The sequence below is a fragment of the Pseudomonas canadensis genome (genome assembly GCF_000503215.1).
Taxonomy (GTDB): domain Bacteria; phylum Pseudomonadota; class Gammaproteobacteria; order Pseudomonadales; family Pseudomonadaceae; genus Aquipseudomonas; species Aquipseudomonas canadensis.
The window spans coordinates 517,153-574,823 of record NZ_AYTD01000001.1; the positions used below are offsets into that span (position 1 = coordinate 517,153).

Here is a 57,671-nt window from a genome sequence, read left to right on the forward strand (position 1 = left end):
GACGCTTCAAAGCGTGGGCCGAGGTAGGCAACTTGCCGGAGCAGATCAAACTCGATCAGGTGCCGCAGGCCTTTATTGAGCAGATGCCACACTTGCTGCTGGAGCTGCCGGGATGGCCCGAGCACATCGGCATCGAGCTATTTGAAGGTGCCGAACATTGGGGCACCTCGATAAAGTTTGGTGACGTCGACGCATCGCCAGCGAACACTTTGAAGATTACCCGCGCCGAAATACGCGCAGGAAAACTGCCTGAGTTTGCGGTGAAGTTTATGAGCGAAGCCGACATTCGGGCCATCTTTGGACAGGGCATTTCCCGAGAGCAACCCCTGCGCATCAATGCCTTGAAAAACAAGTTGGCCGAGCAGGCGAAGCTGCAAAGCGACTCCTTGTTTAATGTGCTCAACCGTGCGGGACGGCAAACCGGCTCGCCGCAGGCAGTGGTGTTGCAGGATGCATTCAGCGGGCTTTCCACGGCCGCTGCCGAGGCGTTGTTGGCTGACGTCGCGGCTGAGGATTTGCCGAAGATTACCGACTCTGCACACATCCCGCTGGCGTTGCAGGAACGGGCGCGAGTTGCCGCGCTGACGTCTCGAGTTGCACGCGCCTATGAAGGGTTGTTTTTCGATGTGGCCTACGGTGCAGACACCGAGCGACTGGCGTTGCATTCTCTACAGGCGTTACCCGAGTGGCCGGAAAATGTACGGATTGAAATCCGTGGATCTTCGTTTGACGGACCTTTGAACAACAGCCTCGGCCCGGTTGATGCTGACATTTGCCGGGTGCTCGTCAGCGAAAATGGAAAGTACGAAGCCCGTGACGCCAACGACTTGCACCTCTATGGGCCCGACGATCTCTATGGCTCCATATTGCATGCCCTCCCCGACGCCGAGCGAGATGCGTTGGGCTATCAGATCAACCAGGGGGCCACGCTCAAACAGGCCGTTCTACAAGACCCCTTGCCACGAGACAGGTTCACTGCCTTGCTGGCGGATAATCCGGTGCGCAAGCCGCACTATGACCCGCTGACTATGCGCGTGCGAGGCGGCATGCGCGGAGTTTCTCAGGGGCTGGGTCAAGTCACCGGGCAACTGACGCCCCAAGTGCGAGTGCGCGTCGTGCGCCCCGGATGGTCAGAGGCTGAAGCCGAGGCCTATCTGCAGGCGGGCGGAAGTGATGCCGATATCGAGCAAAGGGCGAGCGCGCTGGAAGCGGAGTTCAATAGGCTCAACGCGAACTTTCAACGCTGGTTAAGCTCGCCGACCGAAGCGTTCCGCTACTCGCCAGCCGGGGTTGCGGAATGGCAGTCGCGCAATGCGCTATACAAGGCTGTGCGGGAGTGCTGGCAGCACAGCGGTCTGCGCGACGTGGATTCGTTCGGCAACCTGCAGGGCTCGGTGCTGGATTTACACAATGTTCCGCTAGGACGGCACCTGAACACCATGCCTACTCTGGAAGGCAATTTCGATCACGTCACCCGGCTGGATTTGAGCAGCACCGAATTGTCCAATATACACATTTCGTTCCTCGATCATTTCCCTCGTTTGCGCTCGCTGAGCGCCAACGACAATTTGCTCACGCGCATTCCGAATGCACTCGGGCGCATGCGTGCCTTGACCGACTTGAACCTGCGCGGTAACCAGATTGTGATGGACGCGCGAGGCATCGCCGACCTGGCAGTGCTCACACGGCTCAATACACTGGACCTGGTGGGTAACCCATTGAGAACCCCTCCAGATATAAGCAGGATGAGCCTGTTGCATACGCTTCTGTTGGCAGACACACGCATTCGAAGCTGGCCGAGTGGCCTGTTCGCGCAACCGCGGTTGCGACATTTTTACCTGGATCTGCAGCAAAACCTGCTCACCGATATTCCTGCAGTACCCCGTGGTTCGGTCCAGGCGGAAATACTGGCGCGAACCGTGGTGAGCCGTGATCCGGAATTTCTTTCAGCAGACAATTTGCAGACGTTGCGCGATTACATCGAGTCCGTCGGCCTTGACCCCGATCGCCCTTATCCGCCGCGTGGCGTGCGCGATAGCCTCTACTGGGAAGAGGGCATGTCTCGATCCGAGTGGGTCGCCCGGCAGAAGGTCTGGAACAGCGTCGAGGACGAGACCGGATCGGTTCAGTTTTTCAACGAGATCCGCAAACTGACCCAATCGTCCCATTACGTCAATGACACGCTTTACCGGGTCGACCTGACTGCCAAGGTGTGGCGAATGCTCGACGCCATGGCCGAGAACACGGAGTTGCGCTTGAAGTTGTTCACCATGGCTGAACCCGGCACTTCGTGTGTCGATGCCGGTGCGCAGTTGTTCAACGCCATGGGCATGGAGGTGCTGATTCATGAGGCGTATGAGTTGGGCAATCCCGGACTGGTGGAAACCGAGCTGGCCACGCTGGCACGGGGTAAGGGGCGGCTGGATGAATTGACCAGGATCGCCCACAAGACGGTCGCCGAGCGCCTGGAGCAGGGTGAGGAGTTCACGCGAGTCGGTGCTGACGGCGAGGTCCAGGGAACCATCGACGAAGTTGAGGTGCATATGGCGTTCATGACCGATCTGGCAGAACGGCTGGACTTGCCCTGGCAGTTTCGCAAGATGCAATTCAGAAGGATTGCCGGGGTTGATAAGGCAATGATCGATGCCGCCTATCAACGCGTGATGGACCTTGAGGCTGGGGATTTGCTGGATGACGTGCTCCTCGATCAACCGTTCTGGACATCCTACGTTGAAGGCTCCAATCGCAGCACGTTCAAAGGTTTCAGGCGCCGGCTGGACCTCACTACCGAGTTCTATATGGCGCTGGAGGAGCGCGCGCGAGGCATCGAGCTTTCCCTCGAGCAAAAGGAACAGTTGAAGATTGAAATCAGGGTGCTGGGTTCTGAATTGAAAAAAACGGAGAGTGCGTATGCCCCGGGTACCGTCATGACCGATGACGAGTACGTTGCCGAGGTGAAAGTGATTGAGGATGAGATGAAAGCAACGCTCAAGACGATCACTGGCCAGGCGATTGATCGGGCGAAATTGCGACGGGTGGAAATCCCTTTCACCGTTGAACCCGCCAGTTGATGGCGGTTGAGCGCAGGCACCGGGTATACCCGGTGCCTGCGCGCCAATAGAAGCATCAGAACAGGAAGTAACGTTGAGCCATCGGCAACACCTCGGCTGGCTCGCACCACAGTAAAACGCCGTCAGCCTTGACCTGATAGGTCTGTGGATCGACTTCGATATCCGGCAGGTAATCGTTGTGGATCAAGTCGGTTTTCTGCACGTTACGACAACCCTTGACCACAGCGATCTGCTTTTTCAAACCCAGGGCCTCGGGCAATCCGGCGTCCTGGGCGGCCTGGCTGATAAAGGTCAGGCTGGTGGCGTGCAGCGAGCTGCCGAAGCTGGCGAACATCGGGCGATAGTGCACCGGTTGCGGCGTCGGGATCGAGGCGTTGGCGTCGCCCATCAGGCTTGAGGCAATCGCGCCGCCCTTGAGGATCAGGGTCGGTTTGATGCCGAAAAACGCCGGGCGCCAGAGCACCAGGTCGGCCCATTTGCCGACTTCGATGGAGCCGACGATATGGCTGACCCCGTGGGTGATCGCCGGGTTGATGGTGTACTTGGCGATGTAGCGTTTGGCGCGGAAGTTGTCGTTGCCCGGGCCGTCACCTGGCAGCGGGCCGCGCTGCTTTTTCATCTTGTCGGCGGTCTGCCAGGTGCGCGTGATCACCTCGCCGACGCGGCCCATGGCCTGGCTGTCGGAGCTGATCATCGAGAACGCGCCGAGGTCGTGCAGGATGTCTTCGGCGGCGATGGTCTCGCGGCGGATGCGGCTTTCGGCGAAGGCCACGTCTTCGGCAATGCTCGGATCGAGGTGATGGCAGACCATCAGCATGTCGAGGTGTTCGTCGATGGTGTTGCGGGTGAACGGCCGCGTCGGGTTGGTCGAACTTGGCAGCACGTTGGCAAAACCGCAGGCCTTGATGATGTCCGGCGCGTGGCCGCCACCAGCCCCTTCGGTGTGATAGGTGTGGATGGTGCGGCCCTTGAGCGCGGCGAGGGTGGTTTCGACGAAGCCCGATTCGTTGAGGGTGTCGCTGTGGATCGCCACCTGTACGTCGTATTCATCGGCGACGCTCAGGCAGTTGTCGATACTCGCCGGGGTGGTGCCCCAATCTTCATGCAGCTTCAAGCCGATGGCGCCAGCCTTGACCTGCTCTATCAACGGCTCCGGCAGACTGGCGTTGCCTTTGCCGGTGAAGCCGATATTCATCGGGAACGAATCGCTGGCCTGGAGCATGCGTGCCAGGTGCCACGGGCCGGAGGTACAGGTGGTGGCGTTGGTGCCGGTCGCAGGTCCCGTACCGCCGCCGATCATGGTGGTGACGCCGCTGGTCAGCGCCTCTTCGATTTGCTGCGGGCAGATGAAGTGCACGTGGCTGTCGATGCCACCGGCGGTGAGGATCATGCCTTCGCCCGCGATCACTTCGGTGCTGGCGCCGATGGCCATGGTCACACCGGGCTGGATGTCCGGGTTGCCCGCTTTGCCGATGGCGTGGATGCGGCCGTTCTTCAGACCGACGTCGGCTTTGACGATGCCCCAGTGGTCGATGATCAGCGCATTGGTGATCAGCGTGTCGACCACGTCATGGGCGAGCAACTGGCTTTGGCCCTGGCCATCACGGATGACTTTACCGCCGCCGAATTTGACTTCTTCGCCGTAGACCGTGAAGTCCTGTTCGACCTCGACAAACAGTTCGGTGTCGGCCAGGCGGACCTTGTCACCGACGGTGGGGCCGTACATGTCGGCGTAGGCTTGGCGGCTGATTTTCATGTGGTTGCCCTGATAAATATGTGTTGAATGTGAATCCGCTTTCGCGAGCAAGCCCGCTCCCACATTTTGAAATGCATTCTAAGTGTGGGAGCGGGCTTGCTCGCGAAGAGGGCCTAAAGATCACCCATGACTCGACCTGCAAACCCAAATACCCGTCTCCCACCGCTCAAGTCGACCAACTCGATTTCACGACTCTGCCCCGGCTCAAACCGCACCGCCGTGCCCGCCGGAATATTCAGGCGCATGCCACGGCTTGCAGCGCGATCAAACGTCAGCGCGTCATTGGTCTCGAAAAAATGGTAATGCGAGCCCACCTGGATCGGCCGGTCGCCGCTGTTGGCCACGCTGAGGATGACAGTACGGCGGCCGACATTCAGTTCGATGTCGCCAGGCTGGATCTGATATTCACCAGGAATCATGCAGGTTGCCCCAGGGTCTTGAAGTAGATGGCGGTCGGGCTGTAGCGCCCGTCCGGGCTTTGGCAGTAGTCAGGCAATTCGCCGATCTTGGTGTAGCGCAGCGACTGGTAGAAGGCTTCGGCGGGTGAGCCGGCTTCGGTGTCCAGGTACAACAGGCCGCGCTTGTGCTGGCGGGCGGCGAGTTCCAGGGTGTTCATCAATTGCTGGCCGAGGCCATGGCGTCGTGCGCTGCTGTGCACCAGCAGCTTCTGCACTTCGGCGCGGTTGAGGCCGTTGGCTTTCTGGCACAGTGCTAACTGCACACTGGCGATCACTTGTTCATCACGCACCACCACCCATAGCAGCAGGCTGGCGTCTTCGATGCTGGCCTGCACGCTGCGCAGATACTCGCGGGCCTGGGCCTCGTCGAAGTCGGCCATGAAACCAACAGAGGCGCCATGCTTGACCGCGTCCAGCAACAGCTCGATCAAGCCCAGACGGTAATGGGCAAAACTTTCCGCATTGACTCGACGCAGTTGCGCGGCGTTCATCGACGTCACTCCTTGGGCGGTTCGGCGCCCGGGTTCAAGGTCAGTTGCATAAAGGTCAGGTCCAGCCAGCGGCCAAACTTGATGCCCACTTGGGGCATTTGCCCGGTGGTGATGAAGCCTTGGCGTTCATGCAAGCGGATCGAGGCCTGGTTGCCACTTTCGATGGCAGCGACCATGACGTGTTTGCCACAGCCACGTGCGCGTTCGATCAGGGCTTCCATCAGGCGTGGGCCCACGCCTTTGCCGCGCTGGTCGCTGCGCACGTACACCGAGTGCTCCACGCTGTAGCGGAAGCCTTCGAACGGGCGCCAATCGCCAAACGAGGCGTAGCCGGTGACTTCACCGTTTTCCACCGAGACGAGGATCGGATAGCCCTGGGCATGCCGGGCACTGAACCAGGCCTGGCGGTTGCCCAGGTCCACCGGTTGTTCGTTCCAGATCGCCGTGGTGTTCAGCACCGCGTCGTTGTAGATATCGCGGATCGCCGGCAAATCGTTTTGGGTTGCGTCACGAATCATTATCAGACCTCACGCAATCGGTTGGTGCACGGTGACCAGCTTGGTGCCGTCGGGGAAGGTGGCTTCCACCTGGATATCCGGGATCATTTCCGGGATTCCTTCCATCACTTGTTCGCGGCTGAGCAGGGTGGTGCCGAAGTGCATCAGGTCGGCCACGGTGCGGCCATCGCGAGCGCCTTCCATCAAGGCGGCGGAGATGTAGGCGATGGTTTCCGGGTAGTTGAGCTTCACCCCGCGTGCGAGGCGGCGTTCGGCCACAAGGCCTGCGGTGAAGATCAGCAGTTTGTCTTTTTCCCGTGGGGTCAGGTCCATGGTTCAAGTGCTCCAGATTCGGGGGGGGACGGCTTCACGGCCCAGTACTGCGGGGCGTAACAGGCGCCATAAATCGATCAGCCAAGCGCGAGCATGCAGCGCCTCGCTGGCCAGGCAGCGGGCGACCAGCAAGCCCGGCAATTGGGTCAGGTCGCCGCGCACCGCGTGGGGCAGGGCGCGGCAGGTTTCGAGTAATTCAGTGTCGATATCGCCCGTCAGCAGCAACGTGGCAAACACCGGTTGCCCGTCCAGGCCGATGGGCGAATCGAGCAAACCATCGGCGCCCACAATGCGCTGGCGCTCATGCCAGAGCAACTGGCCGTCACGGCGGATATCCAGGTGCGATTGAAAATGGCCCAGGTCGAAGCGCTCGCCGCTGGCGGGGCGACCTAGAGCGACCACGTCCCAGTAGAACAACCGTGCATCACCCTGCAGATCGATACGCGTAGTGAGTTCGGCCTGGGCCGCGCTGAACACGATGGTTTCCTGAGGCAGCCATTCCAGCGTGGCGCCGGCTTCTACTGTCAGGTCGAGCTGTTGAAAAGCCGGCCCGCTGGCGCGATACCACTTGGCGGCGCCGGGGCTGGTCAGTTGCGCCCAGGCACCGGCGCCGACGTGGGCGCTGATGTCCAGGCGATCACCGCCGGCAATGCCTCCGGGCGGGTGCACGATGATGTGCTGGCACACCTCGGGGCCTTCGGCGTACAGGTGTTTTTGCACGCGCAACGGGCCGAGGTGGCGACGCATCACCGGCCGCGTGGTGTCGCCGAAGCGCGCATAGCCGAGTTCCAGCTCGGCGTGCCAGCTGGGGGTGAACAGGGCAGGAGTAACGGGCAGGTTCATGGCAGAGTATTTATCGTTAGGAGGCTACAGATTAGATGGTTACCAAGCCGCGCACACCTTCGCTTTCCATATTTTCACCACGGCCCTGCTGCACGATTTCACCACGGGACATCACCAGGTATTGGTCGGCCAGCTCGGCGGCAAAGTCGTAAAACTGCTCTACCAGCAGGATCGCCATGTCGCCACGCTCCGCCAGCTTCTTGATCACCGCACCGATCTCCTTGATCACCGACGGCTGGATGCCTTCGGTGGGTTCATCGAGGATCAGCAGTCGCGGTCGACTGGCCAGCGCGCGGCCGATCGCAAGCTGTTGCTGCTGCCCGCCGGACAGGTCACCGCCACGCCGGTGCTTCATCTGCAGCAACACCGGGAACAGCTCGTAGATGAACTCGGGCACTTCCTTGGCTTGCGAACCGGGGAAGCGCGAGAGCCCCATCAGCAGGTTTTCTTCCACCGTCAGCCGCCCGAAAATCTCCCGGCCCTGTGGCACGTAGGCGATGCCGGCATGCACACGCTGGTGCGGCTTGAACCCGGTGATGGTTTTGCCTTCCCAATTCACTGCGCCTTCTTTGGCTGGAAGCAAACCCATCAGGCATTTGAGCAAGGTAGTCTTGCCCACGCCGTTACGTCCGAGCAGGCAGGTGACTTCGCCGATCTTCACGTCAAACGACAGCCCGCGCAGGATGTGGCTACCGCCGTAGTACTGGTGCAACTTGTCGACTTGCAGCATGTTCAGCTCTCCTCAGCGACCGAGATAGACTTCGATCACCCGCTCATTTTCCTGCACCTGTTCCAGCGACCCTTCGGCCAGCACGCTGCCCTGGTGCAACACGGTGACGTGGTCGGCAATCGCGCCGACAAACCCCATGTCGTGTTCCACCACCATCAGCGAGTGCTTGCCCGCCAGGCGCTTGAACAGCTCGGCGGTGAATTCGGTTTCGGCGTCGGTCATGCCCGCCACTGGTTCATCCAGCAGCAACAATTGCGGGTCCTGCATCAGCAGCATGCCGATTTCCAGGAACTGCTTCTGACCGTGGGACAGCAACCCGGCCTGACGCTCTGCTGAGGCGGTCAGGCGGATGGTGTCGAGCACTTCGTCGATACGGTCTTTCTGCTCGCCACTCAAGCGTGCGCGCAGGCTGGCCCACACGGACTTGTCGGTCTTCTGCGCCAGCTCCAGGTTCTCGAACACGCTCAGGGCTTCGAACACCGTGGGTTTCTGGAACTTGCGGCCGATGCCGGCCTGGGCGATCTGCACTTCGCTCAGGCGGGTCAGGTCCAGGTTTTCACCAAACCAGGCGGTGCCGTGGCTGGGCCGGGTCTTGCCGGTAATCACGTCCATCAGCGTGGTCTTGCCCGCGCCGTTGGGGCCGATGATGCAGCGCAGTTCACCGACGCCGATATAGAGGTTGAGGTTGTTGAGCGCCTTGAAGCCATCAAAGCTGACGCTGATATCTTCCAGGGTCAGGATGGTGCCATGGCGCGTGTTGAGGCCCTTGCCGGCCACTTGGCCGAGGCCGATGGCTTCGCGGCCGGCGCCTGCATCGAAAATAGGTTCAAGCATGACGTTCCTCATTTCTTCAGCAGGCCGATGACGCCCTTGGGCAGGTACAGGGTGACGATGATGAACAGCGCGCCGAGAAAGAACAGCCAGTATTCCGGAAAGGCCACGGTGAACCAGCTCTTCATGCCATTGACCACGCCAGCGCCGAGCAGCGGGCCGATCAAGGTCCCGCGCCCGCCAAGAGCAACCCACACGGCGGCTTCGATGGAGTTGGTCGGTGACATTTCGCTGGGGTTGATGATGCCCACCTGCGGCACGTACAACGCACCTGCCAAACCACATAGCACCGCGCTCAGTACCCACACGAACAGCTTGAAGCCGCGCGGATCGTAGCCGCAGAACATCAGGCGGTTTTCCGCATCACGCAGGGCGGTCAGCACTCGGCCGAACTTGCTGCGCGCCAGGCGCCAGCCGATGAACAGGCTCGCCATCAACAACAGCACCGTGGCCACAAACAACACCGCCCGTGTGCCTGGCTCGGTAATGCCGAAGCCGAGAATGCTGCGGAAATTGGTGAAGCCGTTATTGCCGCCAAAGCCGGTCTCGTTGCGAAAGAACAGCAGCATCCCGGCAAAGGTCAGGGCCTGGGTCATGATCGAGAAATACACGCCCTTGATACGCGAGCGGAAGGCAAAGAAGCCGAACACCAGCGCCAGCAAGCCTGGCGCCAACACCACCAGGCACAGCGCCCAGAGGAAGTGCTGGGTGCCGACCCAATACCAGGGCAATTCGGTCCACGACAGGAAGGTCATGAACGCCGGCAACTCATCGCCGGAGGCCTGGCGCATCAGGTACATGCCCATCGCGTAGCCACCGAGGGCGAAGAACAGGCCGTGGCCGAGGGACAACATCCCGGCGTAGCCCCACACCAGATCCAGCGCCAGGGCGACGATGGCGTAGCAGAGGATCTTGCCCACCAGGGTCAGGGTGTAGGCCGACACATGCAACGGGTTTTCCGGTGACAGCAGTGAACATAATGGCAACGCCAGCAGCAGCGCGAGAATCACCACGCCCACCGCAATCGTCACCTTAGGGCCAGCCTTTTGCGTGGCCGTCAGCATCAATGGTTGGTTCATCAGTCGATCACCCGTCCTTTCAGTGCGAAGAGTCCCTGCGGGCGTTTCTGGATAAACAGAATGATCAGCGCGAGGATCAGGATCTTGCCGAGTACGGCGCCGATCTGCGGTTCCAGGATCTTGTTGGCGATGCCTAGGCCAAAGGCGGCCATGACGCTACCGGCCAACTGGCCTACACCGCCAAGTACGACCACTAGGAAGGAATCGATGATGTAGCTCTGGCCCAGGTCCGGGCCGACGTTGCCGATCTGGCTCAGCGCCACGCCGCCCAACCCGGCGATACCTGAGCCCAGGCCAAACGCGAGCATGTCCACACGCCCGGTGGGCACGCCGCAGCAGGCCGCCATGTTGCGGTTCTGGGTGACGGCACGCACGTTGAGGCCCAAGCGGGTCTTGTTCAGCAGCAGCCAGGTCAGCACCACCACACACAGCGCGAAGGCGATGATCACGATGCGGTTGTACGGCAGCACCAGGTTGGGCAGCACTTGAATGCCACCGGACAACCACTCCGGGTTGGACACTTCGACGTTCTGCGCACCGAACAGCAATCGGACAAGCTGGATCAGCATCAGGCTGATGCCCCAGGTGGCGAGCAACGTTTCCAGTGGCCGACCGTAGAGGTGGCGAATCACCGTGCGCTCAAGGGCCATACCGATGGCGGCGGTGACAAAAAACGCCACGGGCAAGGCGATCAGCGGGTAGAACTCGATGGCTTGCGGCACGTAACGCTGCATCAGCAGTTGCACCACATACGTGGAGTAGGCGCCGAGCATCAGCATCTCGCCGTGGGCCATGTTGATCACGCCGAGAAGGCCGAAGGTGATTGCCAAACCCAGGGCTGCCAGCAGCAAAATCGAACCAAGGGACATACCGCTGAAGGCTTGCCCGAGGATTTCGCCGAGCATCAGCTTGCGTTTGACTTGGGCCAGGCTGGTTTCGGCGGCGGTGTGCACGGCTGCATCGGTCTCGACGCCGGGGGCGAGCAGCGCCTCAAGACGCGTGCGCGCCAGTGGATCACCGGTGCTGCCCAACAGGCGTACGGCGGCAAGACGAACGACGGGGTCGGGGTCGACCAGTTGCAGGTTGGCCAGGGCCAGACTGAGGGCGGTGTGCACGTCCTCGTTGGTCTCGGCGGCGACCTGCTGATCGAGGAATTTCAGTTGCGCCGGTTGTGCGCTTTTTTGCAGGGTCACCGCTGCGGCCAGGCGCACCTTGGGGTCGGCGGCGAGCAGTTGCTGGCTGGCTTGGACGTTGTCGATCAGGCTGCGCAGGCGGTTGTTCAGGCGCACGGTTTTGGTTTCACCGTTGAGCGTGAGTTGGCCTTGTTCAAGGGCGTCCACCAGCTCGATGCGTGCCGGGTCGGGCTGGGTGGCCCAGTCCTGGAGCAGCTTCGCTTGTTGGCTGGGGTTGGCAGCCAGGAAGTCTTCGGCATCGCTGGCGTGTGCCGCCAAGGGCAGCAACAGCAGGGCCATAAGGATGAAGCGGTAAAAGGCAGTGGGCATAACAAAATGTCCTGATCATTCACGGACGGTGTGGGAGCTGGCTTGCCAGCGATGGCGATTTCAAGGACGCCATCGCCGACAAGCCGGCTCCTACAGAGATTTAGTTGCTCTTGACGGCATAGTCCGGCTTCTTGTCATTGCCGGGGATGTACGGGCTCCACGGCTGCGCCCGGATCGGCTCCTGGGTCTGCCAGACCACCGAGAACTGCCCATCGGACTGGATCTCACCAATCATCACCGGCTTGTGCAGGTGGTGGTTGGTCTTGTCCATGGTCAGGGTGAAGCCCGAAGGCGCGGCGAACGTCTGCCCGGCCAGCGCTTCACGCACTTTGTCGACGTCGGTGGACTTGGCTTTTTCCGCCGCCTGCGCCCACATGTGGATGCCGACATAGGTTGCTTCCATCGGATCGTTGGTCACAGCTTTGTCGGCGCCTGGCAGGTTGTGTTTCTTCGCGTAGGCTTTCCAGTCGGCAACGAACTTCTTGTTCACCGGGTTCTCCACCGACTGGAAGTAGTTCCAGGCGGCGAGGTTGCCCACCAGCGGCTTGGTGTCGATGCCGCGCAGTTCTTCTTCACCTACGGAGAACGCTACCACCGGTACGTCGGTGGCTTTCAGGCCTTGGTTGGCCAGTTCTTTGTAGAACGGCACGTTGGAATCGCCGTTCACGGTGGAGATCACCGCGGTCTTGCCGCCCGCCGAGAACTTCTTGATATTGGCGACGATGGTCTGGTAATCGGCGTGGCCGAACGGGGTGTAGACCTCTTCGATATCTTTATCCGCTACGCCTTTGGCATGCAGGAACGAACGCAGGATCTTGTTGGTGGTGCGCGGGTACACGTAGTCGGTGCCCAGGAGGAAGAAGCGCTTGGCGCTGCCGCCTTCTTCGCTCATCAGGTATTCCACGGCCGGGATCGCCTGCTGGTTCGGCGCCGCACCGGTATAGAACACGTTTGGCGACATCTCTTCGCCTTCGTATTGCACCGGGTAGAACAGCAGGCCGTTGAGTTCTTCGAACACGGGCAACACGGATTTACGCGACACCGAGGTCCAGCAACCGAACACCACCGCGACTTTGTCCTGGGTCAGCAATTGCCGGCCCTTTTCCGCGAACAGCGGCCAGTTCGACGCCGGGTCGACCACCACCGGCTCAAGCATCTTGCCGTTCACACCGCCTTTGGCGTTGATCTCGTCGATGGTCATCAGCGCCATGTCTTTGAGCGAGGTTTCGGAGATCGCCATGGTGCCGGACAACGAGTGCAGGATGCCGACCTTGATGGTCTCGGCGGCCTGGATCGTCCAGGTCATGCCCATGGCGGCAATGGACGCCGAAAGAGTGAAAGCCTTGATCAAGCTGCGACGCTTCATGGTGCGATCTCCGTGAACTCAAAATTGTTATGAGGGGGACAAAGTCGAGGAGGTGATTGCAAGCGCTGTGCCTAGTCGGGAAAGGGCATGAAATAGTCGCTTTGCCGCGTGTTGCGCCCGGGTTGCGCACCATCAAATGGCAGGGCGGGGTGCCAGGTGCATCGCGATGCGCTACAACGGGGCGCAGTCAGCGCTTGGGCATCAGTCCGATGAAAAACACCCCGCCAATCGCCGCCGTGGCCACGCCGATGGGCAGGTGTTCAGGGGCGATCAGCGTGCGCGCAGCCACGTCCAGCCATACCAGGCACAGCCCGGACGCAAGGCTACAGAAGGCCTCTGTGTCGGGCATCTCGCCGGTTTCATGCTGAACCCGAGGCAGATTCACGTTGCGCAAAAAAGCGCGACAGCACCAGGCGATCCAGTGCCCACACTGCAATCAAGGACGCGCCAACAAGAGGAAAAATGATCGCCAGGGCGAGCATGATCACCATCGCGGTTTTCCACTTTGGCAGGTCATGACGCAGCGGCGGAACGCCCAGGCCGCCTTGAGGCCGACGCTTCCACCAGATGACCACGCCGCTGACGGCGCTGAGCAGGATCATCAGGCAGATCAACAGCACGATCAGTTGATTGACCCAACCGAACATCTTGCCTTCGTGCAGCATCACGCCGGTCTCGGTGGCTCGCGCGACCAGGTTGTAATGTTCCCAACGCACATCGGCCAGCACCTTGCCGGTGTATTGGTCCACGTGCAGGGTGGCGTCATTGCGTGGGTCGTTGGCGAACACTGCGACGGTGAATACGCCTTCGGCGGTGGTGGGGAAGGTGATGCTGTAGCCGGGCTCGACGTGGCGTGCGTTGGCCAAGTCGACCACTTGTTGCAAGCGCAAGGTGGGCGCCGCCGGAGCTGAATGCATAGCGCCGTGGTTCATGTGTTCGGCATGGTCGCCTGACACCGGCATCGGCGTGTTTTCGATGGCCCAGGGCACGGTCTGTTGGCTGGCCGTATTGAGCACGCGCGCCTGTTGGTCCGACTGCGGCACGTTGTTCCACATCGCCGCCGGGAAGGTGTTCCACAGGTCGGCATATTGCTTGCCCCAGAAGCCGGTCCAGGTCATGCCGCTCAGCAGCATCACCAGCAACAAGGACGCGCCCCAGAAACCGGTGACCGCATGCATATCGCGCCAAAGCACCCGGCCACGACTGTTGAAACGCGGCCACAGCACACCCGCCGAGGACTTGCCGCGTGGCCACCACAGGTACAGGCCCGACACCACCAGCATCACGCCCCAACCGGCGGCGAGTTCCACCAGGCGATCGCCGACGGTGCCGATCATCAGCTCGCCGTGCAGGGCGCGGGCGATGGCTTGCAGGTTGTATTTCGAGTCCTGCTCACCGAGGACCGTGCCGCGATAGGGGTCGACGAACACGGTTACTTCGCGGCCTCTGTCGTGCATCACGAATTGCGCGCTGCTGGTGCTGTCGGCAGGGGGCAGGTATTTGCTGATCGCGGCGTTGGGGTAGGCGGTTTTGGCGCGTTGCAGTTGCTCGTCGGCGCTCAGGGCGTGCTCGGCGGTTTGGACCTTGAGCAGGTCGCCGTACATCAGTGGGTCGAGTTGGGGTTTGAACAGGTAGATGATGCCGGTCAGGGCCAGTAGCACCATGAACGGGGCGACGAAGAGGCCGGCGTAGAAGTGCCAGCGCCAGGCGAGGTTGTAGAAGGAAATCTTTTGAGTGCTCATCAGGGGCTCCGCAAGGCTTTGAATTTTTTGTGTCAGGTAGGCCGTCATCGGGGGCAAGTCGCACCGCCCCCGATGCTTTTTAGAAGCTCATATCCACCTTGGTCCACAGGGTGCGACCAGGCTCCTTGATGGCCTGCGGGTCACTGGCCGGGTAGCCGAACCCGGCATTGCCGGCCAGGTTCAAGTGCTCGGCGTAGGCCTTGCCGAACAGGTTGTCGACGCCGGTACTGACCTTGAAGTGCTTGTTGATGCGATACGCCGCGTTCAGCGAGAACACGCCAAAGCCGCCGCTCTTGTCGAAGTCCTTGCCGACCACGTTGCCCTTGTTCTGGTCGATGCGGTTTTGTGCGGCGACCACACGCCACAGCGCGCCTGCGCTCCAGTCATCCTCGCTGTAGGTCAGGCCCAGGCGTGCGTCCAGCGGGGGCATTTGCGGCAGGGCTTTGCCGTCGCTGCTGTTCTTGCCCCAGGCGTAGGCGAGGGTGGCGTCGGCTTTCCAGTTGCTCGCCAGTTTGTACGCTGCGCCCAGTTCGCCGCCCATGATGCGGGCGTCGACGTTGCGGGCCTGGGAGGTGGTGCCCATCATTCCCGGTCGGTAGTCGAACAGGATGAAGTCCTGCACCCGACCGATGTAACCCGAAGCCCAGGCTTCCATGTCTTCGGCTTTGTACTGCGCGCCGAAATCGAGCTGGGTGGTTTTCTCCGGCTTCACACCGTCGAAGGCATTTACCGAGCCGGCGGCGCCGGTGTTGGGCGAAAACAGCTCCCAGTAGTCGGGGAAACGCTCCGAGTGTCCCAGGCCTGCATAGAGGGTGGTGGGGCTGTCGGCCAGGTCGTGTTCATAGCGCACGAAGCCCGAGGGCAAGATGTCCGCGCGGGTGTTGTCAGCCGTCGGATTGGGGCGCTTCATCATGCCGGAACCGGTGCTCTGCCGGAAATCCTTGGCCGAGGCGCGGTCCAGGCGCGCGCCAGTGATCAGCCGTTCGCGGTCGGCGGCGTACCAGGTCAGTTCGCCAAACACACCATAGTTGTGGAAGTTGGCGTCCTTGACCCGTGGCAGGTCCTTGTAGGTATCGATGCCCATGCTGCTGCGCTGGCGGTGTTCGTTGGTCTGCGCATCCAGGCCGCTGATCAACTGCACATCGGCCCAGCGCCAGGTGGCCTTGATGCGCGTGCCGAGGGTGCGCCGGTCGACGTTGGATGCCATCGGCCCGGCCATCATGCCGGTGCCCGAGGGCGTGCGCAGGCTGTAGTTGTCCATCACATGGTCGGCGTAGTTGTAGTAGACCTGGGCTTCGACCTTGTCGAGGACTTCGCCAATGTTGGATTTTTCGAAACGCAGCCCCAGGCTTTCGCGCAGGAACTGCGAACCATCCATGCCGCGCCCGGCGTAGCGTGCTTCGCCATCGCCACGGCCGGCAGTGAGTTCCAGCAGGGTGTCGGCGTCGGGGGTGAAACCGACGGCCACGTCGCCGTTCCATTTGTCGTAGCGCGAGGCGACGGTGTCGTTGTTGCCGTCCTTATAGTCATCAGCGTGGGCCTGGTTGCCGATCACCCGCACATAGCCCAGCGGACCCCCGGCGGCGGCATCAATCACTTTGTCGAAACGCCCGTTGGAACCGGCCAGCACGCTAGCGTTGAGCCGCGTACCCAGCTCTCCGAATTGCTCAGGCTCACGCTCGAACAGCACCGTGCCGGCCGACGCGCCAGGACCCCAGAGCACGGTCTGCGGGCCTTTGATTACGGTGAGTTTGTCGTAGGTTTCCGGTGAGATGTACGAGGTGGGCGCATCCATGCGGCCCGGGCAGGCGCCAAGCATCATGCTGCCATTGGTGAGGATATTCAGGCGCGAGCCGAACATGCCGCGCAGTACCGGGTCGCCATTGGTGCCGCCATTGCGCACCAGGGCGAAGCCGGGGATGGTCTTGAGATAATCGCCGCCATCGCTGGCGGGTACCGGTTGGCGCGGGTCTTTCGGGTTGGTGATCACGGTCAGTGGTGAGCTGGGGGCGATTGCGGTAATGACGGTGGGGCTCAATTCATTTTCGTCGGCGTGAGCCATCGGAGCCAGCAGTGCGCCGCACAGAGCGGCGAGCACGGGAGTACATCCCAAACGGGTGTCAGCAGAAAACCTGGACATGACAAATTCCATCAATCAATCGTAAACAACACGGCCAGCAGCCTGCGGCTGTCTGTCTAAAGTCGGCCGGGGTGAAGTAACGCTGTGAAGTGCTTACGAAGCGATGGGCGGCGCGCGGCTGCGGGCGCCGGGGAAAATGCTTTGCCGGGCATGGCCCAGGCGCGTGGCGGGGGTGAGGGCGTTGGCGGGCGGCGGACTGCTCTGGGTGAAGGTTGAAACGCCGCCGGGCAAGGCGGGGCAGCTGTAGAGCAGGTCGCAATAGCCGCACTTGGACCAGAGGGCGTGGTGTTCGTCAGGGGTTTTCTTGTGATGGGAGTCGCCGTGGTCCATCGGCATGTCCATCGACATACCGGCGTGATGGTCCATCGGCATCGCTTGGGAAATCAGCGGACCGATAAAGATCATCAGCATGGCGAACAGGCTGATCCAACCGCCGCGCCTTACGCGGGCGTGTGGGGAGAGCCTGGCGCGAGGGGCGCCCATTACGTGTCAGTCTATTGCGGGTGCTTGTGTGCGTGGCCGGCCATCGGCGGTACTTTCTGTACCGACACTTGCACCGCGACCTTGCCGGCTTTTTCGAAGGTCAGGGTCAGCGGGAATTGCTTGCCGTCGGCCAACAGGCCGCGGTCTTTGAGGCCGAGCAGCATCACGTGGTAGGCCATGGGCGCGAAGGTCAGGTCACCCTTGGCCGGTACGGCGACGCTGGGCACTTGCTGCATCTTCATCAGGTCGCCCTGCATGACGTGTTCATGCAGCTCGGCCTTTTCCGCCACTGGCGTTTCGACGCTGAGCAGGCGGTCCGGGGATTCGCCGGTGTTATGAATCACAAAATAGGCAGCGACAGTCGGCGCATTCGGCGGCAACTCCTGGGACCAGGGTTCGCTGACCACTAGGTCACCGGACTTGTAGTCCTCGGCATTGGCAGCACTGAACACCGGCAGCAGCAACGCAGCCAGAAGCAGGGAAGATTTGAGCATGGCAGTTCTCCAGAACGGTTCTAAACGCAGTTCACTTGCGAAGAAAATCAGACCGTTGGAGAGGCGCGGGGGTTGAGGCTTGGCCATTGCTGGCGCGGGGTCGGGCTTTGCAGCCGGGGCGACGGCAAGCTCTGGGAGGTACTGAATTGGGTGAGATACAACTGCGGCACATGCCCCGGCAACGCCACCAACGGCGCCGAGCCCGAGCAACACCAGCAATGCTGCATGGTGGAATGATCGTCCTGCTGCGGCGCCGGAATCTCCAGCTTGCCCAGGCCGATGGTCTTGAGCGTAGCGCCATTGGAGGAGCAGAAACTGCCCCACAGCAACTGCTGCACCGGGTCCTGGGACTGTTGCATCGCGCTGGCCATCGGCATGGCAAAGGCGTTGAACAGCACTGCGAGGCAGGCGATCCAGGCGATTGCAAAGCGTTGACGGGCCATGGCGGACAATCCGTAGGGTTAAACGATCAGGGGGGTATTTAGCCTGATCGTAGGAGATAAGTAAAAACAGGGCATGTGGTTTGGTGTCGCAGTGCCAGTGGTTGAGGATAGACGGGAACTGAGAGGTTGCCGATATCAAGGACAACGCGGTGCTAAATGTGGGAGCAAGCCCGCTCCCACATTTTGGATTGCGCTCGGCTCGGATATGGAGTCATTCGACAGAAATATCCGACAAGCCTTTAAGGTGCCCCTAGGAAACTCAACCCCTGGTCTCCGTACATCGCTGCAAACTCAGCGGTCGGGCGTCGCGGCCCGGATTTCTCCAGACGCCGAAGCGTCATTGTCTCCTTTCAGTTGGCGTTTTTTTATCATCTACTGTGCGGCGCTATGGCGGCTGTGCGCGGGATACCTTCGGGTATGCCGGTGTTCTGGAGAATCGGTCCGCGAACCTGCGTACAGCTGCCACCCCCATCGCGTCGCGGCGATCAGTGGCAGCTCCTTTTTACTTCTCCGGAGCTTCACCATGATCAAACCCACTCCCAATCCCCCCGTCCGTCTCTTTACCGTTACCGACGGCATCAGCACCGAAGACCTGCTGGTCAACCTCAGCGAAACCCTCGCTTCAGCCAATGCGCTCAGCTGCGATCTTGCGTTTAACCTGGAAGGCTCGAAACGAGAGGAATTGCTCGGCGTTGCGCAGTTGATCGAGTTGGCGCAGTTGCTGGCGGACCGTTTGCACGCCGCATCTGCACTGTAGGAGCCGGCTTGCCGGCGATGAGGCTCTTGAGACTTGCGGTGAATCTGTGGGCCTCATCGCTGGCAAGCCAGCTCCAGGTCTGGTGTTGCACACTTTATGCTGTGGGAACTCCGTGGACCTGCATATCAACACCCAGGGCTTTTCTAATCACCGCAAAAATCGCCGCTAGATTATCCATGCTTGGATTGCCACTGGCTGACAGCATCCGGTGCAAGCTTTTACTCGGTTTTGACGTTTCTTTAGCAAGGCCCTCAAAGCCTACTGTGGCGTTGACCAGATCACGCAGAATGACACGTGAAACTTCTGGCTCACCATTGAGAAACAGCGTGGCAGCCTCATCGAGGAGAGCCTGGGCAAATTCAGGATCGCGCTGAGCGCGTTCGGCAATGGTGTGTTTGTAGCTGCGGGTAAGCGCCATGCTGGTTACCTCTGTTGTTTCAATTTCTTGTCACGCTGATGTTCATTGATCAGCGACTTCACGACTTTGATATCGCGCTTTTGACTGGATTTGTCGCCACCACCGAACAGTATGATTAGTCGGTGGGTTTCTCGTATCAGATAGATTCGCAGGCCCGGTCCCCAGTCGATGCGGTACTCGCCCAGCCCATCGAACCACTTGATGTTGCTGGTGTTGCCCATTTCGAGTCGAACCAAAGCGGTGGAAACTCGGGTGGCTGCCGGCACACTCAAAGATGAAAACCACTCATCGAAGGGGCTGGACTGGTTATCGCGTCGGTATTCTTCAATCTCAATCATTAGCCGTCCTGAAGGTAACAAATAGGTTACTAATCAAGCAAGCGAGCGATCCTGACTTATTGAATGAAATTTGCCAACGCGATGAGTGTTTCTTCAGGCGACAAGAGTTCCCGATCTACTTGCGCCAACACCGGCCGCTTCAACACCAACACCGGCACCCCACGCTCCCGCGCCACTTCCAACTTCGGCTCCGTTGCGGTACTACCGCTGTTCTTGCTGATCAGCACATCAATCCCGCGCCTTTCGAACAACGCGCGCTCATCCTCGATCAAAAACGGCCCCCGCGCGCCAATCACGTCACACCGCGCATTCCCCGGATACACATCCAGTGCACGCAGCGTCCAGAATTGCTCCGGCGGGATTTCATCCAAATGCTGCAACGGCTCGCGGCCCAAGGTGAATAGCGGGCGTTTGAACGGCTTCAACGCTTCAATCAACGACGCCCAATCACTGACCTCACGCCAGTCATCCACCGCCTGCGCCTGCCACGCCGGTCGGCGCAAGGCCCAGCAAGGGACGCCGCTCAACTGCGCAGCCTCGGCCGCATTGCGGCTGATCTGCGCCGCATACGGATGGGTCGCGTCGAGAATCAGGCTAATCCCCTCATTCCGAACAAACTGCGCCAAGCCCTCGGGCCCGCCGTAACCGCCCACCCGCACTTGGCATATCAGGTCAGTCGGCACTCGGCCCACACCGGCCAAACTGTAGATATGTTCCGGGCCCAACGTACGGGCAATGGCCAGCGCTTCAGTCACGCCGCCCAACAACAGGATGCGTTTCATAGCGGCTTGACCACTTCCAGCAACGTGATCGGCAGCGCCTGTCGCCACGTATCGAATTCGCCCAGCGGCTGGGCCTGGGCGACATGGATACGCGTCAGTTCTCCGCCATAACGCGCACGCCAGTCCATCAAGGTCATTTCGCTTTGCAGGGTCACAGCATTGGCGACCAGCCGCCCGCCCGGCCGCAGGTGTTGCCAGCAGGTCTCGAGCACGCCGTCGCGTGTGACGCCGCCGCCGATGAAGATGGCGTCCGGTGCCTCCAGGCCGCTTAAAGCCTCGGGCGCTTTGCCGCGAACCAGTTGCAGGCCCGGCACGCCCAGGGCGTCGCGGTTGTGTTCGATCAGGCCTTGGCGACCTTCATCCGCTTCAATCGCCACTGCACGGCAACTCGGATGAGCGCGCATCCATTCAATACCAATGGAGCCACTGCCCGCGCCCACGTCCCACAGCAGTTCGCCGGGCATCGGCGCAAGGCGGGCGAGGGTCATGGCGCGTACATCGCGTTTGGTCAGTTGGCCGTCATGTTTGAAGGCTGAGTCCGGCAGGCCGGCCAGACGTGACAGGCGCACAGCCTGAGGGTCAGACACGCAGTCGATGGCAACCAGATTCAAATCGGCGATTGGCGCGTGCTGCCAATCAACAGCCAGCCCGTCGATGCGCCGCTCATCCGTGCCACCCAAATGTTCAAACACGCTCAAGCGGCTCGGCCCAAACCCGCACGAAGCCAACAAAGCGGCAATCAACGCCGGACTGCGACCGTCATTGCTCAACACCAACAAGCGCACGCCACTGGCCAGATGCGCATTCAGCGCCGCCAGCGGCCGGGCGACCACGGACAGCGTCACCACTTCCTGCAACGGCCAGCCCAACCGCGCTGCCGCCAACGACACCGACGACGGTGCGGGCAAGATCAGCAACTCTTCAGCGGCCACCTGCCGTGTCAGACTCGCGCCCACGCCATAGAACATCGGGTCCCCACTGGCCAACACACACACCGGTTCGCCGCGCCGCGCCAGCAGCGGTTCCAGGGAAAACGGGCTCGGCCATAACTCCCGCTCGCCGCGAATACACACCGGCAACAGGTCCAACTGGCGCTGAGCACCTATAATCCGCGTGGCGCGCAATAGGGCATGCCGGGCATTCCTGCCCAGCCCCTTGAAGCCGTCTTCACCGATGCCTACAACCGTCAGCCAGGGCGACATAACAATTCCTTGAACGACATCCGACGGGCAGGCTTTTCATGCCGCCGGACAAAGCAGGCATAATACCGCGCCTTTACCCATCAACCGGTAGCCCCGTGAACCCAACGCCCGCTGTGAATACCTTGCGCCCCTCGGCTTGTCCGGGGTTGCTGCGTATTGTCCAGGCGTTGGATGGCGGCATTTGCCGGATCAAATTGGCCGGTGGTTCGATCCGCGCCGCCCAGGCCCACGCGGTGGCGGATGCCGCCCAGGCCTATGCCGGTGGGGTGATCGAGGCGACCAACCGCGCCAATCTGCAGATTCGCGGGATCGGCACTGAAGAACGCGCGCTGATTGCGATGCTGCTGGCAGCCGACCTCGGCCCCAGCAATGCCGCCGGCGACGACGTGCGCAACCTGATGCTCAGCCCGAGCGCCGGGATCGATCCGCAGATGCTCTTCGATACGCGCCCGCTGGCCGAACAGATCCTGAATACCCTGCAAAGCCACCCGCGTTTTCATGAGCTGTCGGCCAAGTTCGCCGTACAGTTGGATGGCGGTGAGGCGTTGGCGATGCTCGAACATCACCATGACCTGTGGCTGTCGGCGTTCGTACGTGGTGGCGAGACGCTTCTCGCATTCGGCCTGGCGGGCTGTCCTGGGCTGGATGCGCCGCTGGCCGCCGTGCCATTGGACCAGGGCCATGCACTGGTGGTGGCCGTGCTGGAAGCATTTCTGGACATCGCCACTCCCGAGCAGACCCGCATGCGGCATTTGTCTGTGGATAACTTGCTGAGTCATCTCACGCTATCGCTGCTACCAGCCGATGGCTTCAAACGACCTCCCAGCGGCGCTTTGCTGCACCTGGGCACTTATCCACAGCATCAAAATAACAAGCTTTACGTCGCCGCCATCGCACCCTTGGGTCGCCTGGATGCGACGATGCTCAAGGGCGCCGCACAACTGGCCAGCGAATACGGCGACGGCACGCTGCGTTTCACCCCCTGGCAGGGCGTACTGCTGCCCAACGTCGAAAAACCGCACGCCGTTACCGAGCACTTGGCGCAGCTCGGCTTTCTTTGTTCCATCGACCAGCCCCTGGCGCGCATGACCGCCTGCACCGGCTCCAGCGGGTGCGGCAAGGCCCTGGCCGACACCAAGGCCGACGCCGTGCAACTCGCTGCGCTGGACACAGGGCACAACGTGCATCTGTCCGGCTGCCCACGCTCCTGCGCCGCCGCACATACCGCGCCGGTGACCTTGCTGGCGGTGAGCCCCGGCCACTACGACCTCTATTTTCGCGAGGCAGCCCACCCCGATTTCGGCCGGCTGCACGCACGCAACCTTTCTATTGAAGCGACGGGCGCCTTGCTGCGCGCCCGCCCACGGAGCAACACCGATGATTGATTACATCCGCGACGGTCAGGAGATCTATCGCAACTCCTTCGCCATTATTCGCGCGGAAGCCAAGTTGGACCGCATCCCGGCTGATTTGGAGAAACTCGCGGTGCGGGTCATTCATGCCTGCGGCATGGTCGACGCCATCGACGGCCTGCAGTTCTCCGAGGGCGCGGGCAAGGCCGGGCGCGATGCGCTCGCCGCTGGCGCGCCGATCCTGTGCGATGCGCGGATGGTTTCCGAAGGTGTGACCCGCGCGCGTTTGCCGGCCAATAACCCAGTGATCTGCACCCTGCGCGACGACAGCGTGCCGGAGCTGGCGCGCGAACTGGGCAACACCCGTTCCGCTGCCGCCCTTGAACTGTGGCGTCCGCACCTGGAAGGCAGCGTGGTGGTGATCGGCAATGCGCCGACCGCGTTGTTCTATCTGCTGGAAATGCTGGATGCGGGCGCGCCGAAACCGGCGTTGATCCTCGGTTTCCCGGTCGGTTTTGTCGGCGCCGCCGAGTCCAAGGCAATGCTTGCCGCCGACAGTCGTGGTGTGCCGTTCGTGATCATGCAGGGCCGACTGGGCGGTAGTGCCATGGCCGCCGCTGCGGTAAACGCCCTGGCCACGGAGGTCGAATAATGCAGGCACGCGGACGTTTGATCGGCCTGGGTGTGGGCCCCGGTGACCCGGAACTGATCACCCTCAAGGCCCTGCGCCTGCTGCGTGAGTCGCCCGTGGTGGCGTACTTCGTGGCCAAGGGCAAGAAGGGCAACGCCTTTGGCATCATCGAAGATCACCTGGTGCCGCAACAGACGCTGATGCCGCTGGTGTACCCGGTGACCACCGAAGTGTTGCCGGCGCCGATGTCCTACGAACAGGTGATCAGCGATTTCTACGACGCCGCCAGCGTTGACGTCGCCGCACATCTGGATGCCGGCCGTGACGTGGCGGTGATCTGCGAAGGTGACCCATTCTTCTATGGCTCTTACATGTACTTGCACGACCGCCTCGCCGAGCGCTATGACGCGCAGGTGATTCCTGGCGTGTGTTCGATGCTCGGCGGTGCCTCGGTGCTGGGTGCGCCGTTGGTGTATCGCAATCAGAGCCTGTCAGTTCTTTCGGGTGTATTGCCCCGTGAAGACCTCAAGCGCCGCCTGGCGGATGCCGATGCGGCCGTGATCATGAAGCTGGGTCGCAACTTCCCGAAAGTGCGTCAGGTGCTGGAAGACCTTGGCCTGGCCGGGCGCGCGCTGTACGTGGAGCGCGCCACCATGGCGAACCAGAAGATCGTGCCGCTGGATCAGGTCGACCCGTCGTCGTCGCCGTACTTCTCGCTGATCATCGTGCCCGGTGAACGGTGGCAAGGTTGATGAGCCCGGCGATTGTCATTCTGGGCCAGGGCAGCCTGGCCACTGCGCGCAAGATCCAGCAGGTCTACCCCGGTGCGTTAATCCACGGCCTGGCCGGACGGGTAGACGGCGCGGACCAGACCTACAGTGAATTCGGCGCGACCCTGCGTCTGCTCTATCAGCAAGGCACGCCGCTGATTGCGCTGTGCGCGGCGGGTATCGTCATTCGTACCCTGGCGCCGCTGCTGTTGGAAAAAGGCGAAGAACCCGCCGTGCTGGCCGTGGCCGAAGACGGCAGCGCGGTGGTGCCGTTGCTCGGCGGCCTTGGCGGTGTGAACGTGATGGCGCGCGAAATCGCCGCTGCGTTGAACGTAGCCGCTGCGATCACTACCAGTGGCGAGCTGCGTTTTGGCACCTGCCTGCTCAACCCGCCTGCGGGTTATGAACTGGCCGACCTGGAGCTGGGCAAGCGTTTCGTCTCCGACCTGCTGGCCGGCGAAAGCGTGCGCATCGAAGGCGCCGCGCCGTGGCTGGACCAGGCCAACCTGCCCCAGGACCAACAGGCACGCCTGGCGATTCATGTGGGCAGTACCGAGCGCACGCCTGCCGCCAATGAATTGCTGATCTACCCGAAGAACATCAGCGTGACCTGCAAGCCAGGTGCGCAGTTGGCTGAGCGTGTGCGCACTGAGTTGCATGAGGCGGGCATCGCCGTGCAATCCCTGGCATGCCTGTTGGCCAGTGATACACAGATGGCCGAAGCGTCGTTGCATGAGGCAGCGTTGAAGCTGGGTGTACCGCTACGGTTTGCCAGCGTCACCCAGGACGTCGATATTGTCATCAACGTTGCCGAGCAACCCCTGGACCTGTCGCAAGTCGGCCGTGTGCGTGGCCGCTTGGCCGTGATCGGCCTGGGCCCCGGCGCCGCTGAGTTGATGGTGCCAGCGGTCAAGGCTGAACTGGCGCGCTGCACCGATGTGCTGGGTTACGAAACCTACGTGCGCATGGCCGGGCCCTTTCGTGACGACCAGGTGCAGCATTGCACCGACAACCGCGAAGAAATGCAGCGTGCCCGCCACGCCTTCGAACTGGCGGCCCAAGGTCGCTCGGTGGTTGTTGTGTCGTCCGGCGACCCCGGCGTGTTCGCCATGGCCGCTGCGGTAATCGAAGCCCTGCACGAATCCAGCGATCCAGCCTGGCATCAGGTCGACCTGGAAATCCTGCCGGGCGTTTCGGCCTCGCTCGCCACCGCCGCCCAGGCGGGCGCGCCGTTGGGCCATGACTTCTGCGTGATGTCGCTGTCGGACAACCTCAAACCCTGGTCGATCATCGAAAAGCGCTTGGATTTGGCCTCCCAGGCCGACTTGGCGCTGGCGTTCTACAACCCGATCTCGCGCTCGCGGCCGTGGCAGCTGGGGCGTGCCCTGGAAATCGTCGCGCTGCATCGCACGCCTGATACGCCGGTGGTGCTAGGCCGGGATATTGGTCGGCCGGGTCAGACCCTGCGCGTCACTACGCTGGGGCAACTGACGCCGGAGCAGGTGGACATGCGCACCATGGTGCTGATCGGCTCCACCACCACCGTCACCTTCCCGCGTGCTGGTGGCGGTGAATGGGTGTACACGCCGCGTTGGTACGGCGAGAAACCTGCTTCCTGAAAATGGCCCCTCGGGTGTCTGAAAACTCCGAATGACCCAGGGATTTTCCTGGCGTTGTCCGGGGTTTTTCTTTTTTCTGCGACGAAATCCGCAAGCCCGCCAGACACCGCCCCCGTTATTGCTGGGTTGCACGGTTTGACGGGGTGCGCCAAGGGATGTTTATCGTCTGGAAAACCCTGCAGCCAGTGGACTAGGGTGGACATAAGCCCCGAGTTGGGGTGCTTGTGGAGAACCAAGATGGAGCGACATCACAGAAGGATCAACAATAAAAAAAGGCGCAAGTTGATTGCCGCCTACAAACTACCGGGGGCGCCCGGAAAACGTGCGGCTTTACCGCTGGACACCGAGGACGACTTCAACGCGGCCGTGGTCAACAACAGCGTAATTTCGTTTGCTGAAGGCCTATCGAGTCTGAATCGGGAATACGTGCGTAAAAGTTATCTGCTGGCCAGCAGCTACGTCAGCGATGTATTGAAAGTGCACCGCGGTACCGAGGATTGGTACGACGAATTCATCAAAGTGATGGTCAGCCTGGGGTGGCTGCCGGTGCGCAGCCGTTTCGAGCGGGTTTCAGGTGCGGGCAAGGGCCTGACTGTGCAGTTGGCGGCGCTGAACATTATTGCCGCCGTGTTGGCGTCGAGCACGTTGTCCGGGCCGCTGCTGACGGCGTTGCCGAAACTGGCGGCCGATGCATTGGAGGCGTTGAAGCAGACGCCTGCGTCTTTCGAGCTGTTCAAACGCAACAGCTCTGTGCACCAGGGCGCTGACTTCGGCCTGGCATCCTGTGTGCAAACAGACGGCGAACTGATGATGGTGCTGGTGACCTACAGCAGCCATGGCGTGAGCAAACAGGTGGGTCTGCCTTTCCTGGAATGGGACAGCTCCTCGTTCGAGGCCTTCAGCGGGCAGACATGCCTGGTGCTGAATACCTCGGTGGTCAACGAAAAGACGATCCAACTGATGCGCGAGAGTGCGGGTGACAAGGTGCAGTTGGCGATCGCCAAATACCGGATCTAGGGCACCAGGTAACCGCGTACACCGGTGAAGATGATTTGCGCGGCCAGGGCACACACGAACAGTCCCATCAACCGGCTGACAATCTGCAAGCCTTGGTCGCCTAAGATGCGTTCGATCCGGTTGGACAGGTACAGCACCACGCCCACCGTAAGGCTGGCCAGGGCAATGCTGAGGATGGCGGTGAGCTTGTCGTCCCAGTGTGGCTGGCTCACGCCCATCACCAACAGTGCGCCGATGGTGCCGGGGCCGACGGTAAGGGGGATGGTCAGCGGCACGATGGTCACGTCTTGCTGCACGTTGTCGGTCTGCACCGCCGACTTGCCCTGGGCCATGCCCAGGGCGGAAATGAACAGCACGCTGCCGGCGCCGATGCGGAAGGCGTCGACGGTGATGCCAAACACGCTGAAAATTACGCGGCCGAACAGGTAGAGCAGCACGCTCGATACCAGGGTCGCCAACGCCACCTTCCACGCCAGGCGGCGCCGTTCTTTGCTCGAGTAGCCACGGGTGAGGCTGATAAAGCAGGACAGCACGAAGAACGGGCTGTAGAGCACCAGCATTTTCAGGTAGACGCTGAATAACACGTGGAGCATGTGAGTGGCTCGCGGGCGGAAAAAGTGTGGGCAGTCTATCAGGCGAAACAAATCAAATGTGGGAGCTGGCTTTTGTGGTGAGCGGGCTTGCCCCGCGCTGGGCTGCGAAGCGGCCCCAATAAGTACGCCGCGTTGTGTCAGGCAGTCCGCGGCGTAGGGTTTTAGGGCTGCTTCGCAGCCCAGCGCGGGGCAAGCCCGCTCACCACAGCAAGCCCGGTCCCACATGGGGATTGTGTTTCAGGTCAGGAGGGCGCGTGTTCGGGTCGTTGCTGACGCTGTGCCACCCAGAACTCCACCAGCTCACGCAACTGCGACAACTCCACCGGCTTGGCCATGTGCCCGTCCATCCCGGCCTGGCGTGCACGCTCTTTATGTTCCGACAGAATGTGTGCCGTCAGCGCCACCACCGGCGTGCGAATACGCTGGTGGCTGACTTCCCATGCGCGCAGTTGTTGAGTCGCCGAAAAGCCATCGAGGATCGGCATTTCACAGTCCATCAGCACCAGGTCATAACGTTGGGCCTTCATCGCCTCCAGCGCCTCTTCGCCATTGCTGGCGGTGTCGGGGTTGAGGTTGAGCTTGCCGAGCATGCCACGGATCACCTTGGTGGAGATGCTGTTGTCTTCGGCCACCAGGATGCGGAAATCCGTCGGCACGGTGATGGCGGCCGGGGCATTGAGGACCGGGCGGGGTGGAACGTTGCCCTTGCTGCGCTGGGTCAGTTCGTCGGCCAGGGTGGTCTTGAGCGTGTAGCCCGCCACGGGTTTGGCGAGGATGCGCTTGATCCCGCAATTGCGCGCGATGATCTTGCTCGGCGCGTTGCTGATACCGGTGAGCATGATCAACAGGATGTCGTGGTTCAGGCTTGGGTCTTCCTTGATCTTCGCCGCCAGTTGCATGCCGGTCATGCCGGGCATGTTCTGGTCAAGCAGCACCACGTCGAAGTAATCGCGCAGGTGTGCCTTGGTGCGCAGCAATGCCAGGGCTTCCTTGCCCGATGGCACCGCGCTGACGTTGAGGCCCCAGGCCGAGCATTGCTGCACCAATACTTTGCGGCAGGTGTCGTTGTCGTCCACCACCAGCACCCGCGCGCCCTTGAGTGGGCCATCGAGGTCGGAGGTCGGGTGCTCCAGGCGTTCCGGGTCCAGCGGCAGGGTCAGCCACAAGGTGCTGCCCTGATGGCTGCCGCTCTTGATACCGAACTCGCCATTCATCAGCAGGATCAATTGGCGCGCGATGACCAGGCCCAGATGGCCGTTCAGGCGGGTGGCCGAGAAGAAATTCTTGCTGTGCAGTTCGCTGTGCAGCAGGGCGTCACGTTCGGCGGCTTCCATCGGCAGGCCGCTATCCTGCACGGCAATGCGCAGACGCGGCTTGGTGCTGCGATCATCCAGCGCGACGACGATCAGCACTTCGCCTTCGTCGGTCTTCTGCAGGGCGTTTTCCAGCAGGCTCAACATGGCCTGGCGCAGGCGCGTCGGGTCGCCGCTGATCACACGGGGCACTTGGGGCTGGATAAAGCTGATCAGTTCGACGTTTTGCTGCTCGGCCTTGGCGCGGAAGATACTCAGGCAGTCTTCGATCAGCGCGTTGAGGTCGAACTGCACGTCATCCAATTCGATCTGGCCGGATTCCAGCTTGGAAATATCGAGGATTTCGTTGATGAGCGTAAGCAGTTCATTGCCAGCACTGTGGATGGTCTGCACGTAGTCGCGCTGTTTTACCGACAGCGGCGTGCCCAGCAGCAATTCGGTCATGCCCAGCACGCCGTTCATAGGCGTGCGGATTTCGTGGCTGATCTTGGCCAGGAACTCGGCCTTGGCGGCGATCTCGGCATTGCTTGCCGCCAGGTCACGGCTGAGGCTGAAGCGCGCTTCGACAATCGCCCGCTGGCGTTCGCCCAGCGCCAGGCTCATCAACAGACCACTCAGACAGATAAACGCCAGCAGCGTCACGATCAGGCCCTGGGGCGAGACCATCGTCAGGCCCAACAGCGCCGGCAGGATGATCAGCGTGCCGATGTTGAACACAACCATCGCCGCCACGAACAGGCGTGCCGGGCGGTAGCCTTTCTGCCAGTGATAGGCTGAGACAAACAGCATGCTCAAGCCAGCCAATGCCACCAGGGCATAGGTGATGATGTTCAGCGGCAGGGTGTTGACGAACAACAGCAGCAGGCCGCACAGCACGATAAACAGGATGTCGGCCATCAACAGCTTGTTCAGCGGGTGTGGGCCCAGCGGCATGAAGAACCGGTAGGCAAACATCAGCCCGCACGGCGCGGTCAGCAGCAGGGCCAGGTAGGCGCCCGGCGTCTGGATCGCGTGCCAGTTTGGCAGCCAGGGGCCGATCAGGTTGAGCAGCAGTGCGAGGCTGAGCATCAGCAGGATCTCGCAAGCCGCCAGCCACAGGCTGCTGCGCGAGCGGTGGTAGGCGAAACGGGTGATGTTATGCAGGATCAGCATCAGCAGACAGCCGAACAACAGGCCGTAGATCAGTGTCTGGGTCTGGTCGGCGGCGGCGAGCACGGCCGGTTCCAGGGTGATATAGGGGCGCAGTTCATGTTCCGAGACCAGGCGCAGGTAGACCTCTAAAGGTTTCTGGCTTTGGGGCATGGGCAGCATGAAGTCACTGCTGGGTAACGGGCGCTCGGCCTGGGGCTGGCGTGTGCCGGTACTTTGTTGCTCCACCAGAGTGTCGCCGTCGAGTACATAGAGGCTCAGGTGGGATAAATCCGGGGCAAAGACCCGAAGTACTTGTTCGTGCTTGCCGGGTTGCAGCTTGAAACGCACCCACAACGCACCGTCCGGTTCGGCGGCGGTAAGGCGATCCAGTTCGATGGGGCTGAATTGATTGGTGTAGCGCGAGGAACGGATGTCGCTCAGTTGCAGGTCGGCCTGTTCATCAAGCAATACTGCCCAGCCACTGCCTTGCGCGGCGGCCTGGGCCGGGAACAAGCAGAGCAGTGTCAGCAGACTGACAGTGAAACCTATGGCGATCCTGAGCCAGCGCACGGCGAAATCCCTTCGTAGGTTGATGCACGGTTAACTATGCGCGGGTCGGCCGGCATACGGCAAGGGCCAGAGGCCCTTGCCTAGCCGAACGGATAGCAGCTTACTGGCTCTCGCCACGCTCCCGCGCAATGGCGCGATAGCCAATGTCCTTGCGGTAGAAGCAGCCATTCCAGTCGATTTTTGCAGCCAGCTTGTAAGCCTGTTGCTGCGCGGCGTCGACGCTGGCGCCCATGGCGGTAGCGCACAACACACGGCCACCGGCGGTCACGACCTGGCCATCCTTGAGCGCAGTGCCCGCATGGAACACTTTGCCTTCCAGCGTAGCAGCCGCGTCGAGACCTTCAATCACGTCGCCCTTGGCGTAGTCAGCAGGGTAGCCACCGGCCGCCAGCACAATACCGACACTCGGACGTGGATCCCACTGGGCTTCCACCTTGTCCAGGGCCTGGGCCAGGGCTGCTTCCACCAGCAGAACCAGGCTCGATTGCAGGCGCAGCATCACCGGTTGGGTTTCCGGGTCGCCGAAGCGGCAGTTGAACTCGATGACTTTCGGGTTACCGGCTTTGTCGATCATCAGGCCGGCATACAGGAAACCGGTGTACACATTGCCTTCGTCGGCCATGCCGCGCACGGTCGGCCAGATCACCAGGTCCATGACGCGCTGGTGCACGTCGGCGGTGACCACCGGGGCAGGGGAGTAGGCACCCATGCCACCGGTGTTCGGGCCGGTGTCACCGTCGCCGACGCGTTTGTGGTCCTGGCTGGTGGCCATTGGCAAGACGTTCTTGCCGTCGACCATCACGATGAAGCTGGCTTCTTCGCCGTCGAGGAATTCCTCGATCACCACGCGTGAACCAGCGTCACCAAAAGCGTTGCCAGCGAGCATGTCGCGCACCGCGTCTTCGGCTTCCTGCAGGGTCATGGCGACGATCACGCCTTTGCCGGCGGCCAGGCCATCGGCTTTGATCACAATCGGCGCACCTTTTTCACGCAGGTAAGCCAGGGCCGGCTCGATCTCGGTGAAGTTCTGGTAGTCGGCGGTCGGGATCTTGTGGCGCGCCAGGAAGTCCTTGGTGAATGCCTTGGAACCTTCCAGCTGGGCCGCGCCAGCGGTTGGGCCGAAGCAATCCAGGCCACGGCTGCGGAACAGGTCCACCACGCCGGCAACCAATGGCACTTCCGGACCGACGATGGTCAGGGATACATTCTTTTCAGCAAAGTCTGCCAACTGCTCAAGGGCCAGCACGTCGATAGCGACGTTCTCGCACTTGGCTTCAGTGGCGGTACCGGCGTTGCCGGGGGCCACGAACACTTTCTGGACGCGCGGGTCCTGGGCAACTTTCCAGGCCAGGGCGTGTTCACGGCCACCGCTGCCAATGATCAAAACATTCATTTCAAAAACCTCGGATGACGCTGAATTCTTGGGAACACCACATTCTGTAGGAGCCGGCTTGCCGGCGATGACGGCCTCTGAATCACTACAAGCTTCAAGGGCCTCATCGCCGGCAAGCCGGCTCCTACAGTCGTGCTTTTAGTGGCGGAAGTGGCGCATACCGGTGAAGACCATAGCGATGCCAGCTTCATCAGCGGCAGCGATGACTTCAGCATCTCGCATCGAGCCACCCGGTTGGATCACGGCGGTAACACCGGCCTTCGCGGCGTTGTCCAGGCCGTCACGGAATGGGAAGAACGCATCGGAAGCCATTACCGAACCCACGACTTGCAAGCCAGCGTGTTCAGCCTTGATCGCGGCGATACGCGCCGAGTTCACGCGGCTCATCTGGCCGGCGCCGACACCAATGGTCTGGCGGTTCTTGGCGTAGACGATGGCGTTGGATTTAACGTACTTGGCCACTTTCCAGGCGAAGATCAGGTCGTTGATCTCTTGCTCGGTCGGCGCGCGTTTGGTCACGACTTTCAGGTCTTGGCTGCCGATCATGCCGATGTCGCGGCTCTGTACCAGCAAGCCGCCGTTGACGCGCTTGTAGTCCCAGGCAGCCGCACGCTCAGCCGACCACTCACCGCAGGCCAACAGGCGTACGTTGGCTTTGGCCGCCACGATAGCGCGGGCTTCTTCGCTGACGCTTGGGGCGATGATCACTTCAACGAACTGACGCTCGACGATCGCCTTGGCGGTCTCGGCATCCAGTTCACGGTTGAAGGCGATGATGCCGCCAAACGCGGATTCGGTGTCGGTGGCGTAGGCCAGTTCGTACGCCTGGCGGATACCGCCTTCAGCGTCCGGGCTGACCGCCACGCCGCACGGGTTGGCGTGCTTGACGATCACGCAGGCCGGCTTGACGAAGCTCTTCACACATTCCAGCGCGGCGTCAGTGTCGGCCACGTTGTTGTAGGACAGCTCTTTGCCTTGCAGCTGGGTCGCGGTGGCGATGCCCACTTCGGCAGGCTTGGCTTCTACGTAGAACGCCGCGCTCTGGTGCGGGTTCTCGCCGTAGCGCATTTCCTGGGCCTTGATGAACTGGCTGTTGAAGGTGCGCGGGAACTGGCTGCGGCCTTCGGTGGACAGTGTTTCAGCAGCCTGGTTAACAGTGCCCATGTAGTTGGCGATCATGCCGTCGTAGGCGGCGGTGTGTTCGAAGGCCTTGAGCATCAGGTCGAAGCGCTGGGCGTAGGTCAGGCCACCGGCCTTCAGGCTTTCCAGCACGTTGGCGTAATCGCTGGCGTTGACCACGATGGCCACGTCTTTGTGGTTCTTGGCCGCCGAGCGCACCATGGTTGGGCCGCCGATATCGATGTTTTCGATGGCGGTCGGCAAGTCGCAGCCTGGCTTGTTGATGGTGGCTTCGAACGGGTAGAGGTTAACGGCCACCAGGTCGATCGGCTTGATGCCGTGTTCGGCCATGATCGCGTCGTCGGTGCCGCGACGGCCGAGGATGCCGCCGTGGATTTTCGGGTGCAGGGTCTTGACCCGACCGTCCATCATTTCTGCGAAACCGGTGTAGCCCGCCACTTCTACTGCGGCCACGCCGTTGTCCTGCAGCAGTTTGAAGGTCCCGCCCGTGGAGAGGATTTCCACGCCCAGGGCTTCCAGCTCCCGGGCAAATTCGAGGATCCCGGTCTTGTCGGAGACACTGATCAAGGCGCGGCGGATCGGCAGGCGGGTAGTCTGGTCGGTCATTTCAATTTCCATCAAAAGCAAAGGAAGTCAGCAAAAAAGGCGACCGTTTTTACGCGGGCGCCTTTCTGGTTTGATTGAATGCTTACAGCAAATCGTATTGCTTGAGCTTTTTGCGCAAGGTGCCACGGTTGAGGCCCAGCAGCTCACTGGCTTTGGTCTGGTTGCCCTTGACGTAGTTCATCACGCTTTCGAGCAAGGGCGCCTCGACTTCGGAGAGCACCAGGTTGTACACGTCCGTGACGGAAGCGCCCTCAAGGTGGGCGAAATAATTGTGCAGCGCCTTCTCGACACTCCCGCGAAGGGTCTGGCCTTCTTCGCTCGGCGTGTTGAGGTGCTGTTTCAAATTGACGTTGTCGCTCACGGGTGTTGTTCCACTCACTAAAGTCTCGGTCATCATCGTCATGCGGCCACCCCCTCTCCGTCCCCTGTCCCCAGGCTCTTGTAACGCTCGCTGAAGAACTCACGAACGTTGGCGCACTGTGCTTCCGTATCATCCAAACGATTGAAGTGGGCGCGAAACTCCCTGGCGCCCGGCAGGGTTGCGAGATACCAGCCGACATGCTTGCGAGCAATGCGTACTCCCATCACGTCCCCATAGAAGGCGTGCAGGGCGGCCAGATGCTCTAGCAGAATACGTTCCACCTCGATCAGCTCCGGTGCCGGCAACACTTCGCCAGTACGCAGAAAATGCTCGATCTCACGAAAAATCCACGGCCGCCCCTGGGCAGCCCGGCCAATCAACAAGCCATCGGCACCAGTCGCGTGCAGCACACGCCGGGCTTTCTCGGCGGAGTCGATATCGCCATTGGCAAACACCGGCATCGACACCGCCTGCTTGATCGCAGCGATGGTGTCGTACTCGGCTTCACCGGTGTAAAGGTCGGCGCGGGTTCGGCCATGCACCGCCAGCGCTGTAATGCCTGCCTGTTCAGCGATCTTCGCCACTGTCAGGCCGTTCTTGTTGTCCCGGTCCCAGCCGGTACGGATCTTCAGGGTGACCGGCACATCCACTGCGGCGACAACGGCCTGCAGGATCTCGGCAACCAATTGCTCATCTTTCAACAGTGCGGAACCGGCGGCCTTGTTGCAGACCTTCTTGGCCGGGCAGCCCATGTTGATGTCGATGATCTGCGCCCCCAACTCCACGTTGGCCCGGGCCGCATCCGCCAGCATCTGTGCATCGCCACCCGCGATCTGTACCGAGCGGGGCTCGGGATCACCTTCGTGGATCATGCGCATCCGCGATTTGCGGGTGTTCCACAAGCTCATGTCGCTGGTGACCATTTCCGAGACTACTAGACCCGCGCCCAATCGCTTGCACAGCTGACGAAAGGGCTGGTCGGTAACCCCCGCCATCGGGGCGAGGATCAAGCCGTTCTGCAATGTATATGGGCCGATGCGTACCGCCGACATAGGACTTCCCTGTTGTGGGGCCGGATCATTAGAGTTCGAAAAAGGGTTGGCATGATACCCGCTCTCGATGACTGGATAAAGGCTGAATTGGATAAAATCTGAACAGTTATTTCTTTATCGCCACCGGTTTGGTCGCGCCCGGGAAAGTCAATAACCTGCCGTCAAATCTCAACCCATGCACCGATTCACTCTGGCGAGTGAAAGCTCAGGCTGTAGTTCACGGCTTTATTGCCCGGATCGAGGATATCCAGCGAGATATGGATCGGGGTCTGCGATGGCATTTCGCTTACTCCGGCCAACTCACCGCTGAGGTATTCGGCGGGTTTGAAGCGACGACTGGCAATCAGGCTGCCGTTCAAATCGGCAAACCGCAGCTCCAGCAGTGGGAAGGGCTGGGAGAAGGTCGCACGGTTGTAGATGATCGCGTCCACCACCAGTGCTCCTGCGAAATCCGGATGGCTGCGCACCACCAGGTTGCTGCTCTTGATGTGGGCGATATCGACCCGTGATGGCACCGTGCAGCCCAGTGTGGGGCACAGTTGCTGGAACCACGGGCGATAGGCGTCCTGGCGGGCCAGTTCGTCGAATTGGTAGGCGATGTACTGGCCTGCGAGACCGGCGGCGGCGATCAGTACCAGCAATAGCCAGATCAGACGACGGCCCAGGCTGGCCGGACGCTTTTGCGCGTAAAGGTGCAGCGGGTCGTCTTCGAGATCCAGCAGTTGGTCGTCTTGCACGCTCGTTTCGGCGCGCGGGCGCTTGCGACGGGCTTTGGGGCGTTCTTCGGGTTCTACGTCATCGGCCGATTGGGTCAGTGGCGTGAACGGCGGTTCGATGTCGTCATCGTCTGGCGTTGAGTGCAGCGGCGGCTCATCGTCGATATCGTCGGTGTGGAACGACATGGACGGTTCTGTGCGCTGCCTCGTCGCAGGTTCGGGTGCGTCTTCAGTGACGTCGATGCGCTCTTCAGGCGGCTCACTGAACAAGCTCGCTGCCCATTTTTCCTCTTCGGCCTTGACCGTGTCGCGGCTGGCGCTGAAGGATTCTTCCTTTTGGCGGCGGTCGATACCGGACTGGCGACGATCTGCACCGATCGGCAACGTGTGCTGAATCTCGCGGCGTTCTAGCTTGGCCAGTTCTTCGTCCAGGTCCAGATTGTCCAGGTCCAGCTCTTCGGCAGTCCACTGCTTCTGGCTGATGGCCCGCGCTGGTTCAGGCGTCAGCTCAACCGGCACGTCTGGCTCAGGTGCGGACGCCTGGTCGCGCTGCTCCAGCAACTGACGAGCGGCATTGAACACTTGCAGGCACGAACCACAGCGCACCACGCCGCGGGCCACGCTCAATTGAGCGTGGTTGACACGAAAGCGTGCTTGGCAATGCGGGCACTGGGTGACGAAACTGTCGGTCATGCGGCCATCCGATTCAGGCAAGCGCTCATTCTAGCGCCGACGACCGCTGATGCGTACCCAGCCATCGCGGTTGGCGATCGGATCCAGCTCGAAATCCTTCGCGTAGGCAGCGGCGACGTCTTCGCCCTGCTCGGCCAGGATGCCCGACAGCGCCAGGCGCCCGCCCGCCTTGACCAGGCTCGACAGCTGCGGCGCCAGCGAAACCAGTGGCCCGGCGAGGATGTTCGCGACCAACACGTCGGCCTGCACTTGGGGCAGTTGCTCCGGCAGGTAAAGCGGGAATTTGCCTTCAGGGATGTTGTTGCGCCCGGCGTTATCGCGGGAGGCTTCCAGCGCTTGGACGTCGATGTCGGTGCCGACGGCTTCTTTGGCGCCCAAGAGCAATGCGGCAATCGCCAGGATCCCAGAGCCGCAACCGAAGTCCAGCACATGGCTGTCGGTCAGGTCCTGGCCGTCCAGCCATTCCAGGCACAGCGCGGTAGTGGGGTGGGTGCCGGTGCCAAACGCGAGGCCCGGGTCCAGCAGCAGGTTGACGGCGTCTGGTTCAGGCGCGGCGTGCCAGCTTGGCACGATCCACAGGCGCTGGCCGAAACGCATCGGCTGGAAGTTGTCCATCCAGCTGCGTTCCCAATCCTGGTCTTCGATGACCTCGCTGTGATGCTCTGGCAGCGGGCCGCCGGTGAGCAATTCCATGTGGGCCAGTACGGCGGCGGCATCGGTGCCGTCCTCGAACAGGGCCAACAAATGGGTGTGGGACCACAGCGGGGTGGTGTTGAGTTCGGGTTCGAAGATTGGCTGGTCTTCGGCGTCCATGAAGGTCACCGACACGGCGCCGACTTCGAGAAACGCGTCTTCGTAGGTTTCGGCTTGTTCTGGGCTGATGGCGAGACGGACTTGCAGCCAAGGCATGGCGGGCACCTTTGAAAAAATGAGTGTGCAGCGGGGTAGGGCTGCGAAAGCGCGCAAGTTTACGCGAGCGGCGGGAGGGGTGTACACATAACAAATGTGGGAGCGGGCTTGCTCGCGAATGCGGTGAGTCAGTGAAGAGTATTTTAGCTTATGCACCGCATTCGCGAGCAAGCCCGCTCCCACAGGGTGATGTATCCATCCAGCAAAACCCAGGGCCCAGAAACAACAAAGCCGCCCGAAGGCGGCCTTGTTGGGTGGAGCACTTACTGGTTGGCCAGCTTGTGTTCCAGGTAGTGAATGTTCACACCACCTTCGCAGAAGCCTTCATCACGGACCAGGTCCCGATGCAGCGGGATGTTGGTCTTGATGCCGTCGACCACGATTTCGTCCAGGGCGTTGCGCATACGGGCCATGGCCTCGTCGCGGGTGGCGCCCCAGGTGATCAGCTTGCCGATCAGCGAGTCGTAGTTGGACGGAACCTTGTAGCCGCTGTACAGGTGCGAATCCACACGTACGCCGTTGCCGCCGGGCGCATGGAAATGCTTGACCAGGCCAGGGCTTGGGATAAAGGTTTTCGGGTCTTCGGCGTTGATGCGGCACTCCAGGGAGTGGCCGTGCATCTTCACGTCGTCCTGGGTGAAGGACAGCGGGTTGCCGGCGGCGATGCTGAGCATCTCCTTGACGATGTCGATGCCGGTGACCATCTCCGACACCGGGTGCTCTACCTGCACACGAGTGTTCATCTCGATGAAGTAGAAACGACCGTTCTCGTACAGGAACTCGAAAGTGCCCGCGCCACGGTAGTTGATGTCGATGCACGCCTTGACGCAACGAGCCAGTACTTCCTGGCGCGCTTTTTCGTCCAGGCCCGGTGCCGGCGCTTCTTCCAGAACCTTCTGGTGACGACGTTGCAGCGAGCAATCGCGGTCGCCCAGGTGGATGGCGTGGCCTTGGCCGTCGGACAGTACTTGCACTTCCACGTGACGTGGGTTGGTCAGGTACTTCTCCAGGTAGACCATCGGGTTGCCGAACCAGGCGCCCGCTTCGGAGCGAGTCTGCTTGGCAGCTTCGATCAGGTCTTCTTCCTTGTGCACCACGCGCATGCCGCGACCACCACCGCCACCGGCGGCCTTGATGATCACGGGGTAGCCGACTTCGCGACCAATGCGCAGAGCGGTTTCCTCGTCTTCCGGCAGCGGGCCGTCGGAACCTGGAACGGTTGGCACGCCAGCCGCGATCATGGCGTCCTTGGCCGACACCTTGTCACCCATCAGGCGAATGGTTTCGGCTTTCGGGCCGATGAAGGCAAACCCGGATTTTTCCACCTGTTCGGCGAAATCGGCGTTTTCCGCGAGGAAGCCGTAGCCAGGGTGGATGCCATCAGCGCCGGTCACTTCCGCGGCCGCGATGATGTTCGAGACTTTCAGGTACGAGTTCGTGGCCAGTGGCGGGCCGATGCAGATGCTTTCGTCCGCCAGTTTCACGTGCATCAATTCGGTATCGGCCGTCGAGTAAACAGCGACGGTCTTGATGCCCTCTTCCTTACAGGCGCGCAGGATACGCAGCGCGATCTCGCCGCGGTTGGCGATCAGGACTTTTTGCAGTTTCTTCGCAGGTTTCAACATCGAAGGCGCTCCGCGGTTCAAACGATGGTGAACAGCGGCTGGTCGTACTCAACCGGCTGACCGTTTTCTACCAGGATGGATTCGATGACGCCGGCTTTTTCAGCGGTGATGTGGTTCATCATCTTCATCGCTTCAACGATGCAGATGGTGTCGCCCACTTTCACGGTTGCGCCGACTTCAACGAAGGCTGGCGAGGTCGGTGCCGGGGTGCGGTAGAACGTACCGACCATTGGCGACTTGACCACGAAACCGTTCAGCGCAGGAGCCGCTGGAGCGGCAGGTGCAGCGGCGGCAGCCGGAGCGGCGGCTGGAGCAGCAGCCGGCGCCGGTGCTTGCATCTGTGGCGCGTAGAACTGCTGGGCCGGGGTCTTGCTGTGGCGGCTGATCCGTACGGACTCTTCGCCTTCCTTGATTTCCAGCTCGTCGATACCGGATTCTTCCAGCAGTTCGATCAGTTTCTTAACTTTACGGATATCCATGAATCATCAACTCCCAAGGGTCGGTCAGGGGCGCTTGGCCGGTTGTTCAAGTTGTTCCAGGGCGGCCTCCAGGGCCAGTCGGTAACCGCTGGCGCCAAGGCCGCAGATCACACCTACCGCTACGTCGGAGAAGTAGGAGTGATGGCGGAAAGCTTCGCGTTTGTGCACGTTCGACAAATGCACTTCGATGAATGGGATGCTCACCGCCAGCAACGCGTCACGTAATGCAACGCTTGTATGTGTAAAAGCGGCGGGATTGATCAGGATAAAGTCCACGCCTTCGCCGCGCGCGGCATGGATGCGATCAATCAATTCGTACTCGGCATTGCTTTGCAGGTAGAGCAGATGGTGGCCGGCTTCACGGGCCCTGCGCTCCAGGTCGAGGTTGATCTGGTCCAGGGTGACTGCCCCGTAGACGCCCGGTTCACGGGTGCCGAGCAGGTTCAGGTTGGGTCCGTGAAGAACCAGTAAGGTCGCCATCGGCTGTTCCTTGTTATTGATGTGGGTACGGCAGAACCCGGCGACTATGCCGCAAAGCCTTTGTGACTGTCCAGTTCTATGCAGTAGGCAGCACGATTAGCGAGGATAGCGCGAAATTTGTGACTGTGAGGCCGGATTCGGTCAGTGTAGGAGCGAGCTTGCTCGCGAAAAACGTCAACGATAACGCGGGGCGTCTGGATTAAAGCGGTGCCTGCGCGTTCTTCGCGAGCAAGCTCGCTCCTACAGTGGGTGTTCAGACGCGAAAGGCCTGCACAGCAGTATTGAGCTGCCCACCTAGCACCAACAGATGCTCACCTTGGCTGCGGCCCTGGCCGATTCGCAGCAAGTTATCTTCACCCAACTGGTGAATCCGCTCGCTGTTGTCGCGAATCTCACTGACGGCGCCACTCTGCTGTGCCGTCACATCGGCGATGCGCACGGCGGTGTCGGAAATGGTCTGGATAGCCTCGACGATTTCATCCAGCGCGCCGTCCGCTGCCTGGGCTTGCTGGGCGGTCGCCTCGGCGTGTTCGACCTGGGCGCGCATGCCTTGCACCGATTGATGGGCGGCGCTTTGCAGACCGGCGATCAAGGTCTGGATTTCTGCGGTGGCGCCGGCGGTGCGCTGGGCCAGGGAGCGGACTTCGTCGGCGACCACGGCAAAGCCACGGCCGGCCTCACCGGCGCGGGCAGCCTCGATGGCGGCGTTAAGGGCGAGCAGGTTGGTCTGGTCGGCAATCGAGCGGATCACCGTCAGCACGCCGCCGATGGTGGCGGATTCTTCCGCGAGTTTTTCGATCATCTGCGCATTCTGCTGCACTTCGCCGACCAGGGCATGCAGCCCGGTCAGGCTCAGGCCGATCACACGTTGGCCTTGCTCCACCGCCTGACCGGCACTGCGACTGGCGCCTGCCGCCTGGCTGGCATCGCCTGCGACTTGCTGGATGGTCGCTTCCAGTTCACCCAGCGAATCACGGATCTGCGCGGTATCCCCGGCCTGGCGTTCGGCGCCGTCATGCAGGCCGCTGCTCAGTTCGGCCAGCGCACGGCTACTGCCGGCGACTTCCTCGGCATTGCCGCGAATCGTACCCACCAAATCCACCAGATAGGCGCGCAGGCGGTTCAAGGAGGCTTCAATGTCGTGCAGCTCGCGGTTGGTCTTACCCAGGGCAATCGGCTGGCTGAAATCACCCTCGGCCCAGGTCGACAAGGCGGGCGCCAGATTGGTCAGCACCCGCGCCAGGCGGCGTTGCAGGGTGTCGATCAGCAGCGCGATCAGCAGGATCAGGCCGATCATTACCCCTTGCATCAGGCGCACTTCGCCCTGGATCTTGCCGTGCTGCGCGCGCACCACGGGCTCCAGGCCGGCGATGGCTTGTTGCACGGTGTCGATCTTCTGGTGGGTCTTGGCGGCCAGGTCGGTGCGTTGCTGGATCTGTTCGCGGGTGCGCTTGAGTTCGGCGGGGTAGCGGGTCAGCAGGCTGTTGAGTTCACGTTTGAGGTCGACGCCAGTGTCCTGGGCTTCGGTTTTTTCGGTGTTCTCCAGGCCCATCAGTGCGGAAAAGTCGTTGGCGCTGGATTCGGCGCTGGCCTTCACGCCCAGCAATGGCAGTTGTTCCAGCGCATCGGCTTGGCTGCGGATGTTGCTGACTTCGCGCTCCACATCATCGGCCAGTTCCGCGCGCCCGCTGCTCACCAGTTTGTCGCGGGCCAGGGACAGTTTGCCCAGGTGCTGCGACGCAGCCAGCAAAGGCGGCAGATAGCGGGCGGCGTCAGGAGTAGTCACGCCGGTGGCGTACTGACTCAATTGCTCCAGGTTCGCACCTAATTCGCGCTCGGCCTGCAGCAACAAGGCTTGCGGGTCGCCGGCCAGCTTGCCGGCCGCCAGCAGGTCAGTCTTGCTGAACGCATCCAGGTCAACCAGGCTCGGGCGCAGGTTTTGCGCGAGGTCCGCCGGCAACTCATCCAGATGCTGCAACAGGTTTTCCAAGCTCTGGCTGGCACTGCTCAAGCGCAGGGCGTCGCCGCTGGCGAGGTAGTCGTCGAAATTACGCGCCGCTTGGTTCTGGAAGGCCTGGGACAGGCCCAGGTAGCGTTCCATCAGCAAATAAGGCCGTTCCAGCGCGCGCTGCGACCACCACAGGGTCGCGCCCAGCGCCAGGCACACGGCCACCAGAAGAAGGGTATTGAGATTGGTCAGCAGCTTCAGGCGCATGCGTGGTTTCAACCGACAGCAAAAGATAAGTGCCTGAAGTTATTGCGTTTTCATTACAAGGTTATGACCGAATCAGTCGATTCTGGTGAAAAGGTGGCACTTTGCTTTGATGTGCGCGCAGCCTGCACGCGGTTACGTCCGGCATCCTTGGCGCGGTACAGCGCCTCGTCGGCCTGGGCCGCCATCATCAGGCTGTCGGAACCGTCGCACAGCTCGACCAACCCGGCGCTGAAGGTACACCACAAATCCTGGGGCTGGGCGGGGTAGTGGATTTCGGCAAAGCGCCCACGGATTTCATCCAGCACTTTGCACGCCGATTCCAGGTCGGTATCCGGCATTACGATGGCGAATTCTTCACCGCCGTAGCGCCCGATATAGTCGGTCTTGCGCAAGCGTTGCTTGAGAAACAGCGCCAGGCTCTTGATCACACGGTCGCCCATGGGGTGGCCGTGGCTGTCGTTGACCCGCTTGAAGTGGTCGATATCCAGCATCGCAAAACTCAGCGGCTTGTTCTCGCGGCGCGCACGAAAGCTGCAGTCTTCGAGCAATTGCAGGATGTGAGTGTGGTTGTACAGGCCGGTCAGGCTGTCGCGCACCATCCGCGCCTTGAGGTTGCGCGCACGCGCCGCGCGATTGCGCACGGTGGTGATCAGGTGGCGCGGCTTGATCGGCTTGGTGAGGAAGTCGTCGCCGCCTTCGCTCATGGCGTCCAGTTGCTTGTCCAGGTCATCCTCGGCTGACAGGTAGATGATCGGCACGCTCACATAACGGTCGTTATGGCGGATGACCTTGGCCAGTTCGGTACCGGTACAGGCTGGCATATACATGTCGAGGATGATCAGGTCGGGCTGGAAATCCGCCAGCTCGGCCATGGCCTGGATCGGCTCGATCAGCGTGCGGGTGACGATGCCGGCGCTGTTGAGCAGGCGCTCGGTGTGCAGCGCCTGGGCCCGCGAGTCGTCGATGATCAGTACTTTATACGGCTCGTATTGGGCGACGCAGGTCAGTACCTCGATCTTCTCCAGCAGGCTCGACGCTTCCAGCGTGCCGGTGAGGAACTCCTGGCCCCCAGCGCGCACGGCGGCCAGGCGGGTGGGGGTATCGGTTTCGTGCAGGCTGAAAAACAGCAGCGGCAGCTTTTGCTCCAGGCCTTCCTGGGCTTCGGCGGCGAGCTTGAGGCCCAGGCCGGCGCCGCAGAAATCCACGTCCATCACAATCGCCGAGGGCAGGCGCTCGGCCATCGACGCGCGAAACGCCGCCACGCTGTCGAGGGATTGGGCGCTCATGCCAAAGAATTCCAGCTGTTTGGCCAGGCGCTCGGCGCGGTCGTGATCGGCCAGCATCACGTAGATCGGCTTGCGCATGGGCGGCAGGAAAGTTTGTTCGAGCTGGTCGCCCTGGCGCAGGCCGGTACGGGACAGGCGCTGCATCAAGCGATTGAGTTCGGTGATCAAGTGGCTGCTCAGGCGGCCACGGTTTTCGTCCACCGCCTTGAGGGATTCACCGATGTGTCGCGCCAACTGGCCGTGTTCCGGCTGTTCAAAACGTTCGGCAAAACGCAGCAGGCGCAAATTGGCCTCGCTGAGTTCGGAGAGGTCGGCGCCGGACCATTCGCTGCGTTGCAGGCGCTGCCAGATCTCAAGAATTTGACGTGCCTGATGAATTACCCGCTGGGCAAAATGCTGCTTGAGGCGCTCACGGCTGGGGTCTTCTGGCTCGGTCATATCCTGACTACTAGTTAGGGTGCATGCTGAGGTCGACTGATGGCTCTATGCTAGCACCTCTTTCCGATAGGATGAGTGTCATACGTCAATAAACTGCGTGCCCGTCGCATTCAGTTGCTGACTGGATGGTCGCGCAGCGTAAAAAGCGTGCATCCTTTATAGTCGAACATGCCCTGTGCGCCAGTTTGGCGAAAAGCCCCGCACGGGTTGGCACGATGGGGTAGGGTTGTGGTCGGAGTGTTTGAACGCACGCCATCAATTCAAGTGCATGAACTCAAGTGATTGAAAGGATATCGCCATGCTGGACTGGAAAAACCGTGCAGGCAGCGCCAAAGGCCCCGCGCCTGAGCCCAAGTCGGCCAACCGCGGCTATTTTCGTACCGTGCTGATGAGCCGCGCCGTGCTCAGCGTGCTCGGCCTGTACCTGTTGGTCACCGGCGCCCTGGGCTGGTACTGGAGCGAAGAGCCGGCGCTGTTTCCGGTGCAGCAGAATGCGCAGTTGGCCGCCGAGAAAGAAGGCAAGCAGATGGTGGTGGGCTACACCACGGTCGAAACCCTCAAGACCGTGGTGGGCACTTTGCTGAACAAACCCGGTGGCTACATTTCCAACGATCGCTTCCCGCCAGGCCTGTGGATGGACAACATGCCGAGCTGGGAATACGGCGTACTGGTGCAGGTGCGCGACCTGACCCGCGCCCTGCGTAAAGACTTCGCCCGCTCGCAGTCGCAGTCAGCCGAAGACGCGGATTTGGCCAAGGCCGAGCCACGCTTCAACTTCGACAACAAGAGCTGGGTGCTGCCGTCCAGTGAGTCGGAATATCAGGAAGGCATCAATTCCCTGAGCCGCTACGAAGCACGCCTGTCCGATCCGAACCAGCGCGGCGCGCTGTTCTATGCACGTGCCGACAACCTGAACAACTGGCTGGGTGACGTCGCCACTCGCCTTGGCTCGCTGTCGCAACGCCTGTCGGCCAGCGTCGGCCGGGTGAAACTGAACACCGCACTGAAAACCGAAGCCTTGGCGCCGGGTGAAGTGCCGCAGGTCGATGAAGAAGTGGTGGAAACCCCATGGATGCAGATCGACAACGTGTTCTACGAAGCCCGTGGCCAGGCTTGGGCGCTGTCGCACCTGCTGCGCGCCATCGAAGTCGACTTTGCCGACGTGCTGGCCAAGAAAAACGCCACCGTCAGCGTGCGCCAGATCATTCGTGAGCTGGAAGCCTCGCAAGAGCCGGTTTGGAGTCCTATGATTCTCAACGGCAGTGGCTTCGGCGTGTTGGCGAACCACTCGCTGGTGATGGCCAACTATATTTCCCGGGCAAACGCTGCAGTGATCGACTTGCGTCAGCTACTCAACCAGGGTTGATGATGGACGCTACTCAAAAGGAGGCCGCACACCGCGCGGCTTCCGATGCTGAACTGATCTGCTGGGTCGACGAGCGGGACACCCTGCTCGGCACCCTCGTCAGGTCCGACCTGCGTCAGCGCGGCCTGATTGGCCGTTGCACTTTTATCTTCCTGTTCAACTCCCGTGGCGAGCTGTGTGTGCATCGGCGCACGCTGAGCAAAGCCATGTATCCAGGGTTCTGGGACACGGCGGCGGGTGGAATGGTAGCGGCGGGTGAATCCTATTCAATATCGGCCGCCCGCGAGCTGGAGGAAGAACTGGGCGTCAGCGGAGTGGAGTTGGTCGAGCACGACCATTTCTATTTCGAGGATGGCGACAGCCGGCTCTGGTGTAAATCCTACTCTGCCGTCTGGGATGGGCCACTGCGCCTGCAGCCGGAAGAGGTCATGGAAGCGCGCTTTTTACCTATCGAAACCGTCCTGCAGGAGGCCGAACAAAAGCCTTACTGCCCGGACGCCCAGGAAGGCTTGCGCCGCTATCTGGCCTCACGTCGCTAAAGTTGCATAAATTGGCGCCATTTGGCTCTTAGCAAGTCGGCTTTTTGTGGTTACACTGCGCGACTTTTCACCCGAACCGCCTTGGCGGTTCGGTAGCGCTGCCCCTGCCTGAGTGGGGCTTCGCGGTCGATAACCTCTTCGAAGGTGTCGATCAGTCTTTGTCCTCCCAAGAGGATTGCCGGTGGCCAAAAAAGCCGCATCCTTCGCCGCCCTTGGTGGCCTGGTATTTTCCACCGACGCAGGTCGACACTGCCCGGACTGTCGTCAGCCCGTGGATTCGTGTACCTGCAAACAGACCCTGATCCCTGAAGGCGACGGTATTGCCCGCGTACGACGCGAGAGCAAGGGCCGTGGCGGCAAGACGGTGACCACCATCACCGGCGTGCCGCTGGCCGAAGACGCGCTGAAGGAACTCGCCACTGCGCTGAAAAAGCGCTGCGGCACTGGTGGTGCGTTGAAAGACGGTGTCATCGAGATCCAGGGCGATCACGTCGAGCTACTGTTGGCCGAGCTGATCAAGCTCGGGTACAAGGCCAAGAAGTCCGGCGGCTGAGAGCCTCTTCCCGACCTGTGTCTAAACTCTGTCCTGCGCGTGGGGTCCTACCTTGCACGCAGGCAAATCGTCATTTTCATTCTTTAGACTGCGCCAGCCTCAACCAGGGGCGGCGCTTTCGCCTTCATTTATAGGGGACTTCGATGTCCGTACGACGCACACGCAAAGACGATGGCAGCCAATGGACAGTTGCGGACAGCCGCAGTGTTTACGGGATTCGCCATTGGGGGGCCGGGTATTTCGCGATCAATGATGCCGGTCGCGTTGAAGTCCGTCCGAACGGCCCGAACAGCACGCCGGTCGACCTTTACGAACAAGTCGACGAGCTGCGCAAGAGCGGCCTGTCGTTGCCGCTGCTGGTGCGCTTCCCTGACATCCTGCAAGACCGTGTACGCCAGCTGACCGGTGCTTTCGACGCCAACATCGAGCGCCTGGAATACCAGAGCAAGTACACCGCGCTGTACCCGATCAAGGTGAACCAGCAGGAAGCGGTGATCGAGAACATCATCGCCACCCAGAACGTGTCGATCGGCCTGGAAGCCGGCTCCAAGCCTGAGCTGCTCGCCGTATTGGCGCTGGCGCCGAAGGGCGGCACCATCGTCTGCAATGGTTACAAGGACCGTGAGTTCATCCGCCTCGCGCTGATGGGCCAGAAACTCGGCCACAACGTGTTCATCGTGATCGAGAAAGAATCCGAAGTTGAACTGGTGATCGAAGAGGCTGCCAGTCTCAAGGTCAAGCCACAGGTCGGCCTGCGCGTACGTTTGTCGTCGCTGGCATCGAGCAAGTGGGCAGACACCGGCGGCGAGAAATCCAAGTTCGGCCTGTCGGCGGCGCAACTGCTGTCCGTGGTCGAGCGCTTCCGCGCGGCCGGTCTGGACCAGGGTATCCGCCTGCTGCACTTCCACATGGGCTCGCAAATCGCCAACCTGGCGGACTACCAGCACGGGTTCAAGGAAGCCATCCGTTACTACGGCGAACTGCGCAACCTCGGCCTGCCGGTGGATCACATCGACGTTGGCGGTGGCCTGGGCGTGGACTACGACGGTACGCACTCGCGTAACGCCAGCTCGATCAACTACGACATGGACGACTATGCAGGCGTGGTCGTGGGCATGCTCAAGGAATTCTGCGACGCGCAGAGCCTGCCGCACCCGAACATCTTCTCCGAAAGCGGCCGTTCCCTGACCGCCCACCACGCCATGCTGGTGGTGCAGGTGACCGACGTCGAGAAACACAACGACGAAATCCCGACCATCGAGAACAAGGAAAGCCTGCCGGAAACCGTGCAATGGCTGGTGGACCTGCTCGGCCCGACCGACATCGAGATGGTCACCGAAACCTACTGGCGCGCCACTCACTATATGAGCGACGTGGCCACCCAGTACGCCGACGGCAAACTGACCCTGGCCGAGAAAGCCCTCGCCGAACAGTGCTACTTCGCCGTGTGCCGCCGCCTGCACAACTCGCTCAAGGCCCGCCAGCGCTCGCACCGCCAGGTGCTGGACGAGCTCAACGACAAGCTGGCCGACAAGTACATCTGCAACTTCTCGGTGTTCCAGAGCCTGCCGGACACCTGGGCCATCGGCCAGGTACTGCCAATCCTGCCGCTGCACCGCCTCGACGAAGAGCCGCTGCGCCGTGCCGTACTGCAAGACCTGACCTGCGACTCCGACGGCAAGATCAAGCAGTACGTCGACGAGCAGTCGATCGAGACCAGCCTGCCGGTGCACGGTTTGAACGAAGGCGAGGACTACCTGCTGGGCATCTTCCTGGTGGGGGCTTACCAGGAAATCCTCGGCGACATGCACAACCTGTTTGGTGACACCGACTCGGTGAACATCTACCAGCGTGAAGACGGTTCGGTGTACAGCGCCGGGATCGAGACCCACGACACCATCGAAGACATGCTGCGCTACGTGCACTTGTCGCCGGAGGAGTTGATGACGCATTACCGTGACAAGTGTGCGAGCGCGAAGATCAGTGCCAGTGAGCGCACGCAGTTCCTGGACGCTTTGCGCCTGGGCTTGACACGGTCTTCGTACCTGTCCTCATAACCGCGTACAACGTGCTCTTTGTGGTGAGCGAGCTTGCCTCGCGCGGGGCAAGCCCGCTCACCACATAAGTCAGTCTTCACAGGTATAAGGGGTTGGCGATGTCGAGAGTATTCTTGCAAGCGTTTACCCTGGCCGTCGCGGCATTCCTCGCGGCCTGCTCTCCCATCAAAGTGCTCAATGCACTCACCCCCTCCAACACCTTCACCAAAACCTCGGCCATCGCCTACGGCGATGATCCCCGCCAGAAACTCGATATCTACCGGCCAGCTCCTGCTATCTCCAACGCCCCCGTGGTGGTGTTCTTCTACGGCGGTAGCTGGAACAGCGGCTCCAGGGACGACTATGGTTTCGTCGGCGAAGCCCTGGCCTCGCGCGGCATCGTGGTGGTGATCGCCGATTACCGGCTTTACCCTCAAGTGCGGTATCCCGCCTTCCTCCAAGACAACGCCCACGCCGTTGCCTGGACCTATCAACACATCGCCGAATACGGTGGTGATCCCCAACAGCTCTATGTAATGGGGCATAGCTCCGGCGCCTATAATGCGTCGATGCTGGCGCTGGATGCGCGTTGGCTGAAAGAGGTTGGCCTCACGCCGTCAATCTTCAAAGGCTGGATCGGTCTGGCCGGCCCTTATGACTTCCTGCCAATTGAAAACCCAGAGGTGAGGCCAGTGTTTTTCTTCCCTGATTCACCGCCGGATTCTCAGCCGATCAATCATGTCAGCCGTGAGGCACCCTCCAGCCTCTTGATCGCCTCGACGGACGACAAACTCGTTAATCCCAAGCGCAATACCGGCGGACTGGCAGAGCAATTACGGGCGGTGGGTGTGCCCGTGGAGGAGGTCTACTTCAGCAAGACCAACCATCAGACGCTGGTGGGTGCGATCGCCAAACCCTTGCGTTGGCTGGCACCGGTACTGGAGCGCGTCACAGCCTTTATCCGAGCCACTGGTCCTGCCGGTTCAAGCGCCAGGCAATCGCCCACAAAGTAAGGCTGCGCAGGGCCATGAACAGCAGGAAGGTTATCCACAGCCCGTGGTTACCCAAACCCTGCAACGCCCACGCGAAGGGCAGTGTCAACACGACCGTCAGCAGCATGCCATTGCGCATCTCCCGCGCGCGCGTGGCGCCGATGAACAAGCCGTCGAGCAAGTAACTCCACACCGCAATCAACGGCAGAACCGCCAGATAAGGCAGGTAGAGGTCGGCGGTTTCGCGCACGCTGGGGATGTCGGTCTGCATGGCGATAAACAGGTGGCCGCCGACGGTGAACAGCAGCGCAAAGCCAACGCTGGCGATCAATGACCAGCCGCCGGCCACCACCAATGAACGACGCAAGGCCTGGCGGTCATGGGCACCGATGGCGTGGCCGCACAGGGCTTCGACCGCATGGGCCAATCCATCCAAGGCATGGGCGGTCAGCAGCAGGCCGTTGAGCAGCAGTGCATTGGCCGCCACGGTGGCATCGCCCAGTCGCGCGCCTTGCACCGTGATCATGAAAAACACCGATTGCAGCGCGAGGCTGCGGATAAAAATGTCGCGGTTGACCGCCAGCAGCGGGCGCCAGCTTTCCCACAGCTTCAGCGCCGCCCAGGCGATATGACCAGGGTAGGCGCGCAGGGCTTTTTGCGTCATCGCCAGGCCGAGCAAGGCGCCGGTCCATTCCGCCACGACGGACGCACGCGCCGAACCGACCACACCCCAATCCAGGCCGAGTACGAACCACAGGTTCAGGGCGATGTTGACCAGGTTGGTGGTCAGCAGGATCGCCAGCGGCGCCCGCGCGTTCTGAGTACCGAGAAACCAGCCGACCAATGCGTAGCTGGCAAGGGCGGCGGGTAGGCCGAACAGGCGGGTGTGGAAAAAATCTTGAGTCAGTTGATTGAGTTCGGCAGAGGGCTGCATCCATTCCAGGGCCAGATGGCTCAGCGGAATGCCGACAGTGCCCAACAGCATTGCCAGGCCCAGTGCCAGCAGCAGGCCTTGCAGCAGGATTTGTCGCAGCGCCGCCCCGTCATTGCGTCCGGCAGCCTGGGCGGCGAAACCGGTGGACCCCATGCGCAGGAAACCCATGGCCCAGGCGAGGAAGGTGTACAGGCTGGCGCCGACCGCAACGGCACCCAGCTGGTGCGCGTGGGGCAGATGGCCGATGACCATGCTGTCCACCAGCGCCACCAACGGCACCGAGATATTCGACAGGATCATCGGCGCGGCCAGGGCCCAGACGCGGCGGTGTGTGGGGCGGTGGCGCCAGTCGGTGAGTAAGGTGGGCATGCAGGCTCCTTGGGGGAGCGGCATTGTAACTGGCGGCCCTTGGCTGTGGGATTTGACTTGATCAAGGATGACCTCAGAACCAAACCACCCTCCGTCGGTCAATGTGACCAGCACCGCATCGGCCCCCTGCGGGCTGATATATAGTTCACCTCTCGGACCCCCTCACAAACGAGTGCCCCATGCTTAACAAAGGACTGTTCCTTGCTTGCGCGCTGGCCCTGCTGAGCGCCTGCGATTCCTCCGATAAACCGGCAGCCCCGACCGCTCCCGCAGCGGCAACAGTGGCACCCAAACCGGCCAAGGCCGCGGTGGATGTGGCGGCGCTGAAGCAGCGCTACGCCGGGCGTGAGTTGAGTGTGGTGGACGTGTCCGAAGTGCAGCTCGACGGCGCCAGCACGCTTTCTGTGAGCTTTTCCATTCCGCTGGATCCCGATCAGAAATTCGCCGACAAACTTCACCTGGTGGACAGCAAGTCCGGCAAGGTCGATGGCGCCTGGGAAATCTCCGATAACCTGATGGAATTGCGCCTGCGCCACCTGGAGCCACAGCGCAAGCTGGTGCTGACAGTCGACGCCGGTGTGAAGGCGGTCAACGACAACACGCTCGCCGCCGAATACACCGCCCGCCTGGAAACTCGCGACCTGCAAGCCACCGTCGGCTTTGCCAGCCGTGGCACCTTGCTGCCGACACGCCTGGCCGAAGGCCTGCCGGTGATCGCGTTGAACGTCGACAAGATCGATGTCGAATTCTTCCGCATCAAACCCGAATCCCTGCCTACCTTCCTCGCGCAGTGGGGCCGCAACACCAGCCTGCAAAGCTATGAATCCCGCGAACTGCTGCCCTTGGCCGACTTGGTCTACGGCGGCCGTTTCGACCTGAACCCGGCGCGCAACACCCGCGAAACCCTGTTGCTGCCCATCGCCGGCCTCAAGCAATTGCAGCAGCCGGGCGTGTACCTGGCGGTGATGCGGGCTTCGGGCACCTACAACTATTCCCAGCCGGCCACGCTGTTTACCTTGAGTGATATCGGCCTGTCAGTGCACCGCTACGCCAATCGCCTGGACGTGTTTACCCAGGCGCTGGAAGGCGGCAAGGCACTGGATGGCGTTGACCTCGAAGTGCTCGACGCCGAAGGTCGTGTGCTGGGCCAGGGCAAGACCGAGAAGGGCGGTCACGCCGAGTTGCCTTTGCCGAAAAAGGCTCAGGTGCTGTTGGCCAAGCAGGGCGAACAGACCAGTATGTTGCGCCTCGACAGTGCGGCGCTGGACCTGGCCGAGTTCGACATTGGCGGCCAACCCTCCCACCCTTTGCAGTTCTTTGTGTTTGGCCCGCGTGATCTGTATCGCCCCGGCGAAACCGTGCTGCTTAACGCCCTGCTGCGTGACAAGGATGGTAATGCCGTCAAACCGCAGCCGGTGAGTGTCGAAGTGCGTCGCCCGGATGAGCAGGTCAGCCGCAAGTTCGTGTGGGACGCCGATGCCTCTGGCCTCTATCAATATCAACTGCAACTGGCCGGCGAAGCACCGACCGGGCGTTGGCAGTTGGTGTTCGACCTGGGTGATGGCAAGCCGCAGCTGTATGAATTCCTTGTCGAAGACTTCCTGCCCGAGCGCCTGGCGCTGGAACTCAAGGGCAGCGACACCCCGTTGAAACCGGCGGATGACGCGGTGATTCAGGTCACCGGCCGTTACCTGTACGGCGCCCCCGCGTCGGGCAATCGTGTCAGCGGCCAAGTCTATGTGCGGCCGCTGCGCGAAGCGGTCAAAGCGCTGCCGGGCTATCAGTTCGGCTCCGTCACCGAAGAAGAACTGAGTCAGGATTTCGAACTGGAAGAAAGCGTGCTCGACGCCAAGGGCCAGGAAGCACTGACTCTGGAAAGCAAATGGGCCGAGGCCAAGTCGCCGCTGCAACTGATCGTGCAGGCCAGCCTGCAAGAGTCGGGTGGACGGCCGATCACCCGGCGCCTGGTGCAGCCGATCTGGCCGGCCGAGCAATTGCCGGGCCTGCGCGGGCTGTTTGACGGCAAGGAAACCAATGGCGACGGCCCGGCGGAATTCGAAGTGCTGCTGGCCAACCAGGACGGGCAGAAACTCGCCGCGCCCAACCTCAAGGTGCGCCTGGTGCGTGAGCGCCGCGACTACTACTGGAACTACTCCGAGAATGATGGCTGGAGCTATCACTTCAACGAGAAATTCCTCAACCTCGACGAACAGAACCTGAACATCAAGGCCGGCGATACCGCCAAGGTCAGCTTCCAGGTGGAGTGGGGTCCTTACCGCGTCGAGGTCGAAGACCCGCAAACCGGCTTGGTCAGCAGCCTGCGTTTCTGGGCCGGCTACCAGGCTCAGGACAACACTGAAGGCGGCGCCGTACGGCCTGATCAAGTCAAGCTGGCGCTGGATAAACCGGCCTATGGCGATGGCGATACGGCCAACGTGACCGTAACGCCGCCCGCGGCCGGTAAGGGCTACCTGCTGGTGGAGTCTGCGGAAGGCCCGTTGTGGTGGCAGGAAATCGACGTGCCGGCCGAGGGCAAAAGCTTCGCCGTGAAGCTCGATCCGAAATGGTCGCGCCATGATTTGTATGTCAGCGCCTTGGTGATCCGCCCCGGCGAGCGCAAAGCCAACATCACGCCTAAACGTGCGGTGGGCCTGCTGCACCTGCCGCTGGATCGCACCCAGCGCAAGCTTGGCGTGACCCTCAGCGCGCCGGAAAAAATGCGTCCCAAACAGCCGCTCACCGTAAAAATCGCCGCCAAGAATGCCGATGGCAGCGTGCCGAAACAGGTGCATGTGCTGGTTGCAGCGGTGGACGTGGGCATCCTGAATATCACCGAATACCCGACGCCGGATCCGTATTCCAGCCTGTTCGGTCGCAAAGCCTACGGCGTGGACCAATTCGATATCTACGGCCAGTTGATCGAAGCCGGCCAGGGCCGATTGGCCAGCCTGGCATTTGGTGGTGATGCGGCGCTGGCCAAAGGCGGCAAGCGCCCGGACACCAGTGTGACCATCGTCGCCCTGCAAAGCGCGCCGGTGACCTTGAATGAGCAAGGCGAGGGCGAAGTCAGCGTCAATATTCCCGACTTCAACGGCGAATTGCGCCTGATGGCCCAGGCCTGGAGCGACGATCGCTACGGCATGGCCGAAGCCAAGACGGTGATTGCCGCACCGCTGATTGCCGAGCTGTCGGCGCCGCGCTTCATGGCGGGTGGTGACCAGACCACGTTGGCGCTGGACCTGTCCAACCTGTCGGGCAAGCCGCAGAAACTCGATGTACAACTGAGCGCCGATGGGCAATTGGAGCTGGTCAGCAGCGGCGCGCAAAGCGTCGAACTCAAGCAAGGCCAGCGCACCACCCTGCGTATCCCGGTGAGAGCCTGGGGCGGGTTAGGGCAGGGTAAAGTCAAGGTGACGGTGAATGGCCTGGACCTGCCGGGCGAGAACCTGCCGCCGTTTACGCGCGAATGGACCTTGGGGGTGCGTCCGGCCTATCCGGCGCTGCTCAAGCACTATCGCGCGGTGCTGAAGGACCAACCGTGGAGCTTGCCGTCGGGGGCGTTGGATCAGTTCGACGCCTCGGGGCGCCAGGCGCTGCTGAGCCTGTCGAGTCGGCCGCCGTTGAACCTCGGTGCACAGATCAGTGCACTCAAGGCCTACCCCTACGGTTGCCTGGAGCAGACCGCCAGCGGCCTGTATCCGTCGCTGTACGCCGATGATGCGCTGCTCAAGCGCCTGTCGATCAAAGGCGAGTCGGACAGCGAACGCAAACGCAAGATCGAGTTGGGCATCGAGCGCCTGTTGGGCATGCAGCGCTACAACGGCAGCTTCGGGTTGTGGGGCGCGGACGGTGAAGAAGAATACTGGCTGACGGCTTACGTCACCGACTTCCTGTTGCGCGCTCGCGATCAGGGTTTTGCCGTGCCCCCTGAAGCGTTGAAAAAGGCCAGCGAGCGTCTGCTGCGCTACGTGCAGGAACGCAACCTGATTGACGTCGATTACAGCGACAATGCCGACCACACCCGCTTTGCCGTGCAGGCCTACGCCGGTATGGTCCTGTCGCGCAGTCAGCAGGCGCCGTTGGGTGCGTTGCGCAGCATCTTCGAACGTCGTAGCGATGCGCGCTCTGGTCTGCCGCTGGTGCAGTTGGCCATCGCGTTGCAGAAGATGGGCGACCAGCCGCGTGCGGACCAAGCCTTGCTCGCTGGCCTGGCCGCGCAACGCAATGCCAATGAATGGCTGGCCGACTACGGCAGCCCGTTGCGCGACCAGGCGATGATCCTGGCCTTGCTGGAAGAGAACGACTTGGCCAAGGGCAAGCGTGAGGAGCGCTTGTTCACGCTGTCGGATCAACTGGCCGCCAGCCCGTACTTGTCGACCCAGGAGCGCAACTCGCTGTTCCTGGCCGGGCGTCTCGGGTTTGCCAAGCCTGATGCGAACTGGCAGGTGTCATTGACGGGCGGTGGCGGTGTGCAGGAACTGAACACTCAACAGTCGACGCTGGAGTTGGAAGGCAAGTGGCTGTCCAGTGATCTGACGTTGAGCAATCAGGGCGAGACGCCGGTGTACCAGCAACTGACGATTTCGGGTTATCCACAGGTGCCACCGGCACCGGGTGGCGACAACCTGAGCATCCGCCGCGAATACCTGGGCATGAGCGGCCAGCCGTTGAACCTGCGCAGTCTCAACAGTGGCGATCTGGTGTTGGTGCATTTGGCGGTGAGTGCCAAGCAGCGCGTGCCGGATGCGTTGGTGGTGGACCTGTTGCCAGCTGGCCTGGAACTGGAGAACCAGAACCTGGCACAAAGCGCTGCCAGCCTGGAAAACGCCAGCAGCCAAGTGAAGGAGTGGCGTGAGTCGATGCAGAACGCATCGCTCAAGCACCAGGAGTTCCGCGATGACCGCTACGTGGCGGCGATCAACCTCGAAGGCTCCGGCACTACGCACCTGCTGTACCTGGCGCGTGCCGTGACGCCGGGCACTTACCGAGTGCCACCGCCGCAGGTGGAGTCGATGTACCGGCCGAACTGGCAGGCGGTGGGGGAGACGCCGGCGGATCTGGTGATCAAGGGGCGGTGAAGGCCTCAATTTGAATTGGGATCAAATGTGGGAGCGGGCTTGCTCGCGAATGCGCTGGGTCAGTAATAGAGGCGCTAACTGACACTCCGCATTCGCGAGCAAGCCCGCTCCCACAGGGGATTTGTGGTGTTTTTGGGTTAGTGGACGACCCAGCTCAGTAGCCACAGGCCCAACAGCAACCAGATAATCCCCATGATGATCGACGCCCGCATGAAGGCGCGCACCGCCGAGTACAGCAGCATCAGGCCGATGATCAGGGTGATGATGCTGATGATCGAGGTGTCCATGCCCAAGGTGCGGGACAAGCCATCGATGAAGTTGCCGCCGGCATTGGTCAGTGCACCGAACAGGCCGCTGAGGCCGTCGACGATAAAACGGATGACGGAACCGAGCGCCTGGCCCAACCAGCCGAAAAAGCTTTCTACCTGCATATGTGTGTCCTGATGAGAAGGTGGGCGAATCTGTGCCTTTGGTTGTTATTGCAACAGGCTAGTTCCCTACCAGCATAGAGGTTTGCCCGTTTGAGTTTGCGTTTAGTTGCCCGTTGGACCTTGGCCAGCCTTTTGTTGGTGGTGGCCTTGCTGTGGCTGGCCGACCGCATCTGGCCTCTCCCGTTGCCCAAGGATGACCTGGCGCGTGTGGTACTGGCCGAGGATGGCACGCCGTTGTGGCGGTTTGCCGATGCCAATGGCGTGTGGCGCTACCCGGTGCAAACCAGCGAAGTGTCGCCGTATTACTTGGACGCGCTGCTGACTTATGAGGACCGTTGGTTCTACCAGCATCCCGGTGTGAATCCGCTGGCGCTGGCGCGTGCGACCTGGCAGAACCTTACGGGCACGCGGGTAGTATCGGGCGGCAGCACCTTGTCGATGCAGGTGGCGCGGTTGCTGGATCCGCATTCGCGCACCTTCCATGGCAAGTTGCGCCAGTTGTGGCGCACGGTGCAGTTGGAATGGCACCTGTCCAAGGCCGAAATCCTCAACCTCTACCTGAACCGCGCGCCGTTCGGCGGTACGTTGCAGGGCGTGGCGGCGGCCAGTTGGGCCTACCTGGGCAAATCCCCTGCGCAACTGACCCACGCCGAAGCCGCCTTGCTCGCCGTTCTGCCCCAGGCGCCCAGCCGTTTGCGCCCGGATCGCCATCCCCAGCGCGCCCAGGAAGCCCGCGACAAAGTCTTGCGCCGCCTCGCGGAGTTCCAGGTCTGGCCGCAGTCTGCCGTCGATGAAGCCCTGGAAGAACCGTTGCTGCTCGCCCCACGCCTGGAGCCGAGCCTGGCGCCGTTGCTCGCGCGGCGCCTGAATCGTCCCGACAGCCCGCCGCTGATCCGCACCACTCTGGATGCCACTTTGCAACGCCGTCTTGAAGACCTGCTGCTGGGGTGGCGCGCGCGGCTGCCGGAACATACCTCCGCTGCCATTCTTGTAGTTGAAGAGGAAAGCATGGCCGTGCGCGCTTACCTCGGCTCGGTGGACATCAACGATGCCAAGCGCTTCGGTCACGTGGACATGATCAGCGCCTTGCGTTCGCCGGGCTCCACGTTGAAACCGTTTCTCTATGGCATGGCCCTGGATGACGGCCTGATCCACTCCGAATCCCTGTTGCAGGACGTACCCCGGCGTTATGGCGATTACCGGCCGGGCAACTTCTCCATGGGCTTTA

The 57,671-nt window shown here is 61.6% G+C and carries 49 protein-coding genes and 1 pseudogene (2 of these 50 only partly in view); 14 read left to right on the forward strand and 36 right to left on the reverse strand.

Features of this window, described 5'->3' with window-relative positions:
- Window positions 1-3,071, forward strand: partial view of an NEL-type E3 ubiquitin ligase domain-containing protein gene (locus U367_RS0102215; RefSeq protein WP_028615549.1) — the 3' portion only. The gene continues 2,212 nt to the left of window position 1, outside the view; 3,071 of the gene's 5,283 nt are visible here — the last part of the coding sequence; its start codon lies off the left edge, out of view; it ends in the stop codon at window positions 3,069-3,071.
- Between the two features lie 55 nt (window positions 3,072-3,126).
- On the opposite strand, the gene ureC is transcribed toward U367_RS0102215, so the two are convergent.
- The 17 genes and pseudogenes from ureC to U367_RS0102300 all read right to left on the reverse strand — a co-directional run bounded on the left by ureC (window position 3,127) and on the right by U367_RS0102300 (window position 18,259).
- A complete protein-coding gene (ureC, locus tag U367_RS0102220; protein ID WP_028615550.1) occupies window positions 3,127-4,827 on the reverse strand; it encodes an urease subunit alpha in 1,701 nt (566 codons plus the stop codon).
- Between the two features lie 113 nt (window positions 4,828-4,940).
- Complete coding sequence (locus tag U367_RS0102225; RefSeq protein WP_028615551.1) at window positions 4,941-5,246, reverse strand: urease subunit beta; 306 nt, start codon at window positions 5,244-5,246, stop codon at window positions 4,941-4,943.
- Complete coding sequence (locus tag U367_RS0102230) at window positions 5,243-5,776, reverse strand: GNAT family N-acetyltransferase (protein WP_028615552.1); 534 nt, start codon at window positions 5,774-5,776, stop codon at window positions 5,243-5,245. The genes U367_RS0102225 and U367_RS0102230 overlap by 4 nt, the downstream gene beginning before the upstream one ends.
- A 5-nt stretch (window positions 5,777-5,781) precedes the next feature.
- Entirely contained in the window at window positions 5,782-6,294 is a 513-nt protein-coding gene (locus U367_RS0102235; protein ID WP_028615553.1) for a GNAT family N-acetyltransferase, read from the reverse strand.
- A gap of 9 nt (window positions 6,295-6,303) precedes the next feature.
- Entirely contained in the window at window positions 6,304-6,606 is a 303-nt protein-coding gene (locus tag U367_RS0102240) for an urease subunit gamma (RefSeq protein ID WP_010213535.1), read from the reverse strand.
- 3 nt (window positions 6,607-6,609) lie between these two features.
- Window positions 6,610-7,449 (reverse strand): urease accessory protein UreD, encoded by an 840-nt coding sequence (locus U367_RS0102245; protein WP_028615554.1) that lies wholly within the window; start codon window positions 7,447-7,449, stop codon window positions 6,610-6,612.
- 31 nt (window positions 7,450-7,480) lie between these two features.
- Window positions 7,481-8,179, reverse strand: coding sequence for an urea ABC transporter ATP-binding subunit UrtE (urtE, locus tag U367_RS0102250; protein WP_028615555.1), 699 nt, complete (start codon window positions 8,177-8,179; stop codon window positions 7,481-7,483).
- A 12-nt stretch (window positions 8,180-8,191) separates the two neighbouring features.
- Complete coding sequence (urtD, locus tag U367_RS0102255) at window positions 8,192-9,025, reverse strand: urea ABC transporter ATP-binding protein UrtD (RefSeq protein WP_161634118.1); 834 nt, start codon at window positions 9,023-9,025, stop codon at window positions 8,192-8,194.
- A complete protein-coding gene (gene urtC, locus U367_RS0102260; protein WP_028615557.1) occupies window positions 9,022-10,089 on the reverse strand; it encodes an urea ABC transporter permease subunit UrtC in 1,068 nt (355 codons plus the stop codon). The genes urtD and urtC overlap by 4 nt, the downstream gene beginning before the upstream one ends.
- A complete protein-coding gene (urtB, locus tag U367_RS0102265) occupies window positions 10,089-11,591 on the reverse strand; it encodes an urea ABC transporter permease subunit UrtB (RefSeq protein ID WP_028615558.1) in 1,503 nt (500 codons plus the stop codon). The genes urtC and urtB overlap by 1 nt, the downstream gene beginning before the upstream one ends.
- 100 nt (window positions 11,592-11,691) lie before the next feature.
- Complete coding sequence (gene urtA / locus U367_RS0102270; RefSeq protein ID WP_028615559.1) at window positions 11,692-12,957, reverse strand: urea ABC transporter substrate-binding protein; 1,266 nt, start codon at window positions 12,955-12,957, stop codon at window positions 11,692-11,694.
- A 187-nt stretch (window positions 12,958-13,144) separates the two neighbouring features.
- Window positions 13,145-13,285 (reverse strand): annotated as a pseudogene (locus tag U367_RS1000000130640) (iron chelate uptake ABC transporter family permease subunit); the annotation flags it as partial.
- Between the two features lie 31 nt (window positions 13,286-13,316).
- Window positions 13,317-14,699 (reverse strand): PepSY-associated TM helix domain-containing protein, encoded by a 1,383-nt coding sequence (locus tag U367_RS0102280; RefSeq protein WP_028615560.1) that lies wholly within the window; start codon window positions 14,697-14,699, stop codon window positions 13,317-13,319.
- Between the two features lie 79 nt (window positions 14,700-14,778).
- Window positions 14,779-16,839, reverse strand: a complete 2,061-nt coding sequence (locus U367_RS0102285) for a TonB-dependent copper receptor (RefSeq protein ID WP_028615561.1) — start codon at window positions 16,837-16,839, stop codon at window positions 14,779-14,781.
- A gap of 93 nt (window positions 16,840-16,932) precedes the next feature.
- The gene (locus tag U367_RS0102290) at window positions 16,933-17,322 is read right to left on the reverse strand and encodes a DUF2946 domain-containing protein (RefSeq protein ID WP_028615562.1); all 390 of its coding nucleotides are present in this window, start codon (window positions 17,320-17,322) and stop codon (window positions 16,933-16,935) included.
- Window positions 17,323-17,333: 11 nt separating this feature from the next.
- Entirely contained in the window at window positions 17,334-17,816 is a 483-nt protein-coding gene (locus U367_RS0102295) for a copper chaperone PCu(A)C (protein ID WP_028615563.1), read from the reverse strand.
- A 47-nt stretch (window positions 17,817-17,863) separates the two neighbouring features.
- Window positions 17,864-18,259: a DUF2946 domain-containing protein gene (locus U367_RS0102300; RefSeq protein WP_028615564.1), complete on the reverse strand. Its 396-nt coding sequence runs from the start codon at window positions 18,257-18,259 to the stop codon at window positions 17,864-17,866.
- 523 nt (window positions 18,260-18,782) lie between these two features.
- Here U367_RS0102300 and U367_RS0102305 point away from each other — a divergent pair.
- Window positions 18,783-19,016: a DUF6124 family protein gene (locus tag U367_RS0102305; protein WP_028615565.1), complete on the forward strand. Its 234-nt coding sequence runs from the start codon at window positions 18,783-18,785 to the stop codon at window positions 19,014-19,016.
- A gap of 94 nt (window positions 19,017-19,110) precedes the next feature.
- Here U367_RS0102305 and U367_RS0102310 read toward each other — a convergent pair whose 3' ends face one another.
- The 4 genes from U367_RS0102310 to U367_RS0102325 are packed head-to-tail and all read right to left on the reverse strand — an operon-like array spanning window position 19,111 to window position 21,756.
- On the reverse strand, window positions 19,111-19,434 hold the full coding sequence (locus U367_RS0102310; RefSeq protein ID WP_025859536.1) for a helix-turn-helix domain-containing transcriptional regulator: 324 nt from the start codon (window positions 19,432-19,434) through the stop codon (window positions 19,111-19,113).
- Window positions 19,435-19,439: 5 nt separating this feature from the next.
- Entirely contained in the window at window positions 19,440-19,772 is a 333-nt protein-coding gene (locus tag U367_RS0102315) for a type II toxin-antitoxin system RelE/ParE family toxin (protein ID WP_028615566.1), read from the reverse strand.
- Window positions 19,773-19,828: 56 nt separating this feature from the next.
- Window positions 19,829-20,554: a cobalt-precorrin-6A reductase gene (locus U367_RS0102320; protein WP_028615567.1), complete on the reverse strand. Its 726-nt coding sequence runs from the start codon at window positions 20,552-20,554 to the stop codon at window positions 19,829-19,831.
- Window positions 20,551-21,756, reverse strand: a complete 1,206-nt coding sequence (locus U367_RS0102325; RefSeq protein ID WP_028615568.1) for a bifunctional cobalt-precorrin-7 (C(5))-methyltransferase/cobalt-precorrin-6B (C(15))-methyltransferase — start codon at window positions 21,754-21,756, stop codon at window positions 20,551-20,553. Before U367_RS0102325 ends, U367_RS0102320 begins: the two co-directional genes overlap by 4 nt.
- Window positions 21,757-21,794: 38 nt before the next feature.
- On the opposite strand from U367_RS0102325, the gene cobG reads away from it, so the two are divergent.
- The 5 genes from cobG to U367_RS0102350 all read left to right on the forward strand — a co-directional run bounded on the left by cobG (window position 21,795) and on the right by U367_RS0102350 (window position 27,145).
- Window positions 21,795-23,141, forward strand: a complete 1,347-nt coding sequence (gene cobG / locus U367_RS0102330; protein WP_028615569.1) for a precorrin-3B synthase — start codon at window positions 21,795-21,797, stop codon at window positions 23,139-23,141.
- Window positions 23,134-23,760, forward strand: coding sequence for a precorrin-8X methylmutase (locus tag U367_RS0102335; RefSeq protein ID WP_016976987.1), 627 nt, complete (start codon window positions 23,134-23,136; stop codon window positions 23,758-23,760). The genes cobG and U367_RS0102335 overlap by 8 nt, the downstream gene beginning before the upstream one ends.
- Window positions 23,760-24,491, forward strand: a complete 732-nt coding sequence (locus U367_RS0102340; RefSeq protein ID WP_028615570.1) for a precorrin-2 C(20)-methyltransferase — start codon at window positions 23,760-23,762, stop codon at window positions 24,489-24,491. Before U367_RS0102335 ends, U367_RS0102340 begins: the two co-directional genes overlap by 1 nt.
- Entirely contained in the window at window positions 24,491-26,128 is a 1,638-nt protein-coding gene (gene cobJ, locus U367_RS0102345; RefSeq protein WP_028615571.1) for a precorrin-3B C(17)-methyltransferase, read from the forward strand. The genes U367_RS0102340 and cobJ overlap by 1 nt, the downstream gene beginning before the upstream one ends.
- A gap of 237 nt (window positions 26,129-26,365) precedes the next feature.
- A complete protein-coding gene (locus U367_RS0102350; protein WP_028615572.1) occupies window positions 26,366-27,145 on the forward strand; it encodes a hypothetical protein in 780 nt (259 codons plus the stop codon).
- Here U367_RS0102350 and U367_RS0102355 read toward each other — a convergent pair.
- The 13 genes from U367_RS0102355 to U367_RS0102415 all read right to left on the reverse strand — a co-directional run bounded on the left by U367_RS0102355 (window position 27,142) and on the right by U367_RS0102415 (window position 44,145).
- Window positions 27,142-27,738: a MarC family protein gene (locus U367_RS0102355; protein WP_003171467.1), complete on the reverse strand. Its 597-nt coding sequence runs from the start codon at window positions 27,736-27,738 to the stop codon at window positions 27,142-27,144. The two genes, U367_RS0102350 and U367_RS0102355, sit on opposite strands and share 4 nt — an antisense overlap.
- Window positions 27,739-27,980: 242 nt before the next feature.
- Window positions 27,981-30,752: a hybrid sensor histidine kinase/response regulator gene (locus tag U367_RS0102360; protein WP_028615573.1), complete on the reverse strand. Its 2,772-nt coding sequence runs from the start codon at window positions 30,750-30,752 to the stop codon at window positions 27,981-27,983.
- Between the two features lie 100 nt (window positions 30,753-30,852).
- Window positions 30,853-32,145, reverse strand: a complete 1,293-nt coding sequence (purD, locus tag U367_RS0102365; RefSeq protein WP_028615574.1) for a phosphoribosylamine--glycine ligase — start codon at window positions 32,143-32,145, stop codon at window positions 30,853-30,855.
- Window positions 32,146-32,283: 138 nt separating this feature from the next.
- Window positions 32,284-33,891 (reverse strand): bifunctional phosphoribosylaminoimidazolecarboxamide formyltransferase/IMP cyclohydrolase, encoded by a 1,608-nt coding sequence (gene purH / locus U367_RS0102370; protein ID WP_028615575.1) that lies wholly within the window; start codon window positions 33,889-33,891, stop codon window positions 32,284-32,286.
- Between the two features lie 82 nt (window positions 33,892-33,973).
- A complete protein-coding gene (gene fis, locus U367_RS0102375; protein WP_002555375.1) occupies window positions 33,974-34,294 on the reverse strand; it encodes a DNA-binding transcriptional regulator Fis in 321 nt (106 codons plus the stop codon).
- On the reverse strand, window positions 34,291-35,304 hold the full coding sequence (gene dusB, locus U367_RS0102380; RefSeq protein ID WP_016976994.1) for a tRNA dihydrouridine synthase DusB: 1,014 nt from the start codon (window positions 35,302-35,304) through the stop codon (window positions 34,291-34,293). The genes fis and dusB overlap by 4 nt, the downstream gene beginning before the upstream one ends.
- Before the next feature lie 185 nt (window positions 35,305-35,489).
- A complete protein-coding gene (locus tag U367_RS0102385) occupies window positions 35,490-36,713 on the reverse strand; it encodes a DUF3426 domain-containing protein (RefSeq protein WP_028615576.1) in 1,224 nt (407 codons plus the stop codon).
- A 30-nt stretch (window positions 36,714-36,743) separates the two neighbouring features.
- Window positions 36,744-37,622, reverse strand: a complete 879-nt coding sequence (gene prmA, locus U367_RS0102390; RefSeq protein ID WP_028615577.1) for a 50S ribosomal protein L11 methyltransferase — start codon at window positions 37,620-37,622, stop codon at window positions 36,744-36,746.
- A gap of 263 nt (window positions 37,623-37,885) precedes the next feature.
- Window positions 37,886-39,247, reverse strand: coding sequence for an acetyl-CoA carboxylase biotin carboxylase subunit (gene accC / locus U367_RS0102395; protein WP_010213490.1), 1,362 nt, complete (start codon window positions 39,245-39,247; stop codon window positions 37,886-37,888).
- Between the two features lie 17 nt (window positions 39,248-39,264).
- A complete protein-coding gene (accB, locus tag U367_RS0102400) occupies window positions 39,265-39,726 on the reverse strand; it encodes an acetyl-CoA carboxylase biotin carboxyl carrier protein (protein WP_017136744.1) in 462 nt (153 codons plus the stop codon).
- A 24-nt stretch (window positions 39,727-39,750) separates the two neighbouring features.
- A complete protein-coding gene (gene aroQ / locus U367_RS0102405; RefSeq protein WP_010213488.1) occupies window positions 39,751-40,206 on the reverse strand; it encodes a type II 3-dehydroquinate dehydratase in 456 nt (151 codons plus the stop codon).
- Window positions 40,207-40,459: 253 nt separating this feature from the next.
- A complete protein-coding gene (locus U367_RS0102410) occupies window positions 40,460-42,421 on the reverse strand; it encodes a methyl-accepting chemotaxis protein (RefSeq protein ID WP_028615578.1) in 1,962 nt (653 codons plus the stop codon).
- Window positions 42,422-42,474: 53 nt separating this feature from the next.
- Entirely contained in the window at window positions 42,475-44,145 is a 1,671-nt protein-coding gene (locus U367_RS0102415) for a response regulator (RefSeq protein ID WP_028615579.1), read from the reverse strand.
- Window positions 44,146-44,533: 388 nt separating this feature from the next.
- Here U367_RS0102415 and U367_RS0102420 point away from each other — a divergent pair, with 388 nt between their 5' ends.
- The 5 genes from U367_RS0102420 to U367_RS0102440 all read left to right on the forward strand — a co-directional run bounded on the left by U367_RS0102420 (window position 44,534) and on the right by U367_RS0102440 (window position 49,652).
- On the forward strand, window positions 44,534-45,511 hold the full coding sequence (locus U367_RS0102420) for a DUF2333 family protein (protein WP_370468598.1): 978 nt from the start codon (window positions 44,534-44,536) through the stop codon (window positions 45,509-45,511).
- A gap of 2 nt (window positions 45,512-45,513) precedes the next feature.
- On the forward strand, window positions 45,514-46,050 hold the full coding sequence (locus U367_RS0102425) for an NUDIX hydrolase (RefSeq protein ID WP_028615581.1): 537 nt from the start codon (window positions 45,514-45,516) through the stop codon (window positions 46,048-46,050).
- A 181-nt stretch (window positions 46,051-46,231) separates the two neighbouring features.
- Window positions 46,232-46,603 (forward strand): translation initiation factor Sui1, encoded by a 372-nt coding sequence (locus U367_RS0102430; RefSeq protein WP_025857628.1) that lies wholly within the window; start codon window positions 46,232-46,234, stop codon window positions 46,601-46,603.
- Between the two features lie 143 nt (window positions 46,604-46,746).
- The gene (gene speA, locus U367_RS0102435; RefSeq protein ID WP_028615582.1) at window positions 46,747-48,660 is read left to right on the forward strand and encodes an arginine decarboxylase; all 1,914 of its coding nucleotides are present in this window, start codon (window positions 46,747-46,749) and stop codon (window positions 48,658-48,660) included.
- Between the two features lie 98 nt (window positions 48,661-48,758).
- Window positions 48,759-49,652, forward strand: coding sequence for an alpha/beta hydrolase (locus U367_RS0102440; RefSeq protein ID WP_028615583.1), 894 nt, complete (start codon window positions 48,759-48,761; stop codon window positions 49,650-49,652).
- Here U367_RS0102440 and U367_RS0102445 read toward each other — a convergent pair.
- Window positions 49,597-50,934: an MATE family efflux transporter gene (locus U367_RS0102445; RefSeq protein ID WP_028615584.1), complete on the reverse strand. Its 1,338-nt coding sequence runs from the start codon at window positions 50,932-50,934 to the stop codon at window positions 49,597-49,599. The two genes, U367_RS0102440 and U367_RS0102445, sit on opposite strands and share 56 nt — an antisense overlap.
- 179 nt (window positions 50,935-51,113) lie before the next feature.
- Between U367_RS0102445 and U367_RS0102450 the strand changes: the two genes are divergently transcribed.
- Window positions 51,114-56,012 carry an alpha-2-macroglobulin gene (locus U367_RS0102450; RefSeq protein WP_028615585.1) on the forward strand — a complete coding sequence of 1,633 codons (4,899 nt, stop codon included), beginning with the start codon at window positions 51,114-51,116 and terminating at the stop codon, window positions 56,010-56,012.
- 137 nt (window positions 56,013-56,149) lie between these two features.
- On the opposite strand, the gene U367_RS0102455 is transcribed toward U367_RS0102450, so the two are convergent.
- Window positions 56,150-56,443, reverse strand: coding sequence for a hypothetical protein (locus U367_RS0102455; RefSeq protein ID WP_012722009.1), 294 nt, complete (start codon window positions 56,441-56,443; stop codon window positions 56,150-56,152).
- Between the two features lie 90 nt (window positions 56,444-56,533).
- On the opposite strand from U367_RS0102455, the gene pbpC reads away from it, so the two are divergent.
- Window positions 56,534-57,671, forward strand: the beginning of a protein-coding gene (pbpC, locus tag U367_RS0102460) for a peptidoglycan glycosyltransferase PbpC (protein ID WP_050587824.1). It continues 1,193 nt past the right edge of the window; only the first 1,138 of its 2,331 coding nucleotides appear in the window; it begins with the start codon at window positions 56,534-56,536; its stop codon lies beyond the right edge, outside the window.

Excerpts from the sequence above, each read along its gene's own strand:
- ureC (WP_028615550.1), bottom strand. The coding sequence starts at position 4,827 with ATGAAAATCAGCCGCCAAGCCTACGCCGACATGTACGGCCCCACCGTC.
- U367_RS0102225 (WP_028615551.1), bottom strand. The coding sequence starts at position 5,246 with ATGATTCCTGGTGAATATCAGATCCAGCCTGGCGACATCGAACTGAAT.
- U367_RS0102230 (WP_028615552.1), bottom strand. The coding sequence starts at position 5,776 with ATGAACGCCGCGCAACTGCGTCGAGTCAATGCGGAAAGTTTTGCCCAT.
- U367_RS0102235 (WP_028615553.1), bottom strand. The coding sequence starts at position 6,294 with ATGATTCGTGACGCAACCCAAAACGATTTGCCGGCGATCCGCGATATC.
- U367_RS0102240 (WP_010213535.1), bottom strand. The coding sequence starts at position 6,606 with ATGGACCTGACCCCACGGGAAAAAGACAAACTGCTGATCTTCACCGCA.
- U367_RS0102245 (WP_028615554.1), bottom strand. The coding sequence starts at position 7,449 with ATGAACCTGCCCGTTACTCCTGCCCTGTTCACCCCCAGCTGGCACGCC.
- urtE (WP_028615555.1), bottom strand. The coding sequence starts at position 8,179 with ATGCTGCAAGTCGACAAGTTGCACCAGTACTACGGCGGTAGCCACATC.
- urtD (WP_161634118.1), bottom strand. The coding sequence starts at position 9,025 with ATGAGGAACGTCATGCTTGAACCTATTTTCGATGCAGGCGCCGGCCGC.
- urtC (WP_028615557.1), bottom strand. The coding sequence starts at position 10,089 with ATGAACCAACCATTGATGCTGACGGCCACGCAAAAGGCTGGCCCTAAG.
- urtB (WP_028615558.1), bottom strand. The coding sequence starts at position 11,591 with ATGCCCACTGCCTTTTACCGCTTCATCCTTATGGCCCTGCTGTTGCTG.
- urtA (WP_028615559.1), bottom strand. The coding sequence starts at position 12,957 with ATGAAGCGTCGCAGCTTGATCAAGGCTTTCACTCTTTCGGCGTCCATT.
- U367_RS0102280 (WP_028615560.1), bottom strand. The coding sequence starts at position 14,699 with ATGAGCACTCAAAAGATTTCCTTCTACAACCTCGCCTGGCGCTGGCAC.
- U367_RS0102285 (WP_028615561.1), bottom strand. The coding sequence starts at position 16,839 with ATGTCCAGGTTTTCTGCTGACACCCGTTTGGGATGTACTCCCGTGCTC.
- U367_RS0102290 (WP_028615562.1), bottom strand. The coding sequence starts at position 17,322 with ATGGGCGCCCCTCGCGCCAGGCTCTCCCCACACGCCCGCGTAAGGCGC.
- U367_RS0102295 (WP_028615563.1), bottom strand. The coding sequence starts at position 17,816 with ATGCTCAAATCTTCCCTGCTTCTGGCTGCGTTGCTGCTGCCGGTGTTC.
- U367_RS0102300 (WP_028615564.1), bottom strand. The coding sequence starts at position 18,259 with ATGGCCCGTCAACGCTTTGCAATCGCCTGGATCGCCTGCCTCGCAGTG.
- U367_RS0102305 (WP_028615565.1), top strand. The coding sequence starts at position 18,783 with ATGATCAAACCCACTCCCAATCCCCCCGTCCGTCTCTTTACCGTTACC.
- U367_RS0102310 (WP_025859536.1), bottom strand. The coding sequence starts at position 19,434 with ATGGCGCTTACCCGCAGCTACAAACACACCATTGCCGAACGCGCTCAG.
- U367_RS0102315 (WP_028615566.1), bottom strand. The coding sequence starts at position 19,772 with ATGATTGAGATTGAAGAATACCGACGCGATAACCAGTCCAGCCCCTTC.
- U367_RS0102320 (WP_028615567.1), bottom strand. The coding sequence starts at position 20,554 with ATGAAACGCATCCTGTTGTTGGGCGGCGTGACTGAAGCGCTGGCCATT.
- U367_RS0102325 (WP_028615568.1), bottom strand. The coding sequence starts at position 21,756 with ATGTCGCCCTGGCTGACGGTTGTAGGCATCGGTGAAGACGGCTTCAAG.
- cobG (WP_028615569.1), top strand. The coding sequence starts at position 21,795 with ATGCCGCCGGACAAAGCAGGCATAATACCGCGCCTTTACCCATCAACC.
- U367_RS0102335 (WP_016976987.1), top strand. The coding sequence starts at position 23,134 with ATGATTGATTACATCCGCGACGGTCAGGAGATCTATCGCAACTCCTTC.
- U367_RS0102340 (WP_028615570.1), top strand. The coding sequence starts at position 23,760 with ATGCAGGCACGCGGACGTTTGATCGGCCTGGGTGTGGGCCCCGGTGAC.
- cobJ (WP_028615571.1), top strand. The coding sequence starts at position 24,491 with ATGAGCCCGGCGATTGTCATTCTGGGCCAGGGCAGCCTGGCCACTGCG.
- U367_RS0102350 (WP_028615572.1), top strand. The coding sequence starts at position 26,366 with ATGGAGCGACATCACAGAAGGATCAACAATAAAAAAAGGCGCAAGTTG.
- U367_RS0102355 (WP_003171467.1), bottom strand. The coding sequence starts at position 27,738 with ATGCTCCACGTGTTATTCAGCGTCTACCTGAAAATGCTGGTGCTCTAC.
- purD (WP_028615574.1), bottom strand. The coding sequence starts at position 32,145 with ATGAATGTTTTGATCATTGGCAGCGGTGGCCGTGAACACGCCCTGGCC.
- purH (WP_028615575.1), bottom strand. The coding sequence starts at position 33,891 with ATGACCGACCAGACTACCCGCCTGCCGATCCGCCGCGCCTTGATCAGT.
- fis (WP_002555375.1), bottom strand. The coding sequence starts at position 34,294 with ATGACGATGATGACCGAGACTTTAGTGAGTGGAACAACACCCGTGAGC.
- dusB (WP_016976994.1), bottom strand. The coding sequence starts at position 35,304 with ATGTCGGCGGTACGCATCGGCCCATATACATTGCAGAACGGCTTGATC.
- U367_RS0102385 (WP_028615576.1), bottom strand. The coding sequence starts at position 36,713 with ATGACCGACAGTTTCGTCACCCAGTGCCCGCATTGCCAAGCACGCTTT.
- prmA (WP_028615577.1), bottom strand. The coding sequence starts at position 37,622 with ATGCCTTGGCTGCAAGTCCGTCTCGCCATCAGCCCAGAACAAGCCGAA.
- accC (WP_010213490.1), bottom strand. The coding sequence starts at position 39,247 with ATGTTGAAACCTGCGAAGAAACTGCAAAAAGTCCTGATCGCCAACCGC.
- accB (WP_017136744.1), bottom strand. The coding sequence starts at position 39,726 with ATGGATATCCGTAAAGTTAAGAAACTGATCGAACTGCTGGAAGAATCC.
- aroQ (WP_010213488.1), bottom strand. The coding sequence starts at position 40,206 with ATGGCGACCTTACTGGTTCTTCACGGACCCAACCTGAACCTGCTCGGC.
- U367_RS0102410 (WP_028615578.1), bottom strand. The coding sequence starts at position 42,421 with ATGCGCCTGAAGCTGCTGACCAATCTCAATACCCTTCTTCTGGTGGCC.
- U367_RS0102415 (WP_028615579.1), bottom strand. The coding sequence starts at position 44,145 with ATGACCGAGCCAGAAGACCCCAGCCGTGAGCGCCTCAAGCAGCATTTT.
- U367_RS0102420 (WP_370468598.1), top strand. The coding sequence starts at position 44,534 with ATGAGCCGCGCCGTGCTCAGCGTGCTCGGCCTGTACCTGTTGGTCACC.
- U367_RS0102425 (WP_028615581.1), top strand. The coding sequence starts at position 45,514 with ATGGACGCTACTCAAAAGGAGGCCGCACACCGCGCGGCTTCCGATGCT.
- speA (WP_028615582.1), top strand. The coding sequence starts at position 46,747 with ATGTCCGTACGACGCACACGCAAAGACGATGGCAGCCAATGGACAGTT.
- U367_RS0102440 (WP_028615583.1), top strand. The coding sequence starts at position 48,759 with ATGTCGAGAGTATTCTTGCAAGCGTTTACCCTGGCCGTCGCGGCATTC.
- U367_RS0102445 (WP_028615584.1), bottom strand. The coding sequence starts at position 50,934 with ATGCCCACCTTACTCACCGACTGGCGCCACCGCCCCACACACCGCCGC.
- U367_RS0102450 (WP_028615585.1), top strand. The coding sequence starts at position 51,114 with ATGCTTAACAAAGGACTGTTCCTTGCTTGCGCGCTGGCCCTGCTGAGC.
- U367_RS0102455 (WP_012722009.1), bottom strand. The coding sequence starts at position 56,443 with ATGCAGGTAGAAAGCTTTTTCGGCTGGTTGGGCCAGGCGCTCGGTTCC.